At 73.0% G+C, this 56260-nt stretch carries 56 protein-coding genes (1 of these 56 cut by a window edge); 19 read left to right on the top strand and 37 right to left on the bottom strand.

All coding sequences use genetic code 11. The features are described from left to right. Both EKO23_RS08435 and EKO23_RS08430 read right to left on the bottom strand, forming a co-directional pair. A protein-coding gene (locus tag EKO23_RS08435; RefSeq protein WP_342773577.1) for a PTS transporter subunit EIIC crosses the window boundary here: on the bottom strand, nucleotides 1-19 show its start. The gene continues 1235 nt to the left of window position 1, outside the view; only the first 19 of its 1254 coding nucleotides appear in the window; its start codon is at nucleotides 17-19; its stop codon lies beyond the left edge, outside the window. Continuing rightward, nucleotides 16-792, bottom strand: coding sequence for a GntR family transcriptional regulator (locus EKO23_RS08430; protein WP_134716155.1), 777 nt, complete (start codon nucleotides 790-792; stop codon nucleotides 16-18). Before EKO23_RS08430 ends, EKO23_RS08435 begins: the two co-directional genes overlap by 4 nt. Nucleotides 793-896: 104 nt before the next feature. On the opposite strand from EKO23_RS08430, the gene EKO23_RS08425 reads away from it, so the two are divergent. The 4 genes from EKO23_RS08425 to EKO23_RS08410 all read left to right on the top strand — a co-directional run bounded on the left by EKO23_RS08425 (nucleotide 897) and on the right by EKO23_RS08410 (nucleotide 3363). After that, a complete protein-coding gene (locus EKO23_RS08425) occupies nucleotides 897-1952 on the top strand; it encodes an SIS domain-containing protein (protein WP_246050971.1) in 1056 nt (351 codons plus the stop codon). 64 nt (nucleotides 1953-2016) lie between these two features. Then, nucleotides 2017-2250, top strand: a complete 234-nt coding sequence (locus EKO23_RS08420; protein WP_134716153.1) for a PTS sugar transporter subunit IIB — start codon at nucleotides 2017-2019, stop codon at nucleotides 2248-2250. After that, nucleotides 2247-2711 (top strand): PTS sugar transporter subunit IIA, encoded by a 465-nt coding sequence (locus tag EKO23_RS08415; RefSeq protein WP_134716151.1) that lies wholly within the window; start codon nucleotides 2247-2249, stop codon nucleotides 2709-2711. Before EKO23_RS08420 ends, EKO23_RS08415 begins: the two co-directional genes overlap by 4 nt. Before the next feature lie 7 nt (nucleotides 2712-2718). Beyond that, complete coding sequence (locus tag EKO23_RS08410) at nucleotides 2719-3363, top strand: HAD family hydrolase (protein WP_134716149.1); 645 nt, start codon at nucleotides 2719-2721, stop codon at nucleotides 3361-3363. A 9-nt stretch (nucleotides 3364-3372) separates the two neighbouring features. Here the strand turns inward: EKO23_RS08410 and EKO23_RS26445 are convergent, their stop codons facing one another. From EKO23_RS26445 to EKO23_RS08365, 10 genes are all read right to left on the bottom strand, one after another. Then, on the bottom strand, nucleotides 3373-3504 hold the full coding sequence (locus tag EKO23_RS26445; RefSeq protein ID WP_281280889.1) for a hypothetical protein: 132 nt from the start codon (nucleotides 3502-3504) through the stop codon (nucleotides 3373-3375). 193 nt (nucleotides 3505-3697) lie between these two features. Continuing rightward, on the bottom strand, nucleotides 3698-5890 hold the full coding sequence (gene katG, locus EKO23_RS08405) for a catalase/peroxidase HPI (RefSeq protein ID WP_217702537.1): 2193 nt from the start codon (nucleotides 5888-5890) through the stop codon (nucleotides 3698-3700). A 32-nt stretch (nucleotides 5891-5922) separates the two neighbouring features. After that, nucleotides 5923-6372 (bottom strand): Fur family transcriptional regulator, encoded by a 450-nt coding sequence (locus EKO23_RS08400; RefSeq protein WP_134716145.1) that lies wholly within the window; start codon nucleotides 6370-6372, stop codon nucleotides 5923-5925. A 93-nt stretch (nucleotides 6373-6465) separates the two neighbouring features. Then, entirely contained in the window at nucleotides 6466-7350 is an 885-nt protein-coding gene (locus EKO23_RS08395) for an NAD(P)-dependent oxidoreductase (RefSeq protein WP_246050970.1), read from the bottom strand. Then, nucleotides 7347-8039: an SDR family oxidoreductase gene (locus EKO23_RS08390; RefSeq protein WP_134716143.1), complete on the bottom strand. Its 693-nt coding sequence runs from the start codon at nucleotides 8037-8039 to the stop codon at nucleotides 7347-7349. The genes EKO23_RS08395 and EKO23_RS08390 overlap by 4 nt, the downstream gene beginning before the upstream one ends. Beyond that, entirely contained in the window at nucleotides 8039-8935 is an 897-nt protein-coding gene (locus tag EKO23_RS08385) for a cupin domain-containing protein (protein WP_134716141.1), read from the bottom strand. Before EKO23_RS08385 ends, EKO23_RS08390 begins: the two co-directional genes overlap by 1 nt. Nucleotides 8936-8953: 18 nt before the next feature. Continuing rightward, complete coding sequence (locus EKO23_RS08380) at nucleotides 8954-10315, bottom strand: amidohydrolase family protein (RefSeq protein ID WP_134716139.1); 1362 nt, start codon at nucleotides 10313-10315, stop codon at nucleotides 8954-8956. Between the two features lie 57 nt (nucleotides 10316-10372). Beyond that, nucleotides 10373-11353, bottom strand: a complete 981-nt coding sequence (locus EKO23_RS08375) for an alpha-ketoacid dehydrogenase subunit beta (RefSeq protein ID WP_134716137.1) — start codon at nucleotides 11351-11353, stop codon at nucleotides 10373-10375. Further along, nucleotides 11341-12348 (bottom strand): thiamine pyrophosphate-dependent dehydrogenase E1 component subunit alpha, encoded by a 1008-nt coding sequence (locus tag EKO23_RS08370; protein WP_217702536.1) that lies wholly within the window; start codon nucleotides 12346-12348, stop codon nucleotides 11341-11343. The genes EKO23_RS08375 and EKO23_RS08370 overlap by 13 nt, the downstream gene beginning before the upstream one ends. Beyond that, nucleotides 12345-13661, bottom strand: a complete 1317-nt coding sequence (locus tag EKO23_RS08365) for a M24 family metallopeptidase (RefSeq protein ID WP_134716135.1) — start codon at nucleotides 13659-13661, stop codon at nucleotides 12345-12347. Before EKO23_RS08365 ends, EKO23_RS08370 begins: the two co-directional genes overlap by 4 nt. Nucleotides 13662-13801: 140 nt before the next feature. Between EKO23_RS08365 and EKO23_RS08360 the strand changes: the two genes are divergently transcribed. Continuing rightward, a complete protein-coding gene (locus EKO23_RS08360) occupies nucleotides 13802-14479 on the top strand; it encodes a helix-turn-helix domain-containing protein (RefSeq protein WP_134716133.1) in 678 nt (225 codons plus the stop codon). Between the two features lie 18 nt (nucleotides 14480-14497). Here EKO23_RS08360 and EKO23_RS08355 read toward each other — a convergent pair whose 3' ends face one another. The 3 genes from EKO23_RS08355 to EKO23_RS08345 all read right to left on the bottom strand — a co-directional run bounded on the left by EKO23_RS08355 (nucleotide 14498) and on the right by EKO23_RS08345 (nucleotide 16907). Then, nucleotides 14498-15136 carry a TrmH family RNA methyltransferase gene (locus EKO23_RS08355; RefSeq protein WP_175582677.1) on the bottom strand — a complete coding sequence of 213 codons (639 nt, stop codon included), beginning with the start codon at nucleotides 15134-15136 and terminating at the stop codon, nucleotides 14498-14500. A gap of 61 nt (nucleotides 15137-15197) precedes the next feature. Then, complete coding sequence (locus tag EKO23_RS08350; RefSeq protein ID WP_134716129.1) at nucleotides 15198-15839, bottom strand: maleylpyruvate isomerase N-terminal domain-containing protein; 642 nt, start codon at nucleotides 15837-15839, stop codon at nucleotides 15198-15200. A gap of 27 nt (nucleotides 15840-15866) precedes the next feature. Beyond that, entirely contained in the window at nucleotides 15867-16907 is a 1041-nt protein-coding gene (locus EKO23_RS08345; RefSeq protein ID WP_134716127.1) for an NHL repeat-containing protein, read from the bottom strand. A 149-nt stretch (nucleotides 16908-17056) separates the two neighbouring features. Between EKO23_RS08345 and EKO23_RS08340 the strand changes: the two genes are divergently transcribed. After that, nucleotides 17057-17749: a DedA family protein gene (locus tag EKO23_RS08340; protein WP_246050969.1), complete on the top strand. Its 693-nt coding sequence runs from the start codon at nucleotides 17057-17059 to the stop codon at nucleotides 17747-17749. Nucleotides 17750-17892: 143 nt separating this feature from the next. On the opposite strand, the gene EKO23_RS08335 is transcribed toward EKO23_RS08340, so the two are convergent. Beyond that, nucleotides 17893-18639, bottom strand: a complete 747-nt coding sequence (locus EKO23_RS08335; protein WP_246050968.1) for a class E sortase — start codon at nucleotides 18637-18639, stop codon at nucleotides 17893-17895. Between the two features lie 31 nt (nucleotides 18640-18670). Between EKO23_RS08335 and EKO23_RS08330 the strand changes: the two genes are divergently transcribed. Continuing rightward, entirely contained in the window at nucleotides 18671-19858 is a 1188-nt protein-coding gene (locus EKO23_RS08330) for a pyridoxal phosphate-dependent aminotransferase (RefSeq protein WP_134716123.1), read from the top strand. 179 nt (nucleotides 19859-20037) lie between these two features. Here the strand turns inward: EKO23_RS08330 and EKO23_RS08325 are convergent, their stop codons facing one another. The 5 genes from EKO23_RS08325 to EKO23_RS08305 form a co-directional block, all read right to left on the bottom strand. Further along, nucleotides 20038-20577 carry a hypothetical protein gene (locus EKO23_RS08325; protein WP_134716121.1) on the bottom strand — a complete coding sequence of 180 codons (540 nt, stop codon included), beginning with the start codon at nucleotides 20575-20577 and terminating at the stop codon, nucleotides 20038-20040. Nucleotides 20578-20624: 47 nt separating this feature from the next. Further along, nucleotides 20625-21950, bottom strand: coding sequence for a hypothetical protein (locus EKO23_RS08320; RefSeq protein ID WP_134716119.1), 1326 nt, complete (start codon nucleotides 21948-21950; stop codon nucleotides 20625-20627). Nucleotides 21951-22062: 112 nt separating this feature from the next. Next, complete coding sequence (gene clpB, locus EKO23_RS08315; RefSeq protein ID WP_134716117.1) at nucleotides 22063-24654, bottom strand: ATP-dependent chaperone ClpB; 2592 nt, start codon at nucleotides 24652-24654, stop codon at nucleotides 22063-22065. A gap of 117 nt (nucleotides 24655-24771) precedes the next feature. Further along, entirely contained in the window at nucleotides 24772-25722 is a 951-nt protein-coding gene (locus tag EKO23_RS08310) for an Abi-alpha family protein (RefSeq protein ID WP_217702535.1), read from the bottom strand. After that, complete coding sequence (locus tag EKO23_RS08305) at nucleotides 25722-26996, bottom strand: DUF445 domain-containing protein (protein ID WP_134716115.1); 1275 nt, start codon at nucleotides 26994-26996, stop codon at nucleotides 25722-25724. Before EKO23_RS08305 ends, EKO23_RS08310 begins: the two co-directional genes overlap by 1 nt. 96 nt (nucleotides 26997-27092) lie before the next feature. Between EKO23_RS08305 and EKO23_RS08300 the strand changes: the two genes are divergently transcribed. After that, nucleotides 27093-27902 carry a pentapeptide repeat-containing protein gene (locus tag EKO23_RS08300; protein WP_134716113.1) on the top strand — a complete coding sequence of 270 codons (810 nt, stop codon included), beginning with the start codon at nucleotides 27093-27095 and terminating at the stop codon, nucleotides 27900-27902. 82 nt (nucleotides 27903-27984) lie between these two features. Here EKO23_RS08300 and EKO23_RS08295 read toward each other — a convergent pair whose 3' ends face one another. The 4 genes from EKO23_RS08295 to dnaK all read right to left on the bottom strand — a co-directional run bounded on the left by EKO23_RS08295 (nucleotide 27985) and on the right by dnaK (nucleotide 32296). Then, nucleotides 27985-28425, bottom strand: a complete 441-nt coding sequence (locus tag EKO23_RS08295; protein WP_246050967.1) for a heat shock protein transcriptional repressor HspR — start codon at nucleotides 28423-28425, stop codon at nucleotides 27985-27987. Between the two features lies 1 nt (nucleotide 28426). Next, on the bottom strand, nucleotides 28427-29575 hold the full coding sequence (gene dnaJ / locus EKO23_RS08290) for a molecular chaperone DnaJ (RefSeq protein WP_134716111.1): 1149 nt from the start codon (nucleotides 29573-29575) through the stop codon (nucleotides 28427-28429). Nucleotides 29576-29735: 160 nt separating this feature from the next. Then, nucleotides 29736-30422, bottom strand: coding sequence for a nucleotide exchange factor GrpE (gene grpE, locus EKO23_RS08285; RefSeq protein ID WP_167880381.1), 687 nt, complete (start codon nucleotides 30420-30422; stop codon nucleotides 29736-29738). Then, a complete protein-coding gene (gene dnaK, locus EKO23_RS08280) occupies nucleotides 30419-32296 on the bottom strand; it encodes a molecular chaperone DnaK (protein WP_134716109.1) in 1878 nt (625 codons plus the stop codon). Before dnaK ends, grpE begins: the two co-directional genes overlap by 4 nt. A gap of 497 nt (nucleotides 32297-32793) precedes the next feature. Here dnaK and EKO23_RS26440 point away from each other — a divergent pair, with 497 nt between their 5' ends. Next, nucleotides 32794-35127, top strand: a complete 2334-nt coding sequence (locus tag EKO23_RS26440) for a glycoside hydrolase family 25 protein (protein ID WP_134716107.1) — start codon at nucleotides 32794-32796, stop codon at nucleotides 35125-35127. A 4-nt stretch (nucleotides 35128-35131) separates the two neighbouring features. Further along, nucleotides 35132-35452, top strand: a complete 321-nt coding sequence (locus EKO23_RS08270) for a hypothetical protein (RefSeq protein WP_134716105.1) — start codon at nucleotides 35132-35134, stop codon at nucleotides 35450-35452. A gap of 31 nt (nucleotides 35453-35483) precedes the next feature. Here EKO23_RS08270 and EKO23_RS08265 read toward each other — a convergent pair whose 3' ends face one another. Beyond that, on the bottom strand, nucleotides 35484-36164 hold the full coding sequence (locus EKO23_RS08265; RefSeq protein WP_246050966.1) for a TetR/AcrR family transcriptional regulator: 681 nt from the start codon (nucleotides 36162-36164) through the stop codon (nucleotides 35484-35486). A gap of 56 nt (nucleotides 36165-36220) precedes the next feature. On the opposite strand from EKO23_RS08265, the gene EKO23_RS08260 reads away from it, so the two are divergent. The 3 genes from EKO23_RS08260 (at nucleotide 36221) to EKO23_RS08250 (ending at nucleotide 39085) form a co-directional block, all read left to right on the top strand. Further along, complete coding sequence (locus tag EKO23_RS08260; protein WP_134716103.1) at nucleotides 36221-36934, top strand: DUF4386 family protein; 714 nt, start codon at nucleotides 36221-36223, stop codon at nucleotides 36932-36934. Between the two features lie 573 nt (nucleotides 36935-37507). Then, a complete protein-coding gene (locus EKO23_RS08255; RefSeq protein ID WP_134716101.1) occupies nucleotides 37508-38353 on the top strand; it encodes an aldo/keto reductase in 846 nt (281 codons plus the stop codon). Between the two features lie 102 nt (nucleotides 38354-38455). After that, complete coding sequence (locus tag EKO23_RS08250; RefSeq protein WP_134716099.1) at nucleotides 38456-39085, top strand: HAD family hydrolase; 630 nt, start codon at nucleotides 38456-38458, stop codon at nucleotides 39083-39085. A 77-nt stretch (nucleotides 39086-39162) separates the two neighbouring features. Here EKO23_RS08250 and EKO23_RS08245 read toward each other — a convergent pair whose 3' ends face one another. Continuing rightward, nucleotides 39163-39660 carry a MarR family winged helix-turn-helix transcriptional regulator gene (locus EKO23_RS08245; protein WP_134716097.1) on the bottom strand — a complete coding sequence of 166 codons (498 nt, stop codon included), beginning with the start codon at nucleotides 39658-39660 and terminating at the stop codon, nucleotides 39163-39165. Between the two features lie 39 nt (nucleotides 39661-39699). On the opposite strand from EKO23_RS08245, the gene EKO23_RS08240 reads away from it, so the two are divergent. Further along, complete coding sequence (locus EKO23_RS08240; RefSeq protein ID WP_134716095.1) at nucleotides 39700-40653, top strand: EamA family transporter; 954 nt, start codon at nucleotides 39700-39702, stop codon at nucleotides 40651-40653. Beyond that, a complete protein-coding gene (locus EKO23_RS08235) occupies nucleotides 40613-41845 on the top strand; it encodes an MFS transporter (RefSeq protein ID WP_246050965.1) in 1233 nt (410 codons plus the stop codon). Before EKO23_RS08240 ends, EKO23_RS08235 begins: the two co-directional genes overlap by 41 nt. 17 nt (nucleotides 41846-41862) lie before the next feature. Here EKO23_RS08235 and EKO23_RS08230 read toward each other — a convergent pair whose 3' ends face one another. Beyond that, entirely contained in the window at nucleotides 41863-42429 is a 567-nt protein-coding gene (locus EKO23_RS08230; protein ID WP_134716091.1) for a hypothetical protein, read from the bottom strand. A 146-nt stretch (nucleotides 42430-42575) separates the two neighbouring features. Here EKO23_RS08230 and EKO23_RS08225 point away from each other — a divergent pair, with 146 nt between their 5' ends. From EKO23_RS08225 to EKO23_RS08215, 3 genes are read left to right on the top strand one after another with little or no spacing between them, the layout of a single operon-like run. Beyond that, nucleotides 42576-42860: a hypothetical protein gene (locus EKO23_RS08225; RefSeq protein ID WP_134716090.1), complete on the top strand. Its 285-nt coding sequence runs from the start codon at nucleotides 42576-42578 to the stop codon at nucleotides 42858-42860. Beyond that, the gene (locus EKO23_RS08220; RefSeq protein ID WP_134716088.1) at nucleotides 42857-43744 is read left to right on the top strand and encodes a hypothetical protein; all 888 of its coding nucleotides are present in this window, start codon (nucleotides 42857-42859) and stop codon (nucleotides 43742-43744) included. The genes EKO23_RS08225 and EKO23_RS08220 overlap by 4 nt, the downstream gene beginning before the upstream one ends. Next, a complete protein-coding gene (locus EKO23_RS08215) occupies nucleotides 43734-44189 on the top strand; it encodes a hypothetical protein (protein WP_134716086.1) in 456 nt (151 codons plus the stop codon). Before EKO23_RS08220 ends, EKO23_RS08215 begins: the two co-directional genes overlap by 11 nt. A 16-nt stretch (nucleotides 44190-44205) precedes the next feature. Here EKO23_RS08215 and EKO23_RS08210 read toward each other — a convergent pair whose 3' ends face one another. The 9 genes from EKO23_RS08210 to EKO23_RS08180 all read right to left on the bottom strand — a co-directional run bounded on the left by EKO23_RS08210 (nucleotide 44206) and on the right by EKO23_RS08180 (nucleotide 55512). Next, nucleotides 44206-45516: an MFS transporter gene (locus EKO23_RS08210; protein WP_246050964.1), complete on the bottom strand. Its 1311-nt coding sequence runs from the start codon at nucleotides 45514-45516 to the stop codon at nucleotides 44206-44208. 93 nt (nucleotides 45517-45609) lie between these two features. Continuing rightward, nucleotides 45610-46185 carry a cytochrome P450 gene (locus EKO23_RS26435; protein WP_217702534.1) on the bottom strand — a complete coding sequence of 192 codons (576 nt, stop codon included), beginning with the start codon at nucleotides 46183-46185 and terminating at the stop codon, nucleotides 45610-45612. Next, nucleotides 46088-47002: a cytochrome P450 gene (locus tag EKO23_RS08205; protein ID WP_217702533.1), complete on the bottom strand. Its 915-nt coding sequence runs from the start codon at nucleotides 47000-47002 to the stop codon at nucleotides 46088-46090. The genes EKO23_RS26435 and EKO23_RS08205 overlap by 98 nt, the downstream gene beginning before the upstream one ends. A 257-nt stretch (nucleotides 47003-47259) precedes the next feature. Beyond that, entirely contained in the window at nucleotides 47260-48177 is a 918-nt protein-coding gene (locus EKO23_RS08200; protein WP_134716084.1) for a ferredoxin family protein, read from the bottom strand. A gap of 297 nt (nucleotides 48178-48474) precedes the next feature. Next, a complete protein-coding gene (locus tag EKO23_RS26430) occupies nucleotides 48475-51408 on the bottom strand; it encodes a helix-turn-helix transcriptional regulator (RefSeq protein WP_167880380.1) in 2934 nt (977 codons plus the stop codon). 112 nt (nucleotides 51409-51520) lie between these two features. Continuing rightward, a complete protein-coding gene (locus tag EKO23_RS25150; RefSeq protein WP_167880379.1) occupies nucleotides 51521-51667 on the bottom strand; it encodes a hypothetical protein in 147 nt (48 codons plus the stop codon). A 133-nt stretch (nucleotides 51668-51800) separates the two neighbouring features. Beyond that, nucleotides 51801-52946, bottom strand: a complete 1146-nt coding sequence (gene hutI, locus EKO23_RS08190; RefSeq protein ID WP_134716080.1) for an imidazolonepropionase — start codon at nucleotides 52944-52946, stop codon at nucleotides 51801-51803. After that, complete coding sequence (locus EKO23_RS08185) at nucleotides 52943-54316, bottom strand: formimidoylglutamate deiminase (protein ID WP_134716078.1); 1374 nt, start codon at nucleotides 54314-54316, stop codon at nucleotides 52943-52945. The genes hutI and EKO23_RS08185 overlap by 4 nt, the downstream gene beginning before the upstream one ends. Beyond that, entirely contained in the window at nucleotides 54313-55512 is a 1200-nt protein-coding gene (locus tag EKO23_RS08180; protein ID WP_134716076.1) for an allantoate amidohydrolase, read from the bottom strand. The genes EKO23_RS08185 and EKO23_RS08180 overlap by 4 nt, the downstream gene beginning before the upstream one ends. Nucleotides 55513-55522: 10 nt before the next feature. On the opposite strand from EKO23_RS08180, the gene EKO23_RS08175 reads away from it, so the two are divergent. Beyond that, complete coding sequence (locus tag EKO23_RS08175; protein ID WP_134716074.1) at nucleotides 55523-56125, top strand: nitroreductase family protein; 603 nt, start codon at nucleotides 55523-55525, stop codon at nucleotides 56123-56125. The last annotated feature ends 135 nt before the right edge of the window (nucleotides 56126-56260 follow it).

The following is a 56260-nucleotide window of genomic DNA, read 5'->3' as shown; positions in this document are numbered from 1 at the left end:
GCGCTTGTGCTGTGCTCACTGCTGGTTCCCTTCGGTGGTGGAGCTCGGGCCGATCTGGTCACGGCCCAGTGACATGTGGATCTGGTAGCGGTCGCCGCGGTAGCGGGACACGACGTACTCGAGGCGGCGGCTGCCCGCGGAGGAGACCCGGCGGAACACCAGCAGCGGCGTGTTGACCGGGGCGTCGAGGCGGCGCGCCATCGCGTCGTCGGCCCGCTCGCCCCACAGCGTCTGCTCGGCGCTGTCGATGACCAGCCCGTACGTCGTGGCGAACAGCTCGTATAGGGAGCCGCCGAGGTCCTGCCGGTCGAGGTCGGGCAGCGGCCCTTCCGGGTACCACCCGTTCTCGAGCGCGATCGGCTGGTCGTCGGCGAGCCGGACCCGGTCGACGCGCCAGGCCCGCTCGCCCCTCCGGAGGCGGAGCGCCTGGGCCACGTCGGCCGGCGGGTCGTCGAGCTCGATCGCGAGCAGCCGGGTGGAGGGGGTCAGCCCGCGCCGCCGCATGTCCTGGCTGAACGACGCGAGGTGCAGCCGGCTCTCGAGCCGTGGCTTCGCGACGAACGTGCCGCGGCCGTGGATCCGGGTGAGCAGCCCGTCGGCGACCAGCGCGTCGATGGCCTTGCGCACGGTCGCCCGGGACACGCCGTACGTCGTCATCAGCTCGCGCTCGGACGGGATGGCGGCGTCCGGCCCGAGCTCGGAGACGGCGAGGTCCGCGAGGGCGTCCCGCAGCTGCGCGTGCAGCGGCTGCGGGCCGTCACCGAGGAGCCGGCGGGGCTGGGTCTGCGACAAGGAATCGGCCTCTCGACACAACTGGTTCGTACTGGTACGGTCTGGTACGCACCACTGAGGATGGCCGCTGTTCCGGCGTCTGTCAACACCCTCGAGGAGATCCGGTGACCCCCACCCCGCTGACCCAGATGGCCCGCGAGATGGCCGAGCAGCCCGAGGCCGCACGCGCCACGCTCACGGCACTGCTCCCGCTCCGGCCCCGGCTCCGCGAGCTGGCCACGGGCCGGCGCCGGGTGCTGTTCGCCGCTCGGGGGTCCAGCGACAACGCGGCGATCTACGGCCGCTACCTGCTGGAGACCTGGGCCGGCATCTCGGGCGGACTGGTCTCCCCGAGCGTGGCCACCCACTACCGCAGTCGGCTCGACCTCTCCGACGCCGTGGTCGTCTCGGTGTCGCAGTCCGGCGCCACCGACGAGATCGTGACCACCCAGGCCTGGGCCCGCGACTGCGGCGCCGCCACGGTCGCGGTCACCAACGTCGAGGGCTCGCCGCTGGCCGCCCAGGCCGACCTGGCGCTGGTCACCCAGGCCGGACCGGAGCTCGCGGTGCCGGCCACCAAGACCTACCTCACGCAGCTGGTCGCGATGGCCGTGCTCGGCACGGCGCTGGCCGGCGAGTCCGACGCGCTCGACGCGGAGCTGGCCCGGGTCCCCGACGAGGTGGCCCGGATGCTGGCCGCGGCGACCGGGGTCGAGGACGCGGTCACCGCGCTCGCCGCGGCGACGTACGCCGTCGTGTCGGGGCGGGGCCTCATGCTCGGCACCGCGCTCGAGATCGCGCTCAAGCTGGAGGAGACCTGCCTGCGTCCGGTGCGCGGCTACTCCTACGCCGACCTGCGGCACGGCCCGATCTCCGTGGTCACCGAGGGCACCGCGGCGGTGCTCGTCGCGGCCCCCGGGGGGCCGCTGCTCGACGCGCTGGTCGAGCTCGCCGACGACCTGACCACGCGCGGAGCGCGGGTGGTCGGCATCGGCGGCGACGCGCGCTTCGCCGCCGCCTGCGCGGTGCACGTGCCCGGGCCGGACCTGCCCGAGCAGCTCGCGCCGCTGGCCGCGATCGTGCCCGCCCAGCTCGTGGTCGAGGGGCTGGCCCGCCGGCTCGGGCTCGACCCCGACAACCCCCGCGGTCTGGCCAAGGTGACCGCCACCGACCCACGATGAACCACCCGCACCCCACCACCCCCGTGACCGGCGTCCGACCGGTTCCGCCCCGAAGGAGCAGTACATGAGCAGCAAGGCCGAACAGATCCTCGCCGGGCTCGGCGGCGCCGGCAACGTCGTCGAGATCGAGGCGTGCATCACCCGCCTCCGTACCGAGGTCGAGGACGCCTCGAAGGTCGACGAGAAGGCGCTCAAGGCCGCCGGCGCGCACGGCGTCGTGTCGTCGGGCACCGTGGTGCAGGTCGTGGTCGGCCCCGAGGCCGACACCCTGGCCGAGGACATCGAGGACCTGATGTGACCCCGCCAGCGACGCAGGTCCTCGCGCCCTGCCCCGGCCGGCTGGTCCCGCTGTCGGAGACGCCCGACCCGGTGTTCGCGTCCGAGATGGTCGGGCCCGGCGTGGCCATCGACCCCGACCCCGGCGAGGTGACCGTGGTGTCGCCGATCGCCGGGAAGGTGGTCAAGGTGCACCCGCACGCGTTCGTGGTGCTCGGCGGCGACGGAGTGGGCGTGCTGGTCCACCTCGGCATCAACACCGTCCGCCTCGACGGCCGGGGCTTCGAGGTGCTCACCACCCAGGGCAGCACGGTCGCGGCCGGTGACCCCATGGTCCGCTGGGACCCGTCGACGATCACCGGTGACGACATCTCCACGATCGTGCCCGTGGTGGCGATGGACCGTCCCAAGGGCTCGGTGCCGGCGCCGGCCGACGGTGCCGTCGCCGTGACCGGCGACGTGTTGTTCACCGTGGAGGCGTGACCGCCGGGTGACCGCTGCGACGAGACCGGGCGCGCTCCTGCTGGACCTCGACGGCACCCTGGTCGACACCGAGCCGCTGCACCGCGAGGCGTACCGCGCCTTCTTCGCGTCCCGCGGCTGGGACGAGCCAGACCTCACCCTGTTCACCGGGCGCCGGGCCGCCGACGTCTTCGAGGCCGTGCCCGGCCCGTGGACCGGGCACGACCTCGAGGCGCTGGCCGCCGAGGTGGTCGCCCTGGTCGACGACGACGCTGCCCCGGAGCCGGTGCCCGGCGCCGCCGCGCTGATCGCCGCCGCCGGCCGGATCGGCGTACCGGTGGCGGTGGTGACCTCGGCCGGCCCGTCGTGGGTACGCCGCGCCGAGGGGCCGCTCACCGAGATCGGCCACGCCGAGACCGTGGTGACCGCGGAGGACGTTGTCGACGGCAAGCCGCACCCGGCCGGCTACCTGCTCGCGTGCGAGCGGCTCGGGGTCGACGCCGCCGACGCGCTGGCGGTCGAGGACTCCCCGGCCGGGATCGTCGCCGCCCTCGCGGCCGGGGTCGGGCGCGTGGTCGGCGTGACCACGACCCACGCGGCGGACGAGCTGTCCGCCGCCGGCGCGAGCGACGTCGTACCGGACCTGGTCGGCCTGGCCGCGTCGCTCGGCTGACACTCGGCCCTAGTCGGCGTCGGTGTCGCGCACCGGCGCGATCTCCGCCGGCTCCCCGACGACGTCCGGGCCGTCGGCGTGCTTCGGCGGAGTGGTGAGCGCGGTGAGGATCTCGCGCACGCTGTCCTTGTGCTGGGTCATCGCGGGCCGAACCTTCCGTGGGAGCGGTTCGACGGCCGAAGTGCCAAGTCCGAGAGCCGGATCGCTGGGCGAGTGGTCTGGACGACGGTACGCGCACCGGCCCCCACCCACAACGCCCCTGGGGGTGGCACTTGACCAGCGTCCGGGCCGGCCGTGGAGGCCGACCCGGACGCGGGTGTCGATCAGGTGCGTGTCAGCGGACGTCGAACCGGTCGAGGTCCATGACCTTCGCCCACGCCGCCGCGAAGTCGGCAACGAACGTGCCGTGGGCGTCGTCGCTGGCGTAGACCTCCGCGAGACCACGGAGCACCGAGTTGGAGCCGAACACCAGGTCCACCGCGCTCGCGGTCCACGTCAGGTCACCGGTCGCGACGTCCCGGATCTCGTAGACGTGCTCGTCGGACCGGGACGCCTTCCACTCGGTGCCCGGCGCGAGCAGGTTCACGAAGAAGTCGGTCGTCAGGGTCCCGGCCCGGTCGGTCAGGACACCGTGCTGTGCACCACCGACGTTGGCGCCGAGCGCGCGCAGGCCGCCGACCAGCACGGTCATCTCGCTCGCGGTGAGCTCGAGCAGGTAGGCCCGCTCGACCAGGAGGATCTCCGGCCGCAGCTTCTCCCCGGGCCGCAGGTAGTTGCGGAACCCGTCGGCGCGGGGCTCGAGGACCCGGAACGAGTCGACGTCGGTCTGCTCCTGGGTCGCGTCCGTGCGGCCCGGGGTGAACGGGACCTGCACGTCCTGGCCGGCGTCGCGGGCTGCCTTCTCCACCGCCGCGGTGCCCCCGAGGACGATCAGGTCGGCCAGGGAGACCTTCTTGTCACCGGACTGGGAGGCGTTGAAGTCCTGCTGGACCTTCTCGAGGACCTCGAGGACCGAGGCCAGCTGCTCCGGCTGGTTGGCCTCCCAGCTGCGCTGCGGCTCGAGCCGGATGCGCGCGCCGTTGGCGCCGCCGCGCTTGTCGGTGCCGCGGTAGCTCGCGGCCGACGCCCACGCGGTGGAGACCAGCTGCGACACCGAGAGCCCGGAGTCGAGCAGGGTCGCCTTGAGGGAGGCGATGTCGGCGGGGTCGATCAGCTCGTGGTCGACGGCCGGGACCGGGTCCTGCCAGATCTGGGGCTCGGCGACGTCCGGGCCGAGGAAGCGCGAGACCGGACCCATGTCGCGGTGCAGCAGCTTGTACCAGGCCTTGGCGAACGCCAGCGCGAACTCCTCGGGGTGCTCGTGGAAGCGCCGCGAGATCTTCTCGTACGCCGGGTCGAAGCGCAGCGAGAGGTCCGTGGTCAGCATCGTCGGCCGGTGCTTCCTGGACGCGTCGTGCGCGTCGGGCACGTCTGCCTCGGCGTTCTTCGCCACCCACTGGTGGGCGCCGGCCGGGCTGGAGCTCAGCTCCCACTCGTGCCCGAAGAGGTTGTCGAAGAACCCGGTGCCCCAGCGGGTGGGGGTCTGGGTCCAGGTGACCTCGAGGCCGCTGGTGATGGTGTCGTTGCCCTTGCCGGTGCCGAAGGTGTTCTTCCAGCCCAGCCCCTGGCCCTCGAGGGGGCATCCCTCCGGCTCCGGGCCGACGTACTCGTCGCCGGCGGCCGCGCCGTGGGTCTTGCCGAAGGTGTGGCCACCGGCGATCAGCGCCACGGTCTCCTCGTCGTTCATCGCCATCCGGCGGAACGTCTCGCGGATGTCGTGGGCCGCGGCGACCGGGTCGGGGTTGCCGTTCGGGCCCTCCGGGTTGACGTAGATCAGGCCCATCTGGACCGCGCCGAGGGGGTTCTCGAGCTTGCGCTCGCCGGAGTAGCGCTCGTCACCCAGCCAGGTGTCCTCCGGGCCCCAGAAGATCTCCTCGGGCTCCGGCAGGTCCTCGCGGCCGAAGCCGAACCCGAAGGTCTTGAAGCCCATGGAGTCCAGCGCCACGTTGCCGGCGAGCACCAGCAGGTCGGCCCACGAGACCGCCCGGCCGTACTTCTTCTTAACCGGCCACAGCAGCCGACGGGCCTTGTCGAGGTTGGCGTTGTCCGGCCAGCTGTTCAGCGGCGCGAAGCGCTGGGCGCCATCGCCGGCGCCGCCGCGGCCGTCCTCGATGCGGTACGTGCCGGCGGCGTGCCAGCTCATCCGGATGAACAGCGGGCCGTAGTGGCCGAAGTCGGCCGGCCACCAGTCCTGGGAGGTGGTCATGACCTCCTCGATGTCCCGCTTGAGGGCGTCGACGTCGAGCTTCGCGAACTCCTCGGCGTAGTCGAAGTCCGCTCCGAGGGGCGACGTACGCGGCTCGTTGTGGTGCAGGACCTGCAGGTCGAGCTGGTTGGGCCACCAGTCCCTGTTGGTCCGCGGTCGGCTCACCTGGGGGGTCGGCGAGTCGATGGTGGGGTTCTCGCTCTCGCTGCCGTGCTCAGACACGTGGATCGAACTCCTGTCTTGCTGTCGGTGTATCAGTGGACGGTCTCGGTGCCGGCGTCTCGACGCGCGGCGCAGGTGGGGCACTGGCCCCAATAGATGACCTCGGCCTCGTCGATGGCGAAGCCGTTGTGGTCGGACGCGGTCAGGCACGGCGCCTCGCCGACGGCGCAGTCGACGTCGGCGATGACACCGCAGGACCGGCAGATGACGTGGTGGTGGTTGTCCCCCACCCGCGCCTCGTAGCGCGCCACGGTGCCCGACGGCTGGATGCGTCGTACGAGCCCGGCGGTGGTCAGCGCCCGCAGCACGTCGTAGACGGCCTGGTGGGACACGTCGCCGAGGTCCCGGCGTACGGCGCCGATGATCGACTCCGTGTCCGCGTGCGGCAGGTCGTGCACCGCGCCGAGCACGGCGACCCGGGGACGGGTGACGCGCAGGTCGACCCCGCGCAGCATGTCCTCGCATTCCGGTGCCGTGGGCATGGCCGGAGTCTTCCGCATCTTCTTGAATCATTCAAGATCTGTCTGGCCCAGGTGCACGGCCGGCCCCATGGTGGGTGGTCACAGGGGAGAAGGTCAGCCGCGCAGGTGCTCGGCCAGGGCGCTGAGGTCCTCGGCGCCGCGGCCGGCGGCGATGGCGTCGCCCACGATCCGGCGGTTCAGCTCCACCTGGGGGACCGGTGCGCCCACCTGCGTGGCGAGGGCGGTGGCGAGGTCGAGGTCCTTGGCGACGAGGTCCAGGGCGAAGGCGACCGGGGCGGACTCGGGGTGCTCGAAGGCGGCACGCTTGTAGTGCACGAACGGCGCGGCGACGGCACTGTTGGCGATCACCTCGTAAGCCAGTTCCCGCGCGACGCCGGACTTCTCGGCCAGCACCAGCGCCTCGGCGAGGGTCTGGTTCAGGCCGAAGACCATGGCGTTCACCGCCAGCTTCATGGTCGCGCCGGACCCGAGCGGCCCGAGGTGGATGATCCGCTGCGCGAACGACTCCAGCGCGGGCGCGGCCCGCTCGACCGCCTCGGCGGAGCCGCCGGCCATGACCAGGACGGTGCCGCCCTCGACGCTGCTCACGCTCCCGGAGACCGGGGTGTCGGCAAGCAGCCCGCCGGCCGACCGCACGTCGGCCTCGAGGGCGCGGGTTGTCTCGGGCGCGACGGTGCTGGTGTCGGCGACCACGGCCCCGGCGGCGAGGCCGGCGACCAGCCCGTCGGAGCCGCCGTACGTCGCCCGGGCAGCGGCGTCGTCGGCCAGCGACACCACGACCACGTCGGCAGCGGCGGCCGCCTCGCGGGCGGTGCCGGCGACGGTCACGTCCACGGGGCACCGGGTCGCCACGGCCTCGGCGGCGGCGCGGGTCCGGTTGAAGACGGTGAGCGTGTGGCCGGCGGCCGCCACCCTCACCGCCATCGCGCCACCCATCCGCCCGGTACCGACCACGGCCACGCGCAGCGGCCCGCTCACGTGACCAGCCACCCGCCGTCGAGGTAGAGGTTGGTCGCGTTCACCGCACGGTTCTCCAGCAGGAAGTCCACGCCGTCGACGATGTCCTGCATGGTCGCCAGCCGACCGGTCGGGGTGCGGGAGACGTACGCCTCGAGCACGCCCTCCGGCTTGCCGGACCAGAACGGGCTGTCGCCGACGATGCCGGGGTGCAGCGCGTTGACCCGGATCGGCGCGATCTCCAGGGCCAGCGCGTTGACCAGGCCGACCACGCCGCCGTTGACCGTCGACACCGTGACCGAGCCGGGGTAGGGCCGGTCCTTGGCACGGCCACCGAACATCACCACGGACGCGTCCGGGCCCATCCGCGGCAGCAGCGCGTGGATCACCTCGGTGTAGCCAACCAGCTTGAGCACCACCAGCCGGGTCGCCCGGTCGACGTCGTAGTCGGCGACGGTGTTCTGGTCGCGCTCGATGGCCGCGACCACGAGCCGGTCGACCGTCCAGGTGCCCGCGAGCGCGTCGGCCAGGCCGTGCGGGTCGTCGAGGTCCAGCGCCAGCCCGGTCACCTCGCCCTCGACGGAGGCCGCCACTTCCGCCGCGCGCGCCGGGTCACGTCCGGTGAGCACCACCTCGTCGCCGCGGGCCGCCCGGTGCCGGGCCACCTCGAGCCCGATCCCGGCGGTGCCGCCGATCACCACGGTCCGCATCAGGCATCTCCTCCCAGCTGCTGCCTCAGGTAGTCCCAGTCCCGGGCGAAACGGTACGAGTAGCGCCCGGGTGGCTGCGGCGCCTGCGTCTCCAGCCAGCGCACCGGCCCGTCGCCGACGTTGCGGAAGCCGTGCACGCAGCCGCACCCGGCCCAGGCCACGTCACCCGGTTCGAGCACGTACGTCGCCCCGTCGAACGACGCCTCGACGGCCCCCTCGAGGATCAGGTAGGTCTCCTCGAACGGGTGGTCGTGCGCGCCCGCGAGCCCGTCCGGCTCGTACTGCACCATGAACATCGTCGACAGCACCGCCCCGAGGTCGGAGTCCACCATCATCTTCACCGAGATCCCGCTGTAGACGAGGAGCGCGGTGCGCATGCTGGCCGACACGGCCAGCCGGTCCTGGGTCTGCTGCGCCGGATCCATGGTGGCGGCGTCGATGTGGCCGTACCGCCGGGTGCGGGGGTCGCGCACGTCGGCCGGCACGGGGACGGTCTGCGCCACCTCGGGGACCAGCTGGGTGTCGAGGTCGTGCTCGGGGCGGGGCAGCGGCGCGGAGAGCCGGGCGAAGCGGGCCTCGGCCTCCCGGTCGTTGCGCAACGAGTGCGGGACGCCGACGGGGATCAACCCGTAGTCACCTGGTCCCAGCCGCGCCGCCTCCCCCGGAGTCTGCACCACAACCTGGCCGTCGAGCACGTACAGGCTCTCCTCGTAGGAGTGCACGTGCGCCGGCACGGCACCGCCCGGCGCCAGCCGGCTCAGCCCGAAGCCGGTGTGCACCGCGGCGGTGGCCGCGTCGACGACCGACCAGCCCTCGAGCCCGGGCGAGCCGGCCAGCGGGCCGGGCGGCGGCGCCCAGTCGAGCGCCGTACGCCGGGCCACGAGGTGGTCAGTCATGGTCGCTCATGCATTCGCTCATGCATTCGCCTTGGCCTTGGCCGCGTCCGCTGCCGCGCCGACGAGGTGGTCGCGCGAGTCCTGCACCAGCGACATCGCGCGGGCCACGTCGCCGAGGAGCCGGAAGTCCCGCTTGCGGAACTGGCCGGCGACGAGGACGTGCTCGACGTTCGACACGTCCGCCGACAGGACGACCGCGGCGACGGGGTCGTGGACGGGTCCCACGTTGACCGCGGTCGCGTCGATGACCACGACGTCGGCCTGCTTGCCCGGGGTGAGCGAGCCGGTGCGGTCCTCGACCCCGGCGACGTACGCGCCGTCGAGGGTGGCCATCGCGAGCATGTCGGTGGCGGTGAGCATGTCCTCGGGGATCGGGATGTCGAGGTCCCAGCAGGTCGCGTTGACCCGGGCCCGCTCGGCACCGAACGCGGCGCGGATCTGGGTGAACATGTCGCCGGGCACGGTGGTCACCACGTCGATCGACAGGCTCGGGCGGAGCCCGAACTTCCGGGCCTTGTTGACCGGCGGCCAGCCGTGCCCCATCTGGGTCTCCACCTGGGGCGCGATCGAGATGGTGCCGCCGGTGTCGGCGACCCGCTGCCACTCGTGGTCGCTGAAGTAGCAGCAGTGCACGAACGTCGTGTCCGAGCCGAGCAGCCCGAGCCGGTCGAGCTGCTCCACCATGCCGAACCGCCCGGCCATCCGGCCCATGCCGACGTGGACGGTGATCGGGATGCCGACCTCGCGGGCCAGCCCCCACTCGGCGGTGACGACCTGGTCCTGGGTGAAGCCGGGACCGCGGGTGGCCAGGCCCATCGTGATCAGGCCGTCGTCACCGGGCACGTACGTCGACCGGATCCGGCGTACGTCGTCGCCGGGGATCTCCTCGGCGCTGAAGAACCAGTACTTCTCGAGCGAGGTGTTGGCGCTGCCGTAGGCGTACTGCGCGCGGATCCCGGTCTCCTGGAGGGCCTTGATCGCGGCGTCGGGGTGCTCGGGGGTGTTGTTGATGTGCGACCAGTCGACCAGCGTGGTGATGCCGGCGTTGAGGCACTCCAGGCTGCCCGCGAGGTTGCTGGCGTAGACGTCCTCGGCCCGGTAGAGCGGCGCGAAGGTGTCGAGCACCTCGACGAAGTAGTCGTCGAGGGTGGCGTTCGGCGCGCAGTTGCGGATCGCGGCCTCCCACGTGTGCCGGTGGCTGTCGACGAAGCCCGGGATCACGATCCTGCCCGTGCAGTCGACGACCTCCGCGTCGGCCTCGATGTTCGCCTCGACCCCGGCGATCTTGTCGTCCTCGATCAGGACGTCCCCGGTGGCGCGGTCGCCGATGTCCGGGTCGACGGACAGGACGGTGCCGCCCTTGAGGAGGATCTTGCCCATGGTGCTGACCCCTTTCGCTGTGCCTCTCTTCGGGACCGGCGAGCCGGCCCGTGCTGACTAGTACGACGCGAGCCGGCGGACCGCCTCGACGAGCTTTCCGGTGGTGGGGATGACCCGCTCCTCGAGCGCGTCGGCGAACGGGAGCGGCACGTTCTCGCCGGCCACCCGTCGTACCGGTGCGTCGAGGAGCTCGAAGCCCTCGTCCGCCACGATCGAGGCGACGGTGGCGCCCCACCCGCCCTGGTACGGGTTCTCCTCCACGACCACCAGCCGGCTGGTGCGCTCGAGCGAGCCGAGCACGGTGGCCATGTCGAGCGGCACCAGGCAGCGCAGGTCGATCACCTCGACCGAGATGCCGTCCTCGACGAGCTGCTCGGCGGCGGCGAGGGCGAGCGGCACGGTCGCGGCCAGCGCCACCACGGTCACGTCGTCCCCGGGCCGGGCGACCCGCGCCTCGCCCAGGGGTACGACGTGCTCCGGCGGCGCCGCCTCGCCCTTGGACGCGAACAGCCCCTTGTGCTCGAAGAACACGACCGGGTCGTCGCTGCGGATCGCCGACGCCATCAGCCCGACCACGTCCGCGGGCGTCGACGGCGCCACGATCTTGAGCCCGGGCACGGTGAACGCCCAGTTCTCCACCGACTGCGAGTGCTGCGCGCCGAAGCCGAGCCCGCCGCCGTTCGCCGTGCGCACGACCATCGGGACACTGACCTGCCCGCCGGTCATGTAGCGGGCCTTGGGGATCTCGTTGGCGAGGTAGTCCCAGCAGCAGGCCAGGAAGTCGCTGAACATGATCTCGGCGACCGGGCGCATCCCGGTCATGGCGGCGCCCATCGCGGCGCCCATGATCGCCTGCTCGGAGATCGGGGTGTCCCACACGCGGTCGGCGCCGAACTCCTCGAACAGCCCGACGGTGGTCTTGAAGACACCGCCGGCGGCGCCGATGTCCTCGCCGAGGAGCACCACGCTCGGGTCGCGGCGCAGCTCGCGGGCCAGGCCGTCGGAGACCGCGTCGCGGTAGGTTGTCAGGTCCGCCATGCCCAGCCTCCGTCCGCCCAGACGTCGGTGAACGCGTCCTCGGGGTCCGCGGGCGGCGCGTCCTGGGCGGCCCGGGAGGCGGCGGCCACGGTGTCCGCGGCCCGCGCCTCGACCGCGTCGACGTCGGCCTGCGGAACGCCCCACTCGGCGAGCCGCCGCCGGGCCAGGATCAGCGGGTCGCGGGCCAGCCACTCCTCGACCTCCGCGGCGGGCCGGTACGTCGCGGGGTCGGTGCGGGAGTGCCCGAAGTGGCGGTAGGTCAGTGCCTCGAGCACCGTCGGGCCGTCGCCGGCGCGGGCCCGGTCGACCGCGGTGGCCATGGCCTCGTGCACGGCGACGACGTCGTTGCCGTCGACCAGGACGCCGGGCATCCCGTTCGCGGCCGCCCGGTCCGCGGCCGGGTTCGGCACGGAGGTGACCGACGCGATCGGGGTGTACTCCATGTAGCGGTTGTTCTCGCAGACGAACACCACCGCGAGCTTCCACACCGCGGCCAGGTTGAGCGCCTCGTGGAAGGCGCCGATGTTGGTGGCGCCGTCACCGAAGAAGGCGACCGCGACCTGGGACGTGCCGCGCAGCCTGGCCGACCAGGCGGCTCCGTTCGCCATCGGCAGGTGGGCACCGACGATCGCGTAGGAGCCGAGCATCCCGTGGTCGGCACGGGTCAGGTGCATGGAGCCTCCCTTGGCCCTGCAGACGCCGGTGGACCTCTGCATGAGCTCGGCCAGGCAGCCCTCGGGGCTGGCGCCGCGGGCGATCGCGTGGTGGTGGCCTCGGTAGGTGGCGAACACGTAGTCGTCGGGGCGCAGCGCGGCGCTCGCACCGACCGCGATCGCCTCGTGCCCGGCAGCGAGGTGGGTGGTGCCCTTGACCAGACCGCGCATGAAGAGGTCGTGGGCGGCCTTCTCGGTTCCCCGGATCACCGCCATCTGCTCGAGCCAGTCGAGCAGGGTGGCGGTGGCCACCCGGGTCGCGCTGCCCGCCTCCTGGGTCACCGCTCACCCCGTCCCGCCGACGTGTTCAGGTGCGACTGCGACTCGCGCACGGTGGGCAGGGAGCCGTCGACCGTCCAGTACCGCTGCCCGGCCACCAGCAGGTCCTCGGCCGGGAACTTCGTGATCACCTCGCACCCGTCGGCCGTGACCACGACCTCCTCCTCGATCCGCGCGGCCGACCAGCCGTCGCCGCCCGGCCAGTAGGTCTCCAGCGCGAAGACCATGCCCTCCTCCAGCGTCTCCGGGTGGTCGAGCGAGACCAGCCGGCTGAAGATCGGCTTCTCCCAGATCGACAGGCCCACGCCGTGGCCGTACTGCAGCGCGAACGCAGCCTCCTCGTCGGGGAACCCGAACTCCTGCGCGGTCGGCCAGAGCTCCACGATGTCGGCGGTGGTGGCGCCGGGGCGGACCCGCGCGATGGCGAGGTCCATGTACTCCCGGCACCGGGTGTAGGCGTCGCGCATCGCGGGCGACGCCGACCCGACCGCGAAGCAGCGGTAGTAGCAGGTGCGGTAGCCGAGGTGGCTGTGCAGGATGTCGAAGAACGCCGGGTCGCCGGGCCGGACCACGCGGTCGCTGTAGACGTGGGGGTGCGGCGAGCAGCGTTCACCGGAGATGGCGTTGACCCCCTCGACGTACTCGCTGCCGAGGTCGTAGAGCACCTTGCTGACCAACCCGACGCACTCGTTCTCGCGGACGCCGGGGCGCAGGAAGCCGTAGAGCTCGTCGTACGCCGCGTCCACCATCGAGCAAGCCTGGGTGAGCAGGCTGATCTCGTCCTCGGTCTTGATCCGGCGGGCCTCGAGGAACACCTGTTGCCCGTCGACCACGTCGAGGCCCTCGGCCCGGAGCGCGGCGAGGATCGGCATCTCGACGAGGTCGACGCCGATCGGCTCGCCGGCCAGGCCGTGCTCGCGGAGCACGGTCGCGACCTTCCGGGCGACCTCCTCGGCGATCCCCGCCCCGGGGTGGAAGGCGCCGCGGAGCGTCGAGATGCCGGCGCGGGCACGCTCGGTGCCGTCGAGCCACGGGTTGAACAGCTGGTGGTGCTTCGCGGCCGAGCCGAAGTCCCACAGGACCGGGTCGCCGCCCCGCGGGAGGACCGCGAACCGGATCAGCTTGTCCATCGCCCAGGTGCCGATGTGGGTGGCGGTCAGGTAGCGGATGTTCGAGAAGTCGAAGGTGAGCAGGGCGCCGAGCGAGGACGCCTCCAGCGTCGCGCGGAGCCGGGCCAGCCGGGCGTCGCGCAGGCGGTCGAGGTCGACCCGCTGCTCCCAGTCGACGGCGTTCGGCCCGAAGGTGCGGATGGCCATCCTTGAGTAAAGTTTCGCTTCACACCGACTGTCAAGCATCCATGAACGCGGGGAGCACGGCTCACCGAGCGGTCTGCCCGCATGTACAGTCCCACCGAACACGACGCCCGGCAGGCGAGCACCGACGAGAGCGAGGTGGCATGGCCGACGAGATCCAGCTCGGGGCCGCGATCCGGTCCGCCCGCGAGGAGCGCGGCCTCTCCCTGCGCGAGGTGGCCCGCCGGGTCGGCGTCTCCCCCAGCTTCGTCAGCCAGGTCGAGACCGGGAAGGCCAACCCGTCCGTCGGCACGCTCTACGCCCTGGTCGGCGTGCTCGGGACCTCGCTGGACGACCTGATCGGCGCGGCCGGCTCCAACGGGGCGCCGGTCGCGCCGGCCGGGATCCCGGACCGACCGTCCGCCGACCGGGTGCCGCCCTCCGTCGGCGAGCAGCCCGGCCGCACCTGGCCGCCGGTCGACGTCCCGCTCCAGACCGCGACCGACCGGAAGCGGCTGCAGATGACCGGTGTCGTCTGGGAGCGGCTGACCCACGACCACGACCCGTACGTCGACTTCCTGCACGTGGAGTACGCCCCCGGCTCGGCGTCCTGCGCGCCGGAGGAGCTGATGCGGCACGGCGGCCGGGAGTACGGCCACGTGCTCAGCGGCCGGCTCGAGGTGCAGATCGGTTTCGAGACCTACGAGGTCGGGCCGGGCGACTCGATCCACTTCGACTCGACCACCCCGCACCGGCTGAGCAACCCGCACGACGAGCCGTGCCGGGCGATCTGGTTCGTGATCGCCCGCAGCGGGGACGACCGGCCGACCGGCTACGCCTGAGGGTCGACGGGTCCGGCGTCAGCCTCGCCAGGCGTCGTCGCCGGACAGGTCGGCGTACGTCGTGACCCAGGTGTGCATGGTGATCGCGGCGGCCGCGCTGGCGTTGATCGAGCGGGTCGACCCGAACTGGGCGATCGAGAACGTGCCGTCGCACACCGCGCGGGCCGCCTCCGACAGCCCCGGCCCCTCCTGGCCGAACAGGAAACAGACCCGGCGCGGCATCTCCATCGTCTCCAGGTGCGCCGAGCCCGGGAGGTTGTCGATGCCGAGCAGCCGGACCCCGCGCTCGTGGAGGTACGTCGCGAGGTCGTCGGGCATCTCGTGGTGCCGCACGTGCTGGTAGCGGTCGGTCACCATCGCGCCGCGGCGGTTCCAGCGGCGACGCCCGACGATGTGCACCTCGGCCGCGAGGAACGCGTTCGCCGAGCGGACGATGGTGCCGATGTTGAAGTCGTGCTGCCAGTTCTCGATCGCCACGTGGAAGTCGTGCCGCCGGGTGTCGAGGTCCGCGACGATGGCCTCCATCGACCAGTACCGGTAGCGGTCGACGACGTTGCGCCGGTCGCCCTCGCGCAGCAACCGCGCGTCGTACTGCTCGCCCTCGGGCCACGGCCCCTCCCACGGGCCGACGCCGACCTCGGCGGGACCGTGCGGCATCGGGTCGTACGGCGCGCGGCGGTCGTCGCCCTCCGCCACCGGGCCCTCCGGGGGCGGGTCCTCAGAAGGCCGAGACATGCGCGGGCGCCCGCTGGGGCCGGCTGAACGCGCGCACGACCGCGGTCTGGCCGTGGCGGCGTACCGCCACGTCGGTCAGCAGCGTGAGGACCGGTCGGACCACCGGCAGCGGGTACTCCGGGGTCGGGACGCCGACGCTCGCGGCCAGGTCGTCGCCGTGCACGAGCATCTCCATGCACCGGGTCACCACGAAGTCGCCCGTGCGCAGCGACCAGCCCTGCCAGGGCAGGTGGACCGTGTCGGGCTCGCGGGTCGCGGCCAGCCGCTCCGGAAGCCGGGCGAGCTGGTCGCGGGCGGCTTCCAGCAGCGCGGCCTGGCCCACCCCTGCCCGCTCGTCCGACACCTCGCGGATGCCGACGTTGGTCTCGCTGTCCAGGTCCGTGTGGGCCCATGCAGCACGCTCGTAGTGCTGCTCCAGCGTGATCGGCCCGTCGCCCGAGGGGTCCGCCCCGAGCAGCTCGTCGAGCAGCCGTACCTGCGAGAGCAGGTGCTGGGTGAGGCCGCCCACGCTCATGCCGGCGCAGGCGCTCTCCGCCTCCCAGACGGCCGCCACCTCGGGACGTGCCGCGAGCGCGACCGTCAGCTCGGCACAGGTCACGACGTACGGCGCGAGGGTGGCTTCCACGGCCGTGACCCTACCGGCGGGGTGCGCTCAGGCGCCGCCGGGGAAGCGCCAGAGGAGGTGCACGTCGTGGGCGCTCATCCAGAGGTCCGACCCGTTCACGCCGACCCCGCCACTGCCGGAGGGCGGCCCGATCCGGTCGGTCACGGCCATCGTGTCCGGGTCGACGCGGGCGGCCAGGACGTCGGTGACCCGGACCCAGACCGCATGGCGGCTCGCCACGATGTCCCCACCCTCGATGACGCCGGTGTCCACCACGACCTCGGCCACCTCCCCGGAGCGCGGGTCGATCGCCGAGACGCTCCCGCTCGCCTGGTTCATGACCCAGACCCGGTCGGTCCCGACCGAGACGAACACCGGGGACAGGCCCACGTCGTACTGCTGCTGCACGTCGCCGGTCGCCGGGTCGAGGCGGACCACCTGGTCGGGGCCGAGCGCGGCCCAGAGGGAGCCGAAGCCGAAGCGAAGGCCACCCGTGCCTTCCGGGATCGGGATGCGACGCAGTACCGCACCGGTGCGCGCGTCGGCCACGACCGCGCTCCAGCCTCCGGCATCCGTGGGGACGAACACCTCGCCTCCACCAGCGGTGACCGAGGACTCCTCCAGCGGGTGGACGCGGAGGTCGGTCCGCGTCCGGACGGTGCGTAGCCGGGCGTCCACCGAGACCAGCTGGCCGTCGGCGGTGCAGAGCCACAAGCGGTTCCCGACCGACTCCATCCCCAGGTGGACGGGGCCGACCTGGAGCGCGGCCACCCGCCGGCCGGTCCCCGCGTCGAACGCCACCAGACCCGGGCCCAGGTCGGCGACCCACATGTCGCTGCCGGCCGCCATCACCCAGTCGCCGTTGCCCCCGGGCTGCCGGTGGCCGCCCGCAGCGGCCGCGTCGACCGGCTCGGGGAAGTCCGGAGCGGGAGCGAGCGACTCGGTGACGGCAGAGGTGGCAGATGACGAGGCGGGCCCGGTGGACGGGTCCCGGCCGCCCTCGTCCTGGTCGCCGTCCCCCGAGCAGGCGGGCAGCCCGAGCACCGCCACGGCCAGCGCCGTGGTTACGCCGTACCGATGGATCCGCATGGCCGACCTCCCCCCTCCGACCCCCTCCTCGAGCGTCCGGGGCGCCGGCGGGACGCCGCAACCGCCCGATCGGGCTGGCCCGTGCGCCCACCGGCGCTGGGCCGTCGCGGAATCGGTGGTCGCTGGGGCCGCTGGGTAGTCTGCAGGCCGTGATCCCCGACCTGCTGGAACCGCTGCTCCTGGGCATCAAGTGGATGGACCCCGAGTGGCTCCTCGAGCGGTTCGGCGAGGCCATGTTCTGGGTCTCGATGGTGATCATCTTCGTCGAGTGCGGCCTGCTCTTCCCGATCCTCCCGGGTGACTCGCTGCTGTTCAGCATCGGGCTCTTCATCCACCGAGCCGAGGCCGGCGAGGCCGGCATCGACATGAACATCGTCGTCGCGTGCGTGCTGCTGTCGGCGGCGGCCTTCCTCGGCAACGTGACCGGTTACGAGATCGGCCGGTTCATCGGGCCCCGGATCTACGAGCACCGGGGCCGGTTCATCAAGCCGGAGCACTTCACCAAGACCCACGAGTTCTTCGACAAGCACGGCGCGAAGGCGTTGGTGATCGGGCGGTTCGTGCCGATCGTGCGGACCTTCATCACGCTGGTCGCCGGCGTCGGCCGGATGGACCGCCGGCACTTCTTCTTCTGGTCGTTCGTCGGCGCGATCCTCTGGGCCACCGGGCTCACCCTGCTCGGCTACTTCCTGGGCGGCATCGAGCTCCTCCAGCACAACATCGAGGCCGCGGTGCTGCTGATCGTGTTCGTCTCCGTGCTGCCGATGGTCTTCGAGTGGTGGCGGCACCGGAAGCAGATCAACGCCGAGATCGCCGAGGTCATCGAGGACCACGACGACTGATCTCCTGCCTCGTTGAGTTGCGCCTCGCTGGTGCTTCAGTTGCGCCCCGCTCATGCTTCAGTTGCGCCCCGCTCGGGCGGCCCGCAGCGAGGCGCAACCCAACGCCCGAGCGAAGCGCAACTCAACGGTCAGGGAAGCGCGACTCAACGGGGGGTGCGGTCCTTGAGGACACCGAAGGCGACCAGGCGGTTGTCGGTGTGGAACAGCTCGGAGCAGGTGGTGAGCGTGATCAGCCGCTGGCCCTGCTGCTGGTCCGGCTCGACGCCGCCGGGCTCGGGGTTGTCGGGCAGCGGGTCGACCACCCAGCCTGCGGTGAACGGCACGACGAGGTCGTCGCCGCCGGTGGTCAGCTCGTAGGTGTACGTCGCGTCCCGGGTCTCGACGACGATCTCGTCGCCGGGCCGGAGCTCGGGCATGTGCCGCAGCGGCTCGCCGTGGGTGACCCGGTGCGCCGCGATCGCGTAGTTGCCGAGCTGACCGGGACCGGCTGCGTCCTCGAAGTGGCCGTACCCCGCGGCCAGCACGTCGTCGTCGGTCCCCTCGAGCACCGGCACCACGTAGTCGTCGCCGAAGCGCGGGATCCGGACCAGTGCGGTCACGTTCCCCTCCGCAACCTCGACGGCGGCGCCCGCGGTCCCGGTCGACCCGGTCGTCCCGGTCGTCCCGGTCGAGCCGTCCTGCCACTCCTTCGCGACCTGCGACACGATCCGCTCGTGGGTCCGGTGGGAGACCCAGTTGGTGCCCCAGAACTGCCACGCGACGTACCCGAGCAGGCCGAGGCCGCCGACGATCAGCAGCACGCCCAGCCACCACGTCCAGCGCCGTCGGAGGCGCCGAACGTGGCGGGACGGCGGGGTGGCGGCGTGGGCGCCGGTCTGCGTGCTGGCCACGGGCCGATTGTCCCCGACTACCCTCGCTGGCATGGCAGGTCCACAGAATCGGCAGGGGAATCGGCAGGCACGCCGGCTCGACGGCATCCCGACCACGATCTTCTCGACGATGTCCGCGCTCGCGGTCCGGACCGGCTCGGTCAACCTGGGCCAGGGGTTTCCGGACGTCGACGGCCCGCCGGGCGTGGTCGAGGCGGCGGTGGGTGCGCTGCGGGCCGGGCAGAACCAGTACGCCCCCGGCATCGGCACGCCGGACCTGCGCGCCGCCATCGCCGCGCACCAGCGCCGGCACTACGGGCTCGACCTCGACCCGGACCGCGAGGTGGTGGTCACCACCGGCGCCACCGAAGGGATCGCGGCCGCACTGCTCGGCCTGGTCGACCCGGGCGACGAGGTCGTCGTGCTCGAGCCCTACTACGACTCGTACGTCGCGATGATCGCCTTCGCGGGCGGCGTACGACGGCCGGTGACGCTGCGGGCGCCGGGCTTCCGCCTCGACCCCGACGAGCTCCGGGCCGCGGTCACCGACCGGACCCGGCTGCTGCTGGTGAACACCCCGCACAACCCGACCGGGACCGTTCTCGGCCGCGCCGAGCTCCAGGCGATCGCGGACCTCGCGGTCGCGCGGGACCTCGTGGTGGTCACCGACGAGGTCTACGAGCACCTGGTCTTCGACGACCACGAGCACGTCCCGCTGGCCACGCTGCCCGGCATGGCCGAGCGCACGCTCACGCTGTCCAGCGCCGGGAAGATGTTCTCGTTCACCGGCTGGAAGATCGGCTGGGCGACCGGCCCGGCCGGCCTGGTCGGCGCGCTGCTCGGCGCCAAGCAGTGGCTGTCGTTCAGCAGCGGCACGCCGTTCCAGGCCGCGGTCGCCCACGCGCTCGAGCACGAGGCCGGCTTCTACGACGAGCTCACCGCCTCGCTCCAGAAGCGCCGCGACCTGCTCTGCGCCGGCCTGGCCGAGCTCGACGTCGACGTCCGGGTTCCCGAGGGCACCTACTTCGCCACGACCGACGTACGCCGGCTCGGGTGGGAGGACGGCATGGCGTTCTGCCTGGCCCTCCCCGAGCGCGCCGGCGTGGTCGCGATCCCCGCCCAGGCGTTCTACGACGACCTCGACGAGGGCCGGCACCTGGTCAGGTGGGCGTTCTGCAAGGAGCCCGACGTCATCGAGGAGGGCCTGCGGCGGCTCCAGGCGGCGGACCTCCGCGCCTGACCCGCGTCGCGCGGACTGTCATGGGGCTGCAATTGCGGCCGCATGACATGTCCCTGCCGCCGGCGTGATGCAGCAACCCTGCAATTGCGGCCGTACGACACATCCCCGCCGCGGAAATCTGCCACAAGGCTGCAATTGCGGCCGTACGACGGACGGCCGGCTGGAGAGTTCGCGCGGGGTCAGGCCTTGAACCAGCGCTTCGAGCGGCCCAGCATCAACAGGATCATCACCGCGATGGCGGCCAGCAGCCAGAAGAACGGGACCACGGCGACGCTGAGCAGCAGCGACGCGAACGAGGTCACGACCGACAGCAGGAGCAGCACCACCCGGGCCCAGCGGGTACGGCGAAAGGCAAGCGCGGCGACCACGATCGCCAGCGCCGACAGCAGCGCGATCGCGATCGACACCGAGGTGACCATGGTGACCACCTCGTCGGCGGTCAGCCCGACGTTCTCGAGGTCCTGGCCCTCGGAGATGCTGCGCTCGAACCCGTCGCGGTCGGCGTAGACGGCGATGAACATCCACGCCGCGGCGAGCAGCGCGATCACCGAGAAGACCCAGGTGATCACGCACGCGGCGGTCACGGTGCCGGGGCGGCGCAGCTCCTCCTCGGGGTACGCCGTCGGGTCGTACGGCGCCACCGTGCCGTCCTCCTGGGGCGCCCACGAGAAGACCGGCGGCTCGGGCTTCCGCTCGGGGGTCGGGGGCTGCTCGCTCATCGGGCTCTCTCCGTGGATCGGCGGGGGCGGGGCGTCTCCCGGAGCGCTCAGGCCCCCCGGCCGGAGCGCTGGGAGGCCCGGTGCGCGAACCACGCGTTGACCGGCGGCCGGGTGAGGAGCACGACTGTAGCCACCGTCGGGAGGGTCAGCAGCAGCACGACCGGCGCGGCCACCACCATCAGCAGTGTGAGCAGCGCGGTGACCACCGCCGACGCGATCAGCAGCACCCGGGCCCAGCCGTGACCGAGGAACGCGATCAGGGCGAGCCCGGCAGCCGCCAGCGACCAGGCGCCGAAGACCGCCGCGAGCGCGAGCGACCAGGTCCGTAGCTGGTCGACGGTCAGGCCGGAGTCCGCGAAGCGGTCGTCGGAGGAGTACATCTCGTCCACGATCGACGGGTCGAGCAGGAAGCCACCGACCACCAGGAGCATCGCGAACGCGACCACGCCGGTGCACAGCCAGGTCAGCACGGCCGCGGTGAGCACCTCGCGGGGCCGGGCCGGGGCGTACGGCGCGGCGGTGCCCGGCCACGGGTGCTGCGCGGGCCAGGCCTGCGACGGCACCGGTGGCTGCTGCCACGGCGGCTGGTCCGGGGCACCCGGCGGCTGGCCCCACGGCTGCTGGCCCCACGGCTGCGACGGCCCCATCGGCTGCTGGCCCCACGGCTGCTGGCCCCACGGCTGCGACGGCCCCATCGGCGGCTGGCCCGGCTGCTGGCCCGGCTGCTGGCCCGGCGGCTGGCCCGGCGGCTGGGTGGGCGCCTCGGGCGCCTGCGCGCTCCCGGACTCGCCGCCCGGGGTGCCGAACCCGGAGAACGGGGGCGGCTCGGAGGCAGGCGGCGGCGGGGTGCGGAACGGGTGAGGAGCCGTGTCCGGGTCGGCCTCGCGGTCGGCCCGCCCATCGCCGCCGGGTGGGCCGCCGAACGGTCCGCCGGCCTGTGCGGCCGGGCGTCCGTCGAACCAGTCGCGGGCGGTCCGGGTCCACAGCATGATCACCGCGACCGCGACCATCGACGACATGAAGCCACCGGTCACGAGCCCGGCGAGGAAGAGGGGGACGGCGAGCACGGTGAGGGCGGTCCGGGCCGCCTTGTTGCGGCGCAGCACGTGCCAGCCGAGCACGATCGCCGCGGTCGCGCACCCGGCGGCCACCATCGCGGTGACGTGCATGATCGACAGCACCGTCTGCAGGCCGATCCCGGTGCCGTCCAGCGGCGGCTCGGAGAGCGCCTTCTGCACCCGCTCACGGGTGTCGATCGAGCGCAGGTTGGCGACCAGGTCGAAGACGGTGAGGACGACCGCCGCCGAGCCGAGGATCGTCACCCACCCGGCCATGGTGACCTGGGGCGGGCGGTTCGGGGCGGTGTCGCTCATGCGCGCCATTGTCTCAGGCGGCTCCCAACCCCGAGGCGGGACCGGGCAGGACTGGGGGTCCCCCGCCCCGGCCCTGGTGGCGGAGGACCCGGGCACGCGCGGCGTCCGGGGATCAGGTCGTGAGCACGAGGCCGTCGTCGCCGACGTCCACGGTGACCGAGCCCCCGTCGTTCACGTCGCCGGCGATCAGCATCCGCGCCAGCGCGTCACCGATTGCGGTCTGGATCAGCCGCCGCAGCGGCCGCGCGCCGTACGCCGGGTCGTAGCCGGTCTCCGCCAGCCAGGTGCGCGCCGCGTCGGTGACGGTGATCGTGATCCGGCGTACGGCGAGCCGGGTCTCCAGCAGTGCCAGCTGCAGGTCGACGATGTGGGCCAGGTCCTCCTTGGTGAGCGCGTCGAACATGACCACCTCGTCGAGCCTGTTGAGGAACTCCGGCTTGAAGTGGCCGCGGACCACGCCCATCACCGACTCCCGCTTCACCTCGGGAGTGAGGGAGGGGTCGACCAGGAAGTGTGAGCCGAGGTTGCTGGTGAGGATCAGCAGGGTGTTGCGGAAGTCGACCGTGCGGCCCTGGCCGTCGGTGAGCCGGCCGTCGTCGAGCACCTGGAGCAGGATGTCGAAGACCTCGGGGTGCGCCTTCTCGACCTCGTCGAGCAGCACCACGGAGTACGGCCGGCGGCGGACCGCCTCGGTGAGCTGGCCGCCCTCGTCATAGCCCACGTAGCCGGGCGGGGCGCCGACCAGCCGCGAGACCGAGTGCTTCTCGGAGTACTCGCTCATGTCGATGCGCACGATCGCGCGGTCGTCGTCGAACAGGAAGTCCGCGAGCGCGCGGGCGAGCTCGGTCTTGCCGGTGCCGGTCGGGCCGAGGAACAGGAACGAGCCGGTGGGCCGGTTGGGGTCGGAGATGCCCGCCCGCGACCGGCGTACGGCGTCGCTCACGGCGTTGACGGCCTGCTTCTGGCCGATCAGCCGCTGCCCGATGACGGACTCCATCTCGAGCAGCTTGGCGGTCTCGCCCTGGAGCATCCGCCCGGTGGGGATGCCGGTCCACGCCTCGACGACGTCGGCGACCTGCTCGGCGCCGACCTCCTCGCCGACCAGCGGCTCGACGGTGGCCTCGGCCTGCTCGGCCTTCTCCACCGCCTCGAGCTGCTTCTCGAGCTCGGGGATCTTGCCGTAGTTGATCTCGCTCGCGGCGGCCAGGTTGCCCTCGCGGAGCAGCTTGTCGGCCTCCATGCGGAGCTGGTCGAGCTGGCGGCGGAGCTCGCCCTCGCCCTCCAGGCTGGACTTCTCCTGCTCCCAGCGGGCCTCCAGCCCGCGCAGCTCCTCCTGCGCGTCGGCGAGGTCCTTGCGGAGCTTGGCCAGCCGCTCGACGGAGGCCTCGTCGGACTCCTTCTCGAGCGCGAACTCCTCCATCTTGAGCCGGTCGACGGAGCGCCGGAGCTGGTCGATCTCCTCCGGCGAGGACTCGATCTCCATGCGCAGCCGGGACGCCGCCTCGTCGATCAGATCGATCGCCTTGTCCGGCAGCTGCCGTCCGGTGATGTAGCGGTCGGAGAGGGTGGCCGCGGCGACCAGCGCGGCGTCGGTGATCCGGACGCCGTGGTGCGCTTCGTACTTCTCCTGGATGCCGCGCAGGATCTGGATGGTGTCCTCGACGGACGGCTCCCCGACGTAGACCTGCTGGAACCGTCGCTCCAGCGCCGGGTCCTTCTCGATCCGCTCGCGGTACTCGTCGAGCGTGGTCGCGCCGATCATGTGCAGCTCGCCGCGGGCCAGCATCGGCTTGAGCATGTTGCCCGCGTCCATCGCCGAGTCCCCACCGGCGCCTGCGCCGACCACCGTGTGCAGCTCGTCGATGAACGTGACGATCTGGCCCCCGGCCTCCTTGATCTCCTCGAGCACGGCCTTGAGCCGCTCCTCGAACTCGCCGCGGTACTTCGCGCCGGCGACCATCGCGGCCAGGTCCAGGCTGAGCACCCGGCGGCCCTTGAGGGAGTCGGGGACGTCGCCGGCGACCACGCGCTGGGCGAGGCCCTCGACGACGGCGGTCTTGCCGACGCCGGGCTCGCCGATGAGGACGGGGTTGTTCTTGGTACGGCGGGAGAGGACCTGGACGACGCGGCGGATCTCGGCGTCGCGGCCGATCACCGGGTCCAGCCGGCCGTCCTCGGCGGCCTGGGTGAGGTCGACGGAGTACTTCTCGAGCGCGTCGTACGTCGACTCGGCCTCCTGGCTGGTCACCCGCCGGTTGCCGCGGACCGCGGTCAGGCCCTCGCGGAGCCCGGCCTCGGTCAGGCCGGCGTCGGCGAGCACCTTCTGGGCCGACGACTCGACGGTCGCGAGCGAGATGAGGAGGTGCTCGGTGGCGACGTAGTCGTCCTTCAACGACGCGGCGAGGTCGAGCGCGCCGGCGAGCACCCGGGTCAGCGCGGCGGAGGCGCCCGGCTGCTGGACGGTCGAGCCGGTGGCCGTCGGCAGCGCGTCGCGCTGGGCCGATGCGGCGTGCACGAGAGCGGAGACGTCGGCCCCCGCCTTGGCCACCAGGCCGGCGGGCACGCCCCCCTCCTGGAGCAGCAGCGCCACCAGCAGGTGGATCGGTTCGGTGTGCGTGTTGCCCGCGGTGGTCGCGGACAGCTGCGCGGCCTCGATGGCCTCGCGGCTGCGGGTGGTGAACTTCTCGGCGCCGAACTGGCTCAACGTCGTCCCTCCGTGGTCTGGCCCGGTGATGCGTGGCGGCACCCAGTGTGTCCGCCACCGATCTCAACGCGCCAGAAGTTGAGTCTGTTCCACTCAACTTTGAGAAATTTGTCGCCGTCAGGAGTCGTCGGGGTCCCGCTCGGGTGGCACCTGGTGGGCCGGCAGGTCCTCGGCGTCCTCGGGCTCGAGCAGACAGGTGCGGCAGAAGTCCTCGCCGAACGGCGTGAGGTGGATGCTCCGCCGCAGCACCTTGGCGAACCGCACCGAGTGCATCGCCGTCAGCACGTCGGGCTGCGCCTCGAGCACCTGGTACTCCATCGGGTCGGTGACGCTCTCGTGCGACAGCCAGACAAGGCCGAGGCGGTCGAGGTTGTTGAGGTACGCCGGCACCCGGTCGAGGTAGCGCACCCCGGACCGCGCGCCCAGCATGTTGAGGCCGGGGGCGATCAGCTGCGAGCTGACCATGCCGACCGGGCCGCCCGTGCGCACGTCGACGCTCGGCTGGGGTCCCCCCTTCGCGAGCAGCAGCAGGATCCGGGCCTCGTCGGGTGCGAGGTCGTCGAGGATCCGGCCGAACGCCGGATGCGTGTCGTCCTCGGCCCACACGTCGCGGGAGCGCTCGAGGAGGCGGGCGCCCCGGGCCCGCAGGTCCTCGTCGTCGTGCGACTCGTGGTGGTGGTGGTTGTACCGGTGCGGGTCGTGGTGGTCGTCGGGCAGCACCGTGCCGGGGACGGTCACGCCGAGGATCGGCACGCCCTCGGCCAGCGCCGCCGTGATCGGCGTACCGTCCTGGACCCGGCGGGCGACGTTCGAGATCACCCGGGCCGCCTCGGCGACGTCGCGCGCCACCTCCTCGACCAGCTGCGAGGAGGCGTCGGGGTCGGTCACCGAGCGCAGCACCAGCCGGCCCGTGCGCCGGGTGGCGCCGACCGTCCAGACCGTCGAGCGCCACCACGCCCCGGCCGCGATCCGGGCCATGCCGGGCAGCTGCTCGGACGCGGTGTCGATGAGGACCGGCAGGGTCTCGCGCAGGGAGGCGTGCGGTTCGCCGTTGCGTGGCTCGTCCATCAACCCCCCACTCCGAAGATCAGCAGGTGGAGCACCCCACCGCCGAACCCCATGATCGCGCCGTGTGCGTAGAGCATCCACTCATCCTCGCGGATGGCGGCCCGCATCATCTCCACGAAGTCCTTGGGCGGGAGCTCCTTGGTCCGCCGCGCGACCAGGTCGCGGATCTTCGTCGCCTGCTGCCGGCTGAACTCGGGGTCGCGGAACGGCGTGATGGTGCGGTCGACGGCGACCTGCGCGATGGAGTCGCGGATGTTGTCGAACTTCTCGGTACCGACCGCGACCCGGACCATGGCGCGGGCCGGGCCGGCGGCCCGGTCGATGGCCGGGCGCATGGACTCCGCGAGCAGGTAGCGGGTGCGGTCACCCCGAGGGCCGTCGAGGAGGAAGTCGCCGATGTGCTCGAGGGTGATCACGTCGGTGGCGATGATGTCGGCGTACACGTCGGCCGCCTCGGCCTGACGGCGCGGGAAGAGGCCGTGCGCGGTGAACGGGCCGTACTTCCGGGGCTCCGGTGGCTCGAAGATCAGCCACATGCCCAGCGCGTTGGTGGCCCACCCGACCAGGACGCCGAGGATCGGGAGCAGCCACCACTGGTGGAAGACGCTGTCGACGACCGCCACCGGGATGCCGAGCAGGAACCCGAAGATGAAACCGAAGTTGACCATCAGCCGGAGCTCGCGCTCGCCGAAGTCGCGGAAGATGCGGACCACCAGCGACGGGTCGGCGCGGAACTGGTCGATGACCATGATCTTGGGGTCGAGCAGCTGGTCGATGTGCTCACCGATCTGGTCGGTGACGTTGCGGACCACGATCGGCAGCTGGGCCTGGACCCGGACGATCACCGCCTGCCGGCCCCACGGCGGCAGGTCGCGCCACAGCCGCGGGTGCTCCCGCTCCATGATCTCTTCGACGACCTGCGGCATGTCCGGCTCGAAGACGGTCACGATGTGCTCGGCGATCCGGTCCGGCTCGAGCTGCTGGTAGAACTCGCGCGGGGTGCCGAGCTTCGCGATCGCCTTGTCCACGGCGATGCTGCCCATCTTGGCGGCCCGCGCCGGGACGATGCCCTGCCAGCCGATCCCGCCGTGCAGCAGCCCCGGCACCTCTTGCGCCTTGCGGGGCAGCACCTTCGCGAGCTGCGCGAGGCCGGGCACCCGGGTGCCGTGGAACTGCACCGGGGAGAACAGCATGATCAGGCCGCTCCAGTTGATCAGCCAGCCGACCACGCCGGTGAAGACCGGGATGGTGACCAAGGGCAGCCAGTCGTCCACAGCCCTGCACTCCTCCCTCCACCGCACCGCGGCGTTCCCGCCCGGTCAACGACGCTCCCCGCCGACGGTCACGCCCGCCCCTGCAAGGATGCTCGTGTGCCCAAGCCCCGTCACGCAACGTCCGCCCCGACCGAGCTCGACCTGGTGGCGGACTGCTCGCGGTGCTTCGCGCTGTGCTGCGTGCTGCTGCCCTACTCGCGGGCGGCGGGGTTCGGCGCGGACAAGGCCGGCGGGGTCCCCTGCCACCACCTCGCCACCGACGACCGGTGCTCGATCCATGCCGACCTGCGGGAGCGGGGCTGGCCGGGCTGCGTCGCGTTCGACTGCTTCGGCGCGGGGCAGCAGGTCGCGCAGGTGACGTACGGCGGCACCTCCTGGCGCGACCACGACGACCTCGGCGAGATGGCCGCGGTGCTGTCGGTGGTGCGGCTGCTCCACGAGATGCTGCGGTACCTGGCCGAGGTGGCCCGCCGCTCGCCGGATCCGGACGCGGAGGCGGTACGGCGCCGGGTGCTGGAGGTGCGCGACCGGACGCCGGTCGAGCTGCTCACGTTCGACCTCGACGCGCTCCAGGAGGAGGTCGGCGACCTGCTGGCCGCGGCGAGCGCCCGGCTGCGCGACGCCGGCGCCCCCGACCTGTCCCGGGCGGACCTGGCCGGGCACGACCTCCGCGAGCGGGACCTCCACGACGCATCGCTCCGCGGCGCGCTGCTGATCGCGGCCGACCTGCGCGGCGTACGCCTGGGGTCCGCGGACCTGCTCGGTGCCGACCTCCGCGACGCCGACCTGCGCGGCGCCGACCTCGCGTCGGTGCTGTTCCTCACCCGGCCCCAGGTGGCGACCGCGCGCGGCGACCGCGCGACCGTGCTGCCGCCGGACCTGCCAGCACCCGCCCACTGGGCGTGAGCGCGGGCGGGACGTCATCCGAGATGGTCGAACGGGCAGCAGTCGCCCGGGCAGCCAGGACGTATGACGTCCCGGGAGTGGGTCAGCGGTTGCGGCGCCAGACCACGACCGACTGGCCGGGGTCGGGCCGCCGGAGGACCGGCAGCCGGCTCGCCTGCTCGGGCGTACGGCGGGCGGCCAGCGCCTGGCGGAGCGCCTCGCGGGTGGCCTCGAGCTCGACGACCAGCTCCTCGTTGCGGGCCGAGAGGGCGGCCAGCCGGTTCTCGAGGTCGAGGATGCGGCGCACGCCCTCGATGCCGATGCCGCTCGCGGTCAGATCGGCGATCACGCGGAGCATCTCGATGTCGCGGTGGGAGTAGCGGCGGCCGCCGCCGCCGGTGCGGTCGGGGAGGATCAGGCCCATCCGCTCGTAGGTGCGCAGTGTCTGCGGGTGCAGGCCGGTCAGCTGCGCGGCCACGCTGATGACGTAGACGCCGACGTCGGGCGCGGGCATCTGCGCACCGGGACCCTGCGGCGCCGCCACGTCAGGCTCCCTCGAACAGCTTGCTGCGCAGCGGCTTCCCGGCGGTCGCCGCCCGGTAGGCCTCGACGGCGTCGCGGGTCGCCGCGTCGAGCACGGCGGGCACCTGCACCTCGACGGTGACCAGCAGGTCGCCCATGGTGCCGTCGGACCTGCGCGCGCCCTTGCCCCGCACCCGGAACGTGCGGCCGTTGGGGGTGCCTGCCGGGATCTTCAGCGTGACCGGGACACCGGTCAGCGTGGGCACCTTGATGTCGGCGCCCAGGGCGGCCTCGTCGAACGAGACCGGCACCTCGAGCGTGAGGTTGTCGGCCTTGCGGCCGAACAGCCGGTGCGGGCTCACCTTGACCACGACGTAGAGATCGCCGGCCGGACCACCGTGCTCGCCGACCGCGCCCTTGCCGCGGATCCGGATCCGCTGGCCGTCCTTCACGCCGGCCGGGATGCGGGCCTGGATCGACCGGGCGTTCATCCCCCGGCCGGTGCCGCGGCAGGTGGGGCACGGCTCGTCGTACAGCAGCTGGCGGCCACCGCAGACCGGGCAGGTCTCGTTGAGCGTGAACGCACCGCCCACGGTGGAGGCCACCATGCCGGCGCCGTCGCACTCCGGACAGATGTGCGGCTTGGTGCCGGGCTTGCCGCCGGTGCCGTGGCAGTCGGGGCAGGGGGCGTCGGAGGTCAGCCGCAGCGAGATCGTGACGCCCTCGAGCGCGTCGGTGAAGCTCACCGTCGCGGTGGTCTCGATGTCGGCGCCCTTCTGCGGCCTGCCCGCGCGGGTGCGGGTCCCGCCGAAGATGTCGCCGAACATGTCGCCGAAGCCGCCACCGGCCCCGCCACCAGCCATCCGGTCGCGCAGCAGGTCGCTGAAGTCGAACCCGCCGGCGCCCCCGCCCGGAGCCCGCCCGAACCCGCCGAGCGGCATCGAGCGGATCTCGTCGTACTGCTGGCGTTTCTCGGGGTCGCCGACGACGTCGTACGCCTCGGCGACCGCCTTGAACTTGTCGTGCTTGACCGTGTCGCCGGGGTTGGAGTCGGGGTGGTTGGCGCGCGCCAGCTTGCGGTATGCCTTCTTGATCTCCTCCGCGGACGCGTCCTTGGACACCCCGAGCTCGGCGTAGAAGTCCTTGCCGGCCCAATCGGCCTTGCCGGTCATGCGCGCACCTCCCTCCGTGCGTTCCGGTGGTTGAGGAGGTCGCTCTGCGAGCGTCCCCCTCGGTGGTTGAGGAGGTCGTCCTGCGACCGTCCCCCTCGGTGGTTGAGGAGGTCGTCCTGCGACCGTCTCGAAACCACGCCGTCTCCTGTCAGTCCGTGCTTCAGTCCTCGGTCCCGTCGCCCGTCGGCGTCGCCGGGTCGACCACCAGCACCTGCGCCGCGCGCACCACGCGGTCGCCGATCCGGTAGCCGGCCTTGGCGATCACCTTGCAGGTGGTCACCTCCACGTCGGGATCCTCCCCGATGTGGCTCAACGCCTCGTGCAGCGTCGGGTCGAACGCATCACCCACCGCGCCGAAGCGGGTGAGACCGAGCCCGGCGACGACCCGCTCGAGCTGGTCGGCGACGGCCCGGAAGCCGTCGTCGAGCGGCCCGTGGTCGCGCGCCCGGTCGATGGTGTCGAGTACCTCGGTGATCGGGGCCAGCGCCTGGTACGTCGCGTTCTCGCGGATCAGCTCCCGGTCACGGTCGACCCGGCGCTTGTAGTTGAGGTACTCGGCCTGGAGCCGCTGGAGGTCGAGCGTGCGCTCCTCCAGCTCCATCCGGGTCACTGCCAGCTCGTCGGCGGCGCGGACGCCCTCCACCTCGGTCTCGTTGGCCATCTCACCGGCCGCCTCGCCGAAGGTGTGGGACCCCCGTCCCGCCGCGGCGGACGTGGCGCCGGGCTCCGGCGAGGGAGCGGGCGACTCGTCGGCCGCCCGCTCCTCGTCCTGAGGACCCGAGGGGCGAGGCGTCTCGAAGGGCCCCTCCGGCTGGTCCTGCGGGTTCCGCTGGGGCTCCTCGGTCACTTGCTCTCACCCTCGGTGTCGCCACCGGTGGTGTCGTCGGCCGGGGCGTCGTCGACGATCTCGGCGTCGACCACGTCGTCGTCGGCCTCGCCGGTGCTGCCGGTGGCCCCACCGGCCGCGGACTGGTCGGCCTCGGCGGCGGCGTACATCGCGGCGCCCATCTTCTGGCTGGACTCGCCGAGCTTGTGGATGCCGGCCTGGAGCTCCTCCACGGACGCCTCGCTGTTCTCCAGCGTCGCCTTGAGCGCGTCGACGTCGGCCTGGACCTCGGTCTTCACGTCCTCGGGCAGCTTGTCGGCGTTGTCGGTCAGGAACTTCTCGGTCGTGTAGACGAGGCCGTCGGCCTGGTTGCGGGCCTCGACGGCCTCGCGACGCCTGGCGTCCTCCTCGGCGTACTGCTCGGCCTCCTTGACCATGCGGTCGATCTCGTCCTTCGACAGCGCGGAGCCGCCGGAGATCGTCATCGACTGCTCGCGGCCGGACGCGTGGTCCTTGGCGGAGACGTGGACGATGCCGTTGGCGTCGATGTCGAAGGTGACCTCGATCTTCGGCACGCCGCGCGGGGCCGGCGGGAGACCGGTCAGCTCGAAGTTGCCGAGAGGCTGGTTCTGCGCCCACATCTGGCGCTCGCCCTGGGCGACCTTGATCTCGACCGACGGCTGGTTGTCGTCGGCGGTGGTGAAGATCTCGGAGCGCTTGGTCGGGATCGTGGTGTTGCGCTCGATGAGGTTGGTCATCACGCCGCCCTTGGTCTCGATGCCGAGCGAGAGCGGAGTGACGTCGAGCAGCAGGACGTCCTTGACCTCACCCTTGAGCACACCGGCCTGGAGGGCCGCGCCGACGGCGACGACCTCGTCCGGGTTGACGCCCTTGTTGGGCTCCTTGCCGCCGAGCAGCTCCTTGACCAGCTCGGTCACCGCGGGCATGCGGGTGGAGCCACCGACGAGCACGACGTGGTCGATCTTGCCGACGTCGACGCCGCCGTCCTTGAGCACGGACTTGAACGGCTCGCGGGTGCGGTCGAGCAGGTCGGCGGTCATCTTCTGGAACTCGCTGCGGGTCAGCTTCTCCTCGAAGTGCAGCGGCCCGGACTCGCCGTGGGTGATGTACGGCAGGTGGATCGTGGTCTCCGAGGACGACGACAGCTCGATCTTCGCCTTCTCCGCGGCCTCCTGGAGGCGCTGCTTGGCGATCTTGTCGGAGCCGAGGTCGACGCCGTTGTTGTCCTTGAACTTCTTGACCATCCACTCGACGACCCGGTTGTCCCAGTCGTCGCCACCGAGGTGGTTGTCGCCGGAGGTCGCCTTGACCTCGACGACGCCCTCACCGATCTCGAGCAGGGACACGTCGAACGTGCCGCCACCGAGGTCGAAGACGAGGATGGTCTGGTCGTCGCCCTTGTCGAGGCCGTAGGCCAGCGCGGCCGCGGTCGGCTCGTTGACGATGCGGCTCACGTTGAGGCCGGCGATCTCGCCCGCCTCCTTGGTGGCCTGACGCTGCGCGTCGGAGAAGTACGCCGGCACGGTGATCACCGCGTCGGTCACCGGCTCGCCGAGGTAGGACTCGGCGTCGCGCTTGAGCTTCTGCAGCACGAACGCGCTGATCTGCTGGGGCGTGAACGTCTTGTCGTCGACGGTCTGCGACCAGTCGCTGCCCATGTGGCGCTTGACCGACCGGATGGTCCGGTCGACGTTCGTGACGGCCTGCCGCTTGGCGACCTCGCCGACGAGGACCTCGCCGGACTTGGCGAAGGCGACGACCGACGGGGTCGTGCGGGCGCCTTCGGCGTTCGCGATGACGGTGGGCTCGCCACCTTCGAGGACGGCGACGACGGAGTTCGTCGTTCCGAGGTCGATACCGACCGCGCGTGCCATGGATTACCTCCGGGTTGTGCTTCGTGGTTCTGTGTTCAGGTCTGGGGTACCGGGGCCGTGCTCCCGGCATGATGCTCGGGGCCGGTCCCGGGTGGTGCGGCCATCCTGCCGCGACGGCGGCGAGTCTGACAAATAAGTTGAGTCGGATCAACTCAACTTTGCTGCATCCGTTCCAACGAGGCGACCCCGGGGTCTGTTCCCGATCCGGACCGGAATCTTCCGCCGGTCCCGCGGCCGCGGGACCGCGGGCGGCCTCCCCCTCCCACCCGCGGGCAATGACCCATGGTCGCCATTGACCGCACCGGACGCGCGGCGGACCGTCGGTAGAGGGGGCCGCGGGTGAGGCGCGGCGCCCGCGGACGTCCGGTGAGGCCGCGATGACTGGAGACACGCACGTTCCCGGTGCCGTCGACAGCGCTGCCGACGGGCCGGTGGGGACCCCGCGCGACGGGGTCCCGGCGCGCGCGGCGAGGCGGCCGGCAGCGACGACACCGCCGGTGGGTCCTTTCCGGGTGGTCACCGCGAACGTCCAGTCGTTCCCCGAGGACGCGATCACACCCGCACAGGCGCTCGAGGACCTCCAGCACAACGCCGCGGACGGCGACCTGGTGCTGCTCCAGGAGATCGCCGTGCGCTACCGGCCGCTGGTGCAGTCGGCGTTCCCGTCCCCGGAGTGGGTCGTCTACTACGGCCGCGGCGACAACGCCGACCCGATCGCGTTCCGGCGGTCCCTGTTCACGAAGGTGGAGGGCCGGGTCGACCTGCTGCACCCGGCACGCAAGCACCTCCACACGCGCCGCTACGCGACGTACCTGCGGCTGCGGTACCGCCCGCTCGGGCTCGAGCTGCACGTGACGAACCTGCACCTGGTCGCCGGCGCGTTCAACGGCGTCGACGAGCCGGACCAGGCGCTGCGGCTGCGCGAGTGGAACGAGGGGGTGGCCGGCCACCGCCGCTTCGTCGAGGGACTGGTGCGCACGGGGCTGCCGGTGGTCGGCGGCGGCGACTACAACCGGCAGCTGCGGAGCATGAAGCCGCTCGGCGACGAGGTCGCCGGCAAGAAGGTGCGGTACGCCGTCGACGCGGCGTCGATCGACCTGCTCTGGTTCGTCGACGGCGACGGGGCGTCGTGGGGCGTCCGCGCGACCCGGCTGTTCCCCGGCCGGCGCGCGAAGAGCCCGCAGCGCAACAGCGACCACGGGATGCGGCGCGCGACCGTCGCCCTGACCCCGTCCCGTGCGACCGGTCCGGCGCCGCCCCGCGACGACGCACGGCCCGCCGTCCGTCCGCACCGGCCCCGACCAGCCCGGCCCGCGCGGCCGGCCCAGGAGGCAGCGATGCCCGGCCCCTTCGAGCTGACCAGCTTCGGCGACGGCACCCCCAAGCGTGTCGACTGGAAGACCCGGGCCGCGCTGGAGGAGGCCGAGCGCCGGCTCGGCTACCGGCTGACGCTGGTGCAAGGCTCCTACAACCGGGGTGGCGTCTCGGCCTCCGCCGGGACCCACGACGGTGGCGGAGTCGTCGACCTGCTGGCCTGGGACTGGCAGCGCAAGGTCCGGGTGCTCCGGTCGATCGGCTTCGCGGCTTGGTACCGGCCGCCGGTCCGCGGTCTCTGGGGACCGCACATCCATGCGGTGCTCATCGACCACGGCCGCCTGGCCCCGGTCGCGGCCCGCCAGGTCGCTGCGTACCGCGCGGGCCGGGACGGCCTGAGGAGCAACAACCCGGACCGGTTCTGGCGGCCGAGCACGATCCCGGTGTTCCAGTACCCGCCGAGACGGCGGCCCGGAGAGCCCGAGCGGCCGACCCCGCCACCCGGCCCGGCGGTCGTCGCCCGGGCCTTCCCTCCCCAGCGAACCCTGGACGGGGTCGACACCAGCCATCACCAGGGCGGGCGGATCGACGTCAAGGCGGCCCAGGCGGCCGGGCTGCGCTGGTGGTACCTCAAGGCCACCGAGGGCGACTCGGTCCGGGACGCGACGTACCGCAAGCGGGTGCGGCAGGCCCGCAGCGCCGGGATCCCGGTCGGCGCCTACCACTTCGCGCGCCCCGATCCCGGGGACGCGGCGAGGGAGGCGCGGTTCTTCCTCGCGAACGCCGACATCCGGGCCGGCGACATGCTGCCGATGCTCGACCTCGAGTCACTGGAGGGCATGACGCTCGCCGAGGTGACCCGGTGGACCGGCCAGTGGGTGGCGACGGTGACCCGGGACCTGCGGCGGCGCGGACTGGTGGCGAGGCCGATCATCTACACGCCGTTCGACCTCGGCAGTGGTTTCGGCTGCCTGCTGTGGGTGGCGCGGTACAGCAACGACTACCGCGCGCCGCGGATCCCGAGGCCGTGGCGGAAGGCCGCGATCTGGCAGCACTCGAACGGGACGTACGGGCCGGTCAAGCACGTGCCGGGGTTCGGGCCGGTCGACGTCAACGCCGTGCACCCCGACGTCCCCATGTCGGCGCTCCGGGTGACGAAGGTACGGCGCCCAGCCACCCCGGCGCCCACCCCCGCGCCCACCCCGGCGCCCGTCCCGGACCGGCCGCCGCGCCGGCACGACCCCGAGCCCGAACCGCCGGTAGTGGTGGAGCCGGTCGTGGTCGAGGCACCCGCCGAGGCACCCGTCCTCGATCAGGCCGAGGCGCCCGCCCTGCCCGCCGTCCCGTCCGTCCCGTCCGCGTCGTCGACCGCCGTGGCCCTCCCCGGCGCCTCGACGGACGGCCTGCCCGCCTCCGCCGACCTCGACGCCCTGATCGACCTCGCCGTCGCGCGGGTCCAGCTCCAGACCGCGGCCCAGCAGCTCCTGGCCGCCCTCGACCGGCTCCCGGAAAGGTGAACCCATGTCTCCCCTCCAGGCCCTGACCGACCTCCTGCGCCGCCTCCCTCAGGGGCTGCGCAAGACGATCTACTCCGCTCTGGCCCTGCTCGGCGCGCTGCTGGCGACGCTGGTCGCGTTCGGCGTCTCCGACATCGGGCCGATCTCGCTGACCCGGGCACTCGAGCTTTACGCGTACGTCTCGCCCGCGATCGGCGTGGTCGCGGTCGCCAACGTGAACAAGCCGGCCGACGCACCCGTCGCCGAGTTCGACGAGGACGTCGACCTGTCCGCGTTCGAGCCGGTCGGCTCCGAGGACGAGGTGTACGGCGCCGCGGCCTGGTGACGCCGGTCCCGGCGGTCGATTCCCGGCGCCGTCAGCCGACGAGCCCGACCAGCACGCGGTCCAGCCCCCAGCTGAACTGCCGCTCGGTGATCCACTCGGCCATCGTGTCGACGCTGGCGGCGGTGCGCGGCCACGGCGCGGCCGACACCTGGGCCAGCCGCGCGCGACGGGTGGCCACCCGATCGTCCTCGGCCGCGATCGGGCGGGTGCCGTCGGTCTCCGCGACGTCGAGCGCGACCGACCCCACGACGTACACGATGAGCACCCAGCAGGCCCGGGCCGGCGCCTTCCCGGTCAGCCCGCCGTCGGCGAAGGCGCCCAGCAGCCGCTCGCCGGCCTCGAGCGCGGCCGGCCCGTCCATCGGGGCGGTCATCATGAGCGGCGCCACGGCGGGGTGGTCGAGGAGCGCGGCACGCAGCGCCAGCGCGTAGTCGCGGATCCGCCCGCGCCAGGACCGGGCCGGTCCGTCGAGGAGACCGAGGTCGGCCTGGCCCATCGCCCACTCCACGAGGGCGCGCTCGAGGCCGGCCCGGTCGGGGACGTAGGTGTAGAGCGCGTTCGGTCGGACCCCGAGCTCGGCCGCGACCCGGCGCACCGACAGGGCGGCTCCACCCTCCCGGTCGACGAGGTCGAGCGCGGCCGCGGTGACGCGCTCCTCCGACAGGGTCCGCTTGGGGCCGCGCTTCCCGGGGGTTGACATCTGCTCGGTCACGGACTTCACTGTACATCGTACAAACTCTGTACGCCGTACAACGAAAGGTCAGCCCCATGAACGTCCGCATCACCTCCGCCCTCCTCGTCACCGGCGCCGTTGCGGTCAACGCGGCGTTCTTCGGGCTCGGCGCGCTCTTCGACTACCCCGACGTCCTGCAGCAGCCGGGGGCCGACGTCCTCGCCTCGTTCCGCGACCACCAGGCCGGCGTCATGGGCTGGTTCGCGGTGCTGGTCGCCGGAGCGGCTCTCATGGGCCCGATCGCGGTCGGCGTACGCCGACTCGGGACCGGGCGGGTCGCCACCGCCGCGCTGGTGGCCGGCGTGGCCGCAGCGGTGGTCCAGGTGATCGGGCTGTCCCGCTGGCTGCTGGTGATCCCGACCGTCGCCTGGCAGGCGGCCGACCCGAGCCGCGAGGCGCACGCGGTCGACGTCTACGAGCGGGCCGGCTTCTGGATGGGGGAGGTGATCGGGGAGTCGTTCGGCTACCTGCTGACGGGCCTCTGGACCCTGCTCGTGCTGCGCTCGCTGGTGCGACGTCCGCCGGTCTGGTTCACCGCCCTCGGGACCAGCTCCGCCCTGGCCGTGCTCTCCGGCATCCTGATCCCGTTCGGCGTTCCCGGCACCGACCTCGCGAACTTCCTCGGCTACGTCGGCTGGTCGCTCTGGCTGCTCTGCCTGGCCGTGCTGGCCTGGCGCGGCCGGCTGTCGCCGCGCTCCGTCGAGGCTGCCGAGGCTGTCGAGGCCTCGTCGGTGGCGCTAGTCGCGTGAGCCGCCCCGATCTCCCCGGCCTCCCCCGCCCGGTCCCGGTCGCCCTCCCCGCCGTCGCGGCGGCGGACGGCCGGGACCACGAGCGCGCCCACCGCGACCAGGCCCACGAGCGCGAGCGGGCCGAAGACCTCCCAGCGCCGTCGCACTGCGGGGTCGTGGCAGGCGGTGTCCTCGCCGCCGGTGTCGGCGTCGTCGGTGGTGGCGGTGTGACAGCTGATCGGACCGCCGGGCGCGTCGTACGTGATCGGCTGGAAGACCAGCCACGACGTCCAGCCGACGACCACCATGCAGCCCAGCAGCAGGGCGGCGCGGACCCGCACCGGGCCTTCGCGGCTGGACGCGGCGACCATGTCCAGCGCGAGCAGGACCACGATGGCCATGCCGGCGACCAGTGCCGCTGCACCCCAGCCCACGCCCATGACGGACCCCTTCGTCCTCGTGGCACGTCCGCAGACGTGCGCGGCCGTGCCCTCCCGATCAGGCTAGGTCGCCGCGAGCGGTGCGGGCGAACGACGCGCCCGGGCGCGGGGCGAGCCCGGGAATAGTCACCGCCGGAATGTGTACGAGACACACATGACTGTCCCCACGATCACCCTGAACGACGGAACCTCCATCCCCCAGCTCGGCTTCGGCGTCTTCCAGGTCCCGCCGGCCGAGACCGCGGAGACCGTGACGCAGGCCCTCGAGGTCGGCTACCGCCACCTCGACACCGCTCAGATGTACGGCAACGAGAAGGGCGTCGGCGAGGCGATCGCCGCCTCCGGCATCGCCCGCGACGAGCTGTACGTCACCACCAAGCTCAACAACGGCTTCCACCGGCCGGACGACGCCCGGCGCGAGTTCGCCGCCTCGCTGGACCGGCTCGGGCTCGACCACGTCGACCTGTTCCTCATCCACTGGCCGCTGCCGACCCGCTACGACGGCGACTACGTCTCCACGTGGCGGACGCTGGCCGGGCTCGCCCAGGACGGCCGCGCCCGGTCGATCGGCGTCTCCAACTTCGAGCCCGAGCACCTGGCCCGGATCATCGACGAGACCGGAGTGGTGCCGGCCGTGAACCAGATCGAGGTGCACCCGTTCTTCGGCAACGAGGCGGCCCGTGCGGCCGGCGCCGAGCACCGGATCGTCACGGAGGCGTGGTCCCCGATCGCCAAGGGACAGGTCGTCGGCAACGAGGTGCTGGCCAAGATCGGCGCGAACCACGGCAAGACCGAGTCCCAGGTCGCGCTGCGCTGGCACGTGGAGCGCGGCGACGTGGTCTTCCCGAAGTCGGTGCGGCGCGAGCGCATGCAGGAGAACATCGAGATCTTCGACTTCTCCCTCTCGCCCGAGGAGGTCGAGGCGATCTCCGCGCTCGACCGGGGCGAGGCCGGACGCACCGGGCCGAACCCGAACACGTTCGACTACATCCCCGACTGAGGTCCCGGCCCGGAGCCGTCGCCCCCGGGGCCGGCTCCGGGCACGCCCTCTGGCGGCCTCTCCCGGGGCGGGCGACAGGCAGCTCCCGCTAGCCTCGCTGGGGTGACCCGGTACGCCGCGTGCCTGATCGACGTCTACGACACCGTCGTCAGCGTCGACTTCTCGCGCTTTGTGACGTCCCTCGCCGAGCGGGCCGGCGTGAGTGCCGACGACCTCGCCATCGGTGTCTCCTCCTGGGAGGTTCCGGTCAGCGTAGGTCGGGTGACGATCGCGGAGGCCCTCGACGACGTCCTCCGCACCCTCGGGAGCCCGGCGGACGCCACCCTCATCGACGACCTCGTCGCCGCCGACCTCGAGCTCCTCCACGAGCTGGCCGTCCTCCACGACGACACCATCCCGTTCCTGCAGTCGCTGCGCGCGTCCGGCGTGCGCACCGCGTTCGTCAGCAACTGCGCCGACAACACCCGCCCGCTGCTCGACCACCTCGGGCTGGCCGCGCTGGTCGACGAGCTGGTCCTCTCCTGCGAGGTGCAGGCCGCCAAGCCGGACCCGGTGATCTTCCACGAGGCCCTCCGCCGGCTGGACGTCGCGCCGGAGCAGGCCCTCTTCGTCGACGACCAGCAGCGCTACTGCGACGCCGCGACCGCGCTCGGCATCGCCGCCGTGCGCATCGACCGCTTCGACGGCACCGGCGCCGCTGCCTCCCTCGCCGAGCTCACGCCGTACTTCTGACCACTCCCCCGTCGAGCGGCCATGTCTTGCGCGCCGCGCGGCCACATCATGCGGTCGAACCGTCCGGGATGGCGGCGTCAGACGCCGAGGTCGCGCCCCCACGCCTCCAGCAGGCCGGCCAGCCGGGTCCGCTCGAGGTCGGTCAGCCCGGACAGCAGCCGGCGCTCGTTGGCCAGGTGCTTGGGCACGAGGTCGTCGATGAGGGTCACCCCGCGCCGGGTGAGCCGGATCTTGCGCGAGCGGGCGTCGTCCGCGCAGACCGACCGCGTCACGTAACCCCGGTCCTCGAGCCGGTCGATGCGCTTGGTGATCGCCCCCGAGGTCACCATCGTGGTGGCGGCCAGCTCCCCCGGCGTCAGCTCGTACGGCGTGCCCGCCCGTCGCAGCGACGCGAGCACGTCGAAGTCCCCGTCGGAGAGGCCGGCCTCGGCGAACACGACCCGCAGCTCGGCGTCCAGGGCCTGCGCGAGCCGGTGCAGCCGACCGATGACGCCCATCGGCGACGGGTCGACGTCGGGCCGCTCGCGCCGCCACTGCTCCATGATCCGACCGACGTGGTCCAGCTCCGCTGCCATGCCTCGACTATATCTTCCTCGGAAGGTAAAGTATCTTCCGTGGAAACTATCCGCTGGCGCTTCGTCTTCCTGACCATGGTCGCCCCCGCCGCCTGGGGCACGACGTACATCGTCACCGAGCAGTTCCTGCCCCCCGACCGTCCGCTGTTCGCGGCCACGGTCCGGGCGCTCCCCGTCGGTCTCGTGCTGCTCGCGATGCGTCGCCAGCTCCCGCGCGGCGTCTGGTGGTGGCGCGCGCTGCTGCTGGGCGTCTGCAACATCGGGTTGTTCTTCCCGCTGATCTTCCTCGCGGCCTACCACCTGCCCGGAGGCCTGGCCGCGACCGTGCAGGCCGCGTCCCCGCTGGCCGTGATGGCGCTGGCGCTGCCGATCATCGGCGAGCGCCCGGGCGCGATCCGGATCGGTGCCGCGCTGGTCGGCCTGGTCGGCGTCGCGCTCCTGGTGCTCCGCTCACCCGGCGCCGTCGACACCCTGGGTCTGGTCGGCGCGTTCGGCTCCGTGGTGGTCTCCGCGCTCGGCTTCGTGCTGATCAAGCGGTGGCCGGCCCCGGTCGACATGCTCACCCTGATCTCCTGGCAGCTGGTGGTCGGGGGCCTGGTGCTGCTGCCGGTCGGCCTTCTCGTCGAGGGACCGCCGCCCGTGACCGACCTGCCCGCCGCGGCCGGCTTCGTGTGGCTGGCCGTCGTCGGCACCGGCATCGCCTACTACTGCTGGTTCAAGGGCCTCGTCCGCATGCCCGCCGGAGCGGTCTCGCTGATCGGCCTGGTCAACCCGGTCGTGGGCACCGCGCTGGGGGTCGCGTTCGCCGGTGAGCTGTTCGGCTGGGCGCAGGCGTTGGGCATGGTGCTGGTCCTCGGTGGCGTGCTCGCCGGCCAGCCTGTGGTCGCCGCGACGCTGCGGCGCCGCCGGGCCGCCGCTCCGGTCCAGGCACCCGTGGACGAGAATGGGTCGGGTGCGGACGCTCGGGGAGACCGGCAGCTCTCGGCTGCGTGACATCGCGTTCGCGGCGTACGGCCCGACCGTCGTCAGCTCTGTCGGGTACGGCGCGATCATCCCGGTCCTCGCGCTCCGGGCCCGCGAGCTCGGCGCCGACGTCCAGCTCGCCGCGCTCGTGGTCGGCCTCATGGGGGTCGGCCAGCTCCTGACCAGCCTGCCGGCCGGCGCCCTGGTCGCGAGGATCGGCGAGCGCCGGATGCTCCTGGTCTGCGGCGCGGTCGACGTGCTGGCCATGGCCGTGGCCGCCCTGACCGACTCGGTCCCGGTGCTGGCCGGCGCGGTGCTGGTCAGTGGCGCCACCTGGACCGGGTTCCTGCTGGCCCGGCAGGGGTTCATCATCGAGGCGGTCCCGGCCGGGCACCGCGCCCGGGCACTCTCCGCCCTGGGCGCGAGCGCCCGCCTCGGACTCCTGGTCGGACCGCTGATCGGCGCCGGCCTGATCGCCTGGCAGGGGCTCACCGCGGTGTTCGTGCTCGGAGCCGCCATGTCCGCCGCGGCCGCGCTGGTCGCGCTGGCGATGCCCGACCTCGGCGCCGAGTCCCGGCACGAGCAGGCCGCGGCCGGCCACGCGAGCGTGCTCTCGGTGCTGCTGTCGCACCGGCACACCCTGCTGACGCTGGGAGTCGCCGTCGTCGTGATCGGCGCATCCCGGTCGATGCGCACCACGCTGCTGCCGCTGTGGGCCGACCACATCGGCTTGTCGGCGGAGGCGACGTCCCTGCTGTTCGCGGCGGCGGGCGCGGTCGACATCGCGTTCTTCCTGCCCGGGGGATGGCTGCTCGACCACCGCGGTCGGGCGGTGGTCGCGGTGCCGGTGGTGCTCACCGTCGCGCTCGGTGCGCTGGCGATGCCGCTGGCGACGGCAGCCCCGGCACTGGTCGCGGTGGCGCTGGTCATCGCCGCCGGCAACGGCCTGGGGTCCGGCATCGTGATGACGCTCGGTGCGGACACGGCGCCGGTGGTGGGCCGCTCGCAGTTCCTCGGCGGGTGGCGGCTGTGCGGCGACATCGGCGGCACGTCCGGCCCGCTCGCGGTCAGCGCGCTGGCCTCGGTCCTCGCCCTCCCCGCAGCGTGCGTCGTGCTCGGCCTGGTCGGGCTGGTCGGCACCGGGTGGGTGGGCTACTGGACCCGGCGGCTGGACCGCGACCGCGTGACGACCGGCGTACCGGAGGTGGCGGGGGTGCGCTGATCGCGCTCCACCAAGTCTCAGCCGGTGTGCTTGACGGTCACCGCGTTGGAGCGCTTGTTCGTCGACTTGTCCCAGACCCGCCACTGGATGGTGCCGGTGTTGGAGGTGTAGACGTACGTCGCGAACTGCTGCCCGGACACGTTGACGTCGAGGTTGAACTCGCGCCAGGGCTGGTCGTTGACCTTGTACTCGATGTCGAGGATCGCGCCCTCGCCGCCCGGGTACACCCCGGAGAGGTAGAGGTTCTCGCCGCCGACCGTGGTCGCCCCCGCGCTCAGCGTGATCGCGTTCTTCGGCTTCTCGATCGAGGGCTCCTCCGAAGGGCTCTCCTCGGTCGCCCGTTCGGAAGGAGTGGCGTCGAGCGTGATCTCGGGCCCGCCGGTGTCCTTGGTCTTCACCGGGTCGGGGAGGTAGAGCGACGCCTGGCCCTGTGCCTCGTCGTTGCCACCGCCGCCGTCACCGGTCAACCCGAGCACCCTGCTGCCGACGATTGCGCCGACCCCAGCCAGCAGCCCGACGACCACGGCGACGCCGACCAGCGCCACCAGGCCGGTCAGGACCGGCCGGTCCTCGGACTGCGACACAGGTTCCCCCCGGGCTCGACGTCGAATGACGGTGGCCATTGTTGCAGGCAGGCCGAAGCGGCTGGCTGCGAGTCGTCCCCGCTCGTGTCCACAGGCTCCGCGCCGGCCGCTGCATGACCGGCACCTCCGTGCCTAGCGTCCCGGTCATGAGCGATCTCGAGTTCGACCCCGAGGTGATCGGACCGCTGCCGGCCGGGTTGCGCGAGCGACAGGCAGACCTGGCGGCCGCCACCACGCTGCCGTCCCCGGACACCGGGGCCTCCACGGCCGCCACCGCCGACGCGGTGCGCGGTCTCTCCGGGCAGGCCCTCGGACTGTCCGGCCGGCTCGGCGACCTGGCCGATGCCGTCGACGCCAGCCTCACGACGTACGCCGACTCCGACGGCGTCGTCGAGCGCTCCTTCGCGTGGACGCCGGGGTGGTTCGGATGACCAGCCTCGTGGTCGACGGGTCGTCCCCGGGATGCCGGACGGCGGCCCGCGAGCTGCGCCGGCTCGAGGCCCGCACCGCGGCCGTCGCCGAGCACCTCGCGTCGGTGCGGACCACGTCGGGCGGCTCGTGGCGCGGTGCGGCCGGGGAGTCGTTCCGGGCGCAGGTCAGGTCCGCCCTGGTGCTGGCCGACGACCAGGTCGCCCGGCTCCGCCTGGTGGGTCCGGCGCTCCGCGTCCTCGCCTCCCGGCTCGACGGGGTGCAGGCGATGATGGATGAGGCCCGGCGGACGGCTCGTGCCGGCGGAGTCCCGGTTGCCGGTGACGCGCTGCCGCACGCCGCGGACGTGCGTCCGGAGCAGGGCGAGGCGCTCGCGCGGGCGACCGCGATCGTGGCGCGGGCGAGGGACCGCGAAGCACAGGCCCAGGCCGACTGGTTGGCGGTCCTCGACGACGCGTTCCCGCCGCTGGAGGTCTCGCGCCTCGACCACCCGGTGCCGGCGATGGTGCGCGACAACGTGCGCACGTGGCCCGACCTGACCGGTGCTGACCGGGCTCTCGACTTCGAGCTCCCGGTCGCGCTCCCGTTGCTGCCGCCAGCGCTCCGGAGACCCTTCGTGGGCTACACCGACGTGCTGCGACCGGCGATCACGGCGACCACCGGGCAGATCGAGGACGACCTCGAGCGCGACGACCTCAGCCTGCTCGAGCGGGTCGGCCGGGGCAGCCTGGTCGGTGCCACCACGGCGGTCGGCGCGGTCGGTGCCATCGCGCTCTGTGCCCGGATCAGCGCGACCCGCAGGTCCGCGCCGGTGTGCGGCAAGGTCGGCGCGTGGGTGGGCACCAAGGCCGGGCGCAAGGCCCTGGAGGTGGCTGATGCGCACTGAGGACCCCCGGCGCACGGTGCGCATCGCGGTCCCGGCCGGGTGGGAGCGGGTCGCCGATCCGGCACCCGGGGTGCTGCTGCTGGCCGCACCCCGGCGGCCCGTCGGCGAGGCGTGCCCGTCGATGGCGGTGTCGGTGGCCGACCTGGAGCCCGGCTGGAGCCGCACCGGCTGGCTGGAACGGTTCCGGGCGGAGCTCGCGTCCTCCCTGGCGGGGTTCGACGTCGAGGACGAGGACTCCTTCGACCTCGACGGTTTCGACGTCGACTACCTCCGGCTCGCGCACCGCGACGGTGGCCGCGAGCTGGTCAGCGAGGTCTGGGTGTGGCTGTGCGAGGGCCGCGCCTGGTCGGTCTCGGGCACGATCGAGCGCTCGGAGTACGGCGCCTGGTGCGAGGTGTTCGAGGGGGTGGCCGCCACGTTCGATCCCGAGGCCTCGGCGGCGTGACCAGCCAGGCCGCGGCTCAGCCGTCGGCGGGCTCGGCGCCACCCGTGGCCCGTTCCGCGCGGGCCGCGCGCTCGGCGATCGCGTGCTCGTCGGTCTGGCTGTCGTAGGACCAGAAGTCGCCGAGCAGGGCCGCGGTGAGCACCACCCCGCCCACGCAGGCGAAGCCACCGCTGACGATCGCGCCCCGCACGCTCCACGCATCGGCGACGAAGCCGGCGCGGACCTGGCCGCCGAGCGGGCCGAGGGAGTACGACAACATCTCGATGCCGGCCAGCCGGCCGCGCATGTGGTCCGGGATGGTCTGGTTCCAGACCGTCGACCGGAACACCGCCGAGACCATGTCGGCGGCTCCGGCGAGCGTGAAGAAGGCGAGCGCCACCCAGATCGACGGGGCGAGGCCGGCGAGGGCGATGAACGCGCCGTACATCGCGGCGGCGATCACGATCGCCCGCCCGTGGTGGTGCACGCGGGAGGTCCACCCGCTCAGCGCCGTCGCGAGCATGGCGCCGACGGTCTCGGCCGTGTAGAGCAGGCCGAGCAGCTCGGGACGGGCGAAGACCTCGTCGGCCAGCGCGGGGAACAGCACGACCGGGATCGCGAGCAGCATCGCGGCCAGGTCGACCAGGTAGGTGCCGAGCAGGTCGCGGCGGTTGAGGGCGTACTGCAGGCCCTCGCCGATGCCGCGCAGGCTGGGCGGCGTGGTCTCGCCCTCGTGCGGGTAGGGACGCATCAGCCAGAACAGGGCGGTCGCGGTCAGCAGCCCGGCGACGTCGACGAGGTAGCACCAGCCGATCCCGACGTAGGCGATCAGCAGGCCGCCGATAGCCGGTCCGACCAGCAGCCCGGCCTGCATGCCGAAGCTGGTCAGGGCGTTCGCGGCGGTGATCTGGTCGTGGCGGACGGTGCGCGGCTCGAGCGCCTCCCGCGACGGCCGCTGCAGGGACTGGGCGGCGGCGAGGAACCCGGCAATCACAAAGATCACCCACACCCGCGGATCACCGGCGAACGCGTTCGCCGCCAGCACTGCGCTCAGCGCCACCTGGGCGAACCCGCACGCGATCAGCAGCCTGCGGCGGTCGACGTGGTCGGCCAGCGCGCCGCCGTACAGGCCGAACACGACCAGCGGCAGCAGCTCGACGAGCGCGACCGCACCGACCATGAAGTTCGAACCGGTCAGCGTGTAGATCTGGAACGGGATCGCGACGTAGGTGACCATCTGCCCGAAGTAGAAGACGGTCCCGGCCAGGAACAGCAGCCGGAAGTCACGGGACTCACGCAGCGGGGTGGTGTCCATGCGCAGCGCGCGCAGCCGGTCGGTCCAGGTCACAAGGCAGGATCATCCCGCGCCGGTCGTGACGGCGCATGCCCATTTCGGGTGGTCCGGCGCCGGGGTCGGTCCACCCGGGTTGGGGCGGTCTCGTCAGCGGGTGGTGACCCGGATCCGGGCGCCGCGTCGCGGCACGCTCGTGATGTTGCGGACCTTGGGCTCGTCGTCGCCCACCGCCTCGACGTCGTACGACGCCACCACCTCGCGCAGCACCGCGACTCCCTCCATGAGCGAGAACCCGGCGCCGATGCAGCGACGCACCCCTCCGCCGAACGGGATCCACGTGTTGGCGGCCGGGCCGACCCGGTTGCCGTGCTCCTCGAGGAACCGTTCGGGGCGGAACGCCTCGGGATCGGGATGCAGGTCGTCACGGTGGTGGGTGATGATGATCGACGGCCCGATGGTGACCCCGGCCGGCAGGTCGATCCCCGCGATCGTGGCCGGGCGCATCAGGGTGCGGACCACCATCGGGATCACCGGGTGCAGCCGCATGGACTCCTTGAGCACGGCCTCCAGCCAGTCGTCGTCTCCCTCGAGCGCGGCGGTCCGGGCCCGGTCGAGCTGCTGCGGGTCACGGCCGATCTCGAACAGCGCCCAGGGCCAGCGCGGTCGCGGTGGTCTCGTGGCCGGCGAGCAGCAGCGTGACCAGCTGGTCGCGCAGCTCGGCATCGCTCAAGGCGTCCCCGTCCTCCTGCATCCGGATCAGCTGGGAGAGGACGTCGGTGCGCTCGGCGAGGTCGGGAGCCTCGCGGCGCTCGGCGATCTCGGCGTACATGAGGCGGTCGAGCTCGCGCTGGTTGTCGACCTGGCCCTTCCAGGGCCTGATCCGCTGCAGCCGCGGCCAGCCCCAGCCGAGCAGGATCGCCGGGCTGATGTTGACGGTCCGGTTGACCCGCGGCCGCAGCTCGGCGAGCCGGCGTTCGTCCGTCACGCCGAAGACCACGCGCAGGATCACCTCGAGCGTGAGCGCGTTCATGCGGTCCAGCGACCGGAACGTGGTGCCGTCCCGCCAGGTGGCGACCTCCGCCCCGGCCAGCTCGGTGACCAGGGACTGGTAGCTGCGCAGGGCCGCGCCGTTGAACGCCGGCATCAGCAGCTTGCGGGCGCGCTTGTGCTCGGCAGAGTCCTGCAGCAGCAGCGAGTGCTCGCCCATGATCGGCCCGAGGATCGCGTTGCCCTTGCCGGCGTGGAAGACCTCCGGGTCGCCGGCGAAGATCTCCCTGGTGTGTTCGGGCCTGGTGAAGAGCACCAACGGTCGCCCGCCGGGGATCATCCGCACCGTGAAGACGTCCCCGAACCGGCGGTGCAGGTAGGGCACGAACCGGTGCCGGAACCGGAGCAGCCCCGCGGTCTGGAAGAACGCTGGCCAGCGCAGCCCGGGCGGCAGCTGCTCGCGGGGTACGTCGGGCACGCCGGCCAGGTCCGGCCTGGTGTGTGCGAACCGCTCGTCGGTCAGTCGGGCGACCTGCTCGTCCGTCAGTGCCATGCCTCGATGGTAGTCACGTAACCGGATGTGTAACAGGGTGTCCGATTCCGCCGAGCGGCCAGCTCTCGCGGCCCGAGCGGCCAGCTCTTGCGGCGCCCGCAGGTCGAACGGGGAGTCCCCTGCCCGGTGGTCGAGGAGCGAACGTCAGCGAGCGTCTCGAAACCACGGCCACCCGAACCCGGCTCGCTCTGGGGTTGAGAGGGGAGCGCCAGCGAGCGTCTCGAACAAGGGCGCACCAGCGGGCCGGTCGACCGGAGTCAGAGCACCTGGTAGCGGATCCCCGGCTTGGTGGTGAGGTCGGCGCAGGACTGTCGGGCGGCCGGGGTGGGGACCTCCGCGACCCGGACGGTTGTCTCGCCGGCAGCGTGGGCGAAGGTGACGTCGACGACGCGACGGGCATCGGCGTCCGGGACGGGTTGATCGATCGCGGAGACCAGGGTGAGCGCGTCGATCCGGGTGGTGCCGAGACGATCGAGGGCGGCGAGCTCGGCGGCCTGGACAGCTCCCGGGTAAGCCGAGCGGCCGCGCAGCAGCGAGGGCACCAGGTCGCCGTCGTTCGAACGAGCGACCACGTCGAGCGCCGAACCCGGCTCGAGCCGGCCGTAGGACAGACCGTGCGGGAGCAGCACCATCGCGCCGGCGAACCGGTGGCCGCCGACATGAGTGGTCTCCCAGGTCGCGTGGGCGTAGGCCTCGGCGAGCGCAGTGACGATCGGCCGGCCCTGCTCGGCGCAGCAGAGGTCGCGCCGTCCGTTCGTGCAGACCAGGTGGAGAGGCCCGTCGTACGGCGTGAAGCCGGTCGGCACCTGGCCGAGCGCCAGCGCCGCGAGGTCGAGGTCGAGCAGCCGCTCGGGGTCGTGGAGGAGCGCGGTGGCGGTCCACGGCCCGGCCGGATCGGCGTACGACGCGAACACCCGGAACGACTCCGACGGATCGGTTCGTCCGGGGCGCCGGATCAGCTGCACCCGGACGCCGGCGGCGTCGGACGCCTCACCAAGCCCGCGCCGGACGTGCTCGGCGAACCGGCTCTCGGCCAGCGCCTTGCGGCCCCAGGGGCCGGGGTGCTCGACCAGGAGGTACGCCGCCGCGACCGCAGCGCTGCCGGCCATCGGCTCGTCGAGCGCCCCGACGGAGCACCGGAAGGCACGGTCGTCGGAGAGGGGCTCGGCGGTCACCCGGAGAGTGTCGCGCACGCAGCCTGAGCCGGATCGACGAGGGGCCCGGCCGCCGGTGGTTGAGGAGGGCCGCCAGCCGTCGGGCCGCGCAGCCCCCGCTGTTGAGGAGCGAGCGCCAGCGAGCGTCTCGAAACCACCGAGGAGTCGCTTGCACGCGGCGCACGGCGAGCCGTGCAGAAGGCATCCGGATCGACCTCCATGACCTGTATTTCGGACGAATCGCCCGCAAGACCTGGCCGCGCGGCGCGCAAGACCGGGCACCTCGAGGCGCAATTCGGGGCACCTCGGCGGGGCGGGTCAGTCGGGGAGCAGGCCGCGGCGACGGGCGATGGCGGCCGCCTCGGTGCGCCCGGAGGCGCCCAGCTTGGCAAGGATGTTGGAGACGTGCACCGAGACCGTCTTGGCGCTGATGAACAGCTGCTTGCCGATCTCGCCGTTGGAGCGACCGGCAGCGACCAGGGTGAGGATCTCGGTCTCGCGCGGGGTGAGGGTGTCGGTGCCGCCGGACTCGGCTCGCGTCGGCGACGAGCCGAGCGCCTTGAGGTCGTCGAGGAGCGGCTGGGAGCCGAGCCGGTGCGCCGCATCACGGGCGAGGTCGGTGAGCTCACGGGCCGCGGCGGTGTCGCCGGAGGACCGGAGCACCGAGGCCAGCCGGAGCCGGCAGCGCGCGATCTCCGGCACGTGCCCGAGCTCCTCGAACAGTGCGATGGTCTCGCGCCACGCGGTCACCAGCTCCTCGCAGCTCGGGGAGTCCTGGCCGGTCACCCAGCGCCAGTGCAGGTGCTCGGCCTCGAGCCGGCGGCCCCAGCCCTTGCCCTCGGGTCCCCAGAAGACGCCCTTCTCGACCTGCTTGTCGACCACGCGCTGACCGTCCGCGTGCAGCCGGTCGGCGTCGGCGTGGAACCGCTCGCGCTCCTCGGTGCTCATGCCGGCCACGGAGTCCACGAGCGCGCCGATGCCGACCGCGGACACCCGCAGCCGGGCCTGGAAGAGCTCGGGCCAGTTGTTGGTGGTCAGGGTGCGGACCATGTCGTCGAGCACGCCGAGGGCGACGGTCGGGTTGCCGGCGCGGCCGTGCGCGGCGATCTCGACCGGGGCGGCGAAGATCGCGGTCAGGCCGTCCTTGGGCCAGAACCGGCGCAGCCGCTTGAACAGCGTCGCCTGGTCCTCGCCGCGCCCGACCAGCACCGCGCTGCGCAGCGCGGCGAGCAGCGCCTCGGCCAGCGGCGGCGGCGACTGGCCGTCGACGTTGGTGAGCGCGAGCACGTCGTCCCAGCGGCCGTCCATGTGCGCGATCTGGGCCTGCTGGAACCGGGCGTCGAAGGCCCACGGCGCCCAGGGGATGCCGGTCTCGACGGCCCGCTCGTAGGCCCGCACGAAGGTCTCGGCGGCCTCGGCGAGGTGGCCGCGGTCCTGGTAGCCGCGGCCGAGGAGGTAGAGCGCCCGCAGCTCGGAGTTGACCGCACCGGTCGCGCGGGCCCGCTGGGCGGCGTCGCCGAGCGCGGCGGCCAGCTGCTCCATCGGCACCTTGCGGTCGAGGCCGACCAGGGTCGTGGTGGCGTCGCTGGCCACCCGCGGCAGCGCGTGCGTCTCGGCCAGGGCGAGCGCCTCCATCGCGATCTCCTTGGCCTCGGGCTGGCCCTGCATCCACAGCACCCGGGCGTGGATCGCGAGCAGCCGGGCCCGGTCGGCGGTCGGCTCCTCGGGGGTCAGCTCCTGCGCACGGGTGAGGTGGGTGCGCCAGTCGAAGTCGTTGTCGTAGAGCGAGGCGGTGTGCGCGACGTAGGCGTGCAGCCGGGACCGGGTGACCGGGTCCTCGTCCTCGTCGACGACGGCGATGTGCTTCTCGACCAGCTGGGTGGCCCGGTGCGGCATGCCGGTGGCCACCAGCGCGTCGGCGGTCTTGAGCACCAGCGAGGAGACGTCGACCTCGTCGGCGAGCGACGGGTCGACCACGAGCTCGAGCGCCTGCTGGAAGTGCTGCGCGGCCTCGTCGGGACCGCCGACGGCCATCGCCTCGTCGCCGGCGCGGACGCTGGCCTCGAGGGCGGTGCGGAGGTCGCGGGCGGCAAGCGCGTGGCGGGCCAGCTCCGCGGCCGTGCCCCGGCCACGGCCGTCGCGCAGCGCCTCGGCGTACGCCGCGTGCAGGCGCACCCGCTCGCCCGGCAGGAGGTCGTCGTAGATCGCCTCGGCGAGCAGCGCGTGCCGGAAGGAGTAGCGGTCGTCGTGGGAGGTCACCACGACGTGCGACTCGACCGCAGCGCGCATCGCCTGGTCGAGCTGGTCGGCGGCCACCCCGCTGGCCTCGGCTAGCAAGCCGTGGGACACCCGCCGGCCGGCCACCGACATCGCGCGGACCACGCGGCGGGCGGTGTCGTCGAGCCGGTCGAGCCGGACCAGCAGCACCTCGGCGAGGTCCTCGGGGACCCGGCCACCCCACGAGGCACCCACCAGCTCCTCGACGAAGAACGCGTTGCCCTCGGCCCGGTCGACGATGTCGGCCAGGTCGGCCTCGGTGATCGGGTCGGGGTGCAGCTCGCGGACCAGCGCACGGACGTCGCTGTCGCCGAGCGGGTTGAGCTGGAGCCGCTCGACACCACGCACGCGCGACCACTCGGCGACCTGGCTGCGCAGGGGGTGACGGCGGTGGAGGTCCTCCGCGCGGTAGCTGACGACGATGCCGACCGGATCGGCGAAGGGACGGGAGAAGAGGAAGCTGACCATGTCGCGCGTGGACTGGTCGGCCCAGTGCGCGTCCTCGATGACCAGCAGCAGCGGGGCCTTGGCGGCGGCCGCGCCGAGCAGCGCGTGCATCGCCTCGAACAGGTCGCCCCGGTCGACCGAGCCGGCGTCCTGGGTGTCGCCGGAGAGCATGCGGCGGCCGGGCTGGAGCCGGCCGAGCGCGGGGTGGACGCCGGAGACGGTCTCGACGACGTCGGGGAGGTCCGTGGCCAGCCGGCCGATGACCTCGGAGAACGGGAGGTAGGGAAGGGCGCTGTCGCCGAAGTCGAGGCAGTGCCCCGCGACGACCTGCCAGCCGTCTGCCACGGCCAGGTCGCGGAGCTCGGTGAGCAGGCGGGTCTTGCCGACGCCGGCGTCGCCGGCCAGGAGCACGGCGTTCGGCACGAGGCGTGCCTCGAGCCGCGGCGGACGGACACCGAGCAGCGAGCTCAGCTCGGACAGCTCGGCGTCCCGTCCGACCAGCGTCAGTCGAGTTCCTGCGGGGGCCACGTCACCCATCTTGCCGGGTTGCACCGACAGTCCGCTCGCCGATTCCGGTCCGGTGCGTACGTCGTGCGTCACACGGTGCGTCGTACCGGGTCCGGAGACCTGCGCGGTCACGTCAGGCGACCTGCTCCTGGTGCAGCGGGCGGCGTACGCGCGGGATCCGGAGGTGGGGCCTGGCCGCCAGCTTCGGGCGGCGCTCGTCGCGGGCACGGGAGGCCCGGTAGTCGAACTCGGCCCGGGCGATCTCGTAGGTGATGTCCATGGTCTTCCTCATCTCTCGTCGTTGTACCGAGAGTGCGCCCCTGAGGTAGGCACGGACATCGGGCGAGCGCCTTATCTCTGCCTGAGGTGGCCCCCTCAGACGCGGGAGAACGGCTCAGACCACCTCAGACGGGTCAGGTACGGCGCCCGGCCAGCCAGGTCTCGGTGACCAGCGGCACCCCCGGCCGGTAGGCGAGGTGCAGGTGACTGGGCGCGTCCAGCACCGCGAGATCGGCTCGCGCCCCGGGCGTCAGGCGACCGACGTCGTCCCGGTCCAGCGCGGCCGCCCCGGTCTCGGTGGCCGCACGCAGCGCCTCGGTCGGCGTCATCCCCATGTCCCGGACCGCCATTGCGATGCAGAACGGGAGAGAGCTGGTGTAGCACGACCCGGGGTTGCAGTCGGAGGCCAGCGCCACCCGGACGCCGGCGTCGAGCAGCCGGCGTGCATCGGGCCAGGGCTGGCGGGTCGAGAACTCGACCCCGGGGAGCAGGGTGGCGACGGTCCCGGACGAGGCGAGCGCGTCGACGTCGGCGTCGTCGAGGTAGGTGCAGTGGTCGACGGCGGTCAGCCCGAGCTCGCAGGCCAGGCGTACGCCGGGTCCCGGGCCCAGCTGGTTGGCGTGCAGCCGTCCGCGCAGGCCGGCGGCGGCGCCGGCGGCGAGGATGGTGCGGGCCTGGTCGCCGTCGAAGGCGCCGCGCTCGCAGAACACGTCGATCCACCGGGCGTGTGGCGCGGCCGCGGCCAGCATCGGGCCGGTGACCAGCGCGACGTACTCCTCGGGCTCGCTGCCCTCGGGCACGACGTGCGCGCCGAGGAAGGTGGTCTCCTCGGTGAACTGTCGGGCCACGGCGAGCGAGCGCGCCTCGTCGGCCACCGACAGGCCGTAGCCGCTCTTGATCTCGACCGTGGTGGTGCCCTGCCGGCGCATCTCGTCGACCAGCCGGGCGACGTGGGCGGTGAGCTGCTCGTCGGAGGCGGCGCGGGTGGCGCGGACCGTCGTGCGGATGCCGCCGGCGCTGTAGGACTGGCCGGCCATCCGGGCCGCGAACTCCTCGGCCCGGTCTCCGCCGAAGACCAGGTGGCTGTGGCTGTCGACGAAGCCGGGGATCACGGCCCGCCCGCCGACGTCGTACGCCGCGTCGGCCGCGGGCGCGTCGGCCGCGGGCCCGGTCCAGGCGACGGTGCCGCCGTCGACGACGAGGGCAGCGCCGGTGAGGACCGGTTGCCCGGGGTCCCAGGTGACCAGCTCGCCGATGTTGGTGAGGACGGTGGTGCTCATTGGTGCATCCTGTCGATCGCGGTGGCCAGCTCGCCACCCACCTCGTCGCGGACCGCGCGGGCGTCGTGCCAGCGGCCGTCGACCATGACGCCACGTACGTCCTCGGCGACCGCGGCGAACACCGCGGTCCCGGTGCCGGCGCCGGTCCCCGCCGTGCGCGCGGTGGCGGTGTCGAGGACCACCAGGTCCGCTCGGGCGCCGACCTCGATCCGGCCGGCGTCGGGGAACCCGAGCGACGCCTGGCCTGCGCCCGTGGCGGCGAACAGCAGCTCCTCGGCGGACCAGTGCCCGCGGGACTGCGTGGCCAGCCGCTCGTCGAGCTCGACCGCACGCATCTCCTCGAACGGGTCGACGACCGCGTGGCTGTCGCTGCCGATCGTGAGCGGCGAGCCGGCCTCGTGCAGCCGGCGGCTGGGGCCGATGCCGTCGCCGAGGTCGCGCTCGGTGGTCGGGCAGAAGCAGGAGTACGTCGCGCTGCCGCCGAGCAGCCGGATGTCGGTGTCGCTGAGGTGGGTGGCGTGGACCGCGCTGGTCCGCGCGCCCAGGGCGCCGGCGTCGGCGAGCAGCTGGGTCGGGGTGAGGCCGTAGGCGTCGACGCACTCGGCGTTCTCCGCGACCTGCTCGGAGAGGTGCACGTGCAGCGGGGCTTCCGGGCGCGCCGTCGCGACGGTCGGCAGCGCGTCCCGCGGGACCGCCCGCACCGAGTGGATCGCCGCGCCGACCACCACGCCGTCGACCTCCTCCAGTGCCGAGACCCGCTTCGCCCAGGCGTCGACGTCGCCGTCGGAGTAGCGCCGCTGCACGCCCTCGGGCGCGCGCCCGACCCCGGCGGCGAGGTAGCAGGTGTCGAGCAGGGCGATCCGGATCCCCGCCTCCCGGGCCGCCGCGACCAGCGCGGTCCCCATCGCGTTCGGATCGGCGTACGGCGTGCCGTCGGGCTGGTGGTGAAGGTAGTGGAACTCGCCCACGGCGGTGATCCCGGCCGCCAGCATCTCGCGGTACGTCGCGCGGGCGAGGTCGAAGTAGGAGTCCGGGTCGAGCCGCTCGGCGACGGCGTACATCTGCTCCCGCCAGGTCCAGAACGTGCCGCGCTCGGCCTGGGTGCGGCCGCGCAGGGCGCGGTGGAAGGCGTGGCTGTGGCAGTTCGCGATGCCCGGGATCGTCAGCCCCGGCACGCGTTCGACGGCCTCCAACGTCCTCCCGCCGCCGCTCCCGGAAGCGGCCGCGTCGTCGGACGGGCCCCCGTCCGACGGCCCGGCCGGGCCCACCGCGGACTCGACGCGGGTGAACCGGCCGTCCTCGACGGTGACCAGCACGTCGTCGTGGACGGTGCCGCCGACCAGGGCCCGCTCGAGCAGGTAGGTGCTCATCCGGCCAGCCTCTCGAGGGTGTCGGCGAGCGCGTCGACGCCGGCCAGGCAGTCGGCCATCGGCGCGAACTCGTCGGGCGAGTGGGAGACGCCAGTGGGGTTGCGGACGAAGATCATCGCGGTCGGGACGCCGGCCGCGGAGAGGATGCCGGCGTCGTGGCCGGCCATGGTCGGGATGACCGGCCAGTCCCCCGTCTCGTGGTCGCGGGCGATCCGGGCGGCCAGGTCGGGGTCGAAGACCACCGCGCCCGAGACCGACTCGGCGGTGACGACGAGGTGGGTGCCGTCCCGCTCGGCCCGGCCCTGCGCCTGACGCTCGATCTCGCCGAGCAGTGCGGCCAGGTCGGCGTCGGTGGCGCAGCGGGCGTCGAGCCAGCCGGTGACCCGGGACGGCACCGCGTTGGTGCCGTTGGGGGCGACGTCGATCCGGCCGAACGTGGCCCGCTGCCCGGCCAGCCGCGCCTGCTTGGCGGCCGCCAGCGCGGTCATCGCGTAGGTCAGCATCGGGTCGTGCCGGTCCTCCATGCGCGTGGTGCCGGCGTGGTTGGCCTCGCCGGCGAAGTCGAACCGGTAGCGGCCGTGCGGCCAGATCTCGCTGGCCACCCCGATCGCGTGCCCACGGTCGACGAGGTCGCGGCCCTGCTCGACGTGCAGCTCGACGAAGACGGCGACGTCGTCGAGGAGCGTCGACCGGCCGAGCTCGGGCTCGAGGCCGGCTGCGGCCATCGCGTCGAGGAGAGGTACGCCGTCCCGGTCCCGCAGCTCTCGGGCCGCCGCCGGGGTGGTGGCGCCGGTGGCCAGGCGCGAGCCCAGGCAGGCCAGCCCGAACCGCGAGCCCTCCTCCTCGGCGAACGCGCCGACCCCGATCGCGCGGCGCGGCAGGAAGCCCCGCTCGCGCAGCAGGTCCACGGCGGCGAGGGCGGAGACCACGCCGAGCGGGCCGTCGTACGCGCCGCCGTCGAGGACCGAGTCGAGGTGCGACCCGGTGAGCACGCCGTCGCCGTCCGGGTCGCCCCACCAGGCGACCGTGTTGCCGTTGCCGTCGTGGCGGACCGTGAGGTCGCGGCGCGCGCACTCCTCGAGGAACCACGCGTGGCACTCGCGCTCGGCGCTCCCGAAGGGCTGCCGGAAGTAGCCACCGCTGGTCGCCGACCTCCCCACCGGGTGGAGGTCCTGCCACATCCGCTCAAAGGTCATGCTGTGCTCCATGGAGTTCGCCGAGGTCGTACGCCGCCGCCGCATGGTCCGCACCTACGCCGACGCCCCGGTCGCGGAGGAGGTGGTGGATCGGATGCTCGAGCACGCGGTCCGGGCACCGTCGGCCGGTTTCAGCCAGGGCTGGGCGTTCCTGCGGCTGGACACCCCGGAGGACGTCGGCCGGTTCTGGACGTCGTCCATGCCGGAAGACGCCGACCCGGACGGATCCTGGCTGCGCGGCATGCGGACCGCGCCGGTGGTGATCGTGCCGCTGTCTCACCGCGACGCCTACCTCGACCGGTACGCCGAACCCGACAAGGGCTGGACCGACCGGGACGAGGCCCGCTGGCCGGTTCCGTACTGGCACATCGACACCGGCATGGCCGCGCTGCTGATCCTCCAGACCGCGGTCGACGAGGGCTTGGGGGCATGCTTCTTCGGCATCCCGCCGGCGCGGACCGCTGCCTTCCGGGCGGAGTTCGGGGTGCCCGCTGCGTACACCCCGATCGGCGCGATCACCGTGGGCCACCGGACCGACGACCCCGGGCTGCGCGGCTCGGCCGGACGAGGCCGGCGCGGCGTCGACGAGGTGGTGCACCGCGGCGGCTGGTGAGGAGGGCGACGGGACGGGCGGCACCTCGCCAGTCCATCGCCCCGGGGACCGCCGGTCAACGCGCCCCGGCGCACCCCTGTCTCGGATCCCAGACTTCCTCATCACCGACCCGGCACATCTTGTGCCGGGTCACCA

This window comes from Nocardioides guangzhouensis (assembly GCF_004519545.1).
Taxonomy (GTDB): domain Bacteria; phylum Actinomycetota; class Actinomycetes; order Propionibacteriales; family Nocardioidaceae; genus Nocardioides; species Nocardioides guangzhouensis.
The sequence above is the reverse complement of the archived record's forward strand: the minus strand, read 5'-3'. Positions and strand labels throughout refer to the sequence as shown.

Coding starts and splice junctions, on each gene's coding strand:
- EKO23_RS08420 (WP_134716153.1), top strand. CDS start 2,017: ATGAGCAGCAAGGCCGAACAGATCCTCGCCGGGCTCGGCGGCGCCGGC.
- EKO23_RS26445 (WP_281280889.1), bottom strand. CDS start 3,504: ATGACCCAGCACAAGGACAGCGTGCGCGAGATCCTCACCGCGCTCACC.
- EKO23_RS08400 (WP_134716145.1), bottom strand. CDS start 6,372: ATGCCCACGGCACCGGAATGCGAGGACATGCTGCGCGGGGTCGACCTG.
- EKO23_RS08390 (WP_134716143.1), bottom strand. CDS start 8,039: ATGCGGACCGTGGTGATCGGCGGCACCGCCGGGATCGGGCTCGAGGTG.
- EKO23_RS08385 (WP_134716141.1), bottom strand. CDS start 8,935: ATGACTGACCACCTCGTGGCCCGGCGTACGGCGCTCGACTGGGCGCCG.
- EKO23_RS08380 (WP_134716139.1), bottom strand. CDS start 10,315: ATGGGCAAGATCCTCCTCAAGGGCGGCACCGTCCTGTCCGTCGACCCG.
- EKO23_RS08375 (WP_134716137.1), bottom strand. CDS start 11,353: ATGGCGGACCTGACAACCTACCGCGACGCGGTCTCCGACGGCCTGGCC.
- EKO23_RS08365 (WP_134716135.1), bottom strand. CDS start 13,661: ATGGCCATCCGCACCTTCGGGCCGAACGCCGTCGACTGGGAGCAGCGG.
- EKO23_RS08360 (WP_134716133.1), top strand. CDS start 13,802: ATGGCCGACGAGATCCAGCTCGGGGCCGCGATCCGGTCCGCCCGCGAG.
- EKO23_RS08355 (WP_175582677.1), bottom strand. CDS start 15,136: ATGCCGCACGGTCCCGCCGAGGTCGGCGTCGGCCCGTGGGAGGGGCCG.
- EKO23_RS08345 (WP_134716127.1), bottom strand. CDS start 16,907: ATGCGGATCCATCGGTACGGCGTAACCACGGCGCTGGCCGTGGCGGTG.
- EKO23_RS08330 (WP_134716123.1), top strand. CDS start 18,671: ATGGCAGGTCCACAGAATCGGCAGGGGAATCGGCAGGCACGCCGGCTC.
- EKO23_RS08325 (WP_134716121.1), bottom strand. CDS start 20,577: ATGAGCGAGCAGCCCCCGACCCCCGAGCGGAAGCCCGAGCCGCCGGTC.
- EKO23_RS08320 (WP_134716119.1), bottom strand. CDS start 21,950: ATGAGCGACACCGCCCCGAACCGCCCGCCCCAGGTCACCATGGCCGGG.
- EKO23_RS08310 (WP_217702535.1), bottom strand. CDS start 25,722: ATGGACGAGCCACGCAACGGCGAACCGCACGCCTCCCTGCGCGAGACC.
- dnaJ (WP_134716111.1), bottom strand. CDS start 29,575: ATGACCGGCAAGGCCGATTGGGCCGGCAAGGACTTCTACGCCGAGCTC.
- dnaK (WP_134716109.1), bottom strand. CDS start 32,296: ATGGCACGCGCGGTCGGTATCGACCTCGGAACGACGAACTCCGTCGTC.
- EKO23_RS08270 (WP_134716105.1), top strand. CDS start 35,132: ATGTCTCCCCTCCAGGCCCTGACCGACCTCCTGCGCCGCCTCCCTCAG.
- EKO23_RS08260 (WP_134716103.1), top strand. CDS start 36,221: ATGAACGTCCGCATCACCTCCGCCCTCCTCGTCACCGGCGCCGTTGCG.
- EKO23_RS08255 (WP_134716101.1), top strand. CDS start 37,508: ATGACTGTCCCCACGATCACCCTGAACGACGGAACCTCCATCCCCCAG.
- EKO23_RS08245 (WP_134716097.1), bottom strand. CDS start 39,660: ATGGCAGCGGAGCTGGACCACGTCGGTCGGATCATGGAGCAGTGGCGG.
- EKO23_RS08225 (WP_134716090.1), top strand. CDS start 42,576: ATGAGCGATCTCGAGTTCGACCCCGAGGTGATCGGACCGCTGCCGGCC.
- EKO23_RS08220 (WP_134716088.1), top strand. CDS start 42,857: ATGACCAGCCTCGTGGTCGACGGGTCGTCCCCGGGATGCCGGACGGCG.
- EKO23_RS08215 (WP_134716086.1), top strand. CDS start 43,734: ATGCGCACTGAGGACCCCCGGCGCACGGTGCGCATCGCGGTCCCGGCC.
- EKO23_RS26435 (WP_217702534.1), bottom strand. CDS start 46,185: ATGCCGAGCTGCGCGACCAGCTGGTCACGCTGCTGCTCGCCGGCCACG.
- EKO23_RS08205 (WP_217702533.1), bottom strand. CDS start 47,002: ATGGCACTGACGGACGAGCAGGTCGCCCGACTGACCGACGAGCGGTTC.
- EKO23_RS25150 (WP_167880379.1), bottom strand. CDS start 51,667: ATGGACATCACCTACGAGATCGCCCGGGCCGAGTTCGACTACCGGGCC.
- hutI (WP_134716080.1), bottom strand. CDS start 52,946: ATGAGCACCACCGTCCTCACCAACATCGGCGAGCTGGTCACCTGGGAC.
- EKO23_RS08185 (WP_134716078.1), bottom strand. CDS start 54,316: ATGAGCACCTACCTGCTCGAGCGGGCCCTGGTCGGCGGCACCGTCCAC.
- EKO23_RS08180 (WP_134716076.1), bottom strand. CDS start 55,512: ATGACCTTTGAGCGGATGTGGCAGGACCTCCACCCGGTGGGGAGGTCG.
- EKO23_RS08175 (WP_134716074.1), top strand. CDS start 55,523: ATGGAGTTCGCCGAGGTCGTACGCCGCCGCCGCATGGTCCGCACCTAC.